Raw genomic sequence first — 57443 nt, forward strand, 5'->3', positions numbered from 1 at the left:
CGCGCATCTGATCCCAGAAGTCGCCCTGCGATGGGTACGCGCCCAGCGCATTGAACGACGGCAGCCCGGTCCACGAATCGGCGAGCGTGCCGTAGAAGGGGGTGATGCCGGCATCCTTCAGCGCATCGCAGACCGCGATGAACTCGTCCCACGTCTCGGGGACCTCGAGTCCCTGCTGCTCGAAGATGTCCTGGTTGTAGATGACGCCGTTGGCGTTGTTGACATAGCCGAGGCCGTTGACCTCGCCCTCCTTGTTGCCCAGGTTCGCGAGGATGTCCTGCACGGCCGGGTTGATCGTCTGCAGCACCGGCTCCTCGGAGAAGTCGTAGAACACCCCCGACTGGGCGAGCTTGCCGAACCCGCCGTTGGCGTTGAGGGTGATGACGTCCGGGGCCTTGTCCTTCACGAGGAGGGTGCGGATGATCGTGTCGGCATCCGCGACCTGGTTCTGCACCACCTTGATGTCGGGGTTCTCGGCCTCGAAGTCGGCGATGATCTTGTTGAAATCCTCGAGTGCCTCTCCCTTGAACTGGAAGAAGTTCAGCGTCGTGACGCCGGAGCCGCTCCCTGATGCGCATCCGCTGAGGGCGGCGATCACCCCCACCGCCGTTACGGCGGCCGCGGCCATCCTGATCGATCGTGTTCTGCTCGACATGAGCGCCTCCTTGCGCTGGGGGGTTGGAGTTGGTCAGACCACCGCGGTCAGTTCGACGACGGTGGCGTGCTGGGGAAGCTGGACGGGCGGGCGGATTCCGACGACGCCGAGCTCGCGCCCGGTGAGGATCGTGTCGCGTTGGCTCCACTCGAGCGGGGACTGTCCTGCGTTCGGCGCGGACTCGAGAAGGCGCACACGGTACGCGCGGACGTCGTCGAGTCCGGGCAACCGGATCCGCCCCGGCGGATAGGCGGGCGAGGACGCCGTCTGCGTGATGGTGAAGACGGCGGATGCCGCATCCTCCGCGACCATGCCGCGCACATCGATGGCCGGATCGGCCCCGTCGGCGTGCACCATCCGACCGTTCGCGATCAACGGCCGAAGGCGCTTTGCCAGGGCGACCCATCGGGCGATCGTCGAGCGGGTCTCGTCATCGGTGGCGGTCAGATCCCATTCGATCCCGAAGTGGCCGAACAGGGCCACCGCCGCACTCAGCCCGACGTCGACGGTTCGTCCCGACGAATGCACCACCGGCGTCGTGAGGTGCATTCCCATCATCTCGGGCGGCACCACCAGGCCCGTGTACTGCTGGTTCACGAGCCGTTCCAGCGGGTCGAGGCTGTCGCTCGTCCAGATGCGGTCGGTGCGATCGAGGATCCCGAGGTCGACCCGGGCACCGCCCGACGCGCAGCTCTCGATCTCGAGGCCGGGATGCGAGTCCTTCAGCTCGTCCAGCAGCCGGTAGAGGGCGAGTGTCTGAGCGTGTACGCGCGGGACGCCCTGCGGGCCGCTTCCCGCGTCGACCAGATCGCGGTTGTGGTCCCACTTGAGGTAGGCGATCGGGTACTCGTCGAGAAGCGCGTGCAGCCGCGCGGCGATGTAGCGGTACGCGTCGGGATGGGCGAGGTCGAGCACCTGCTGATGGCGCGCAGAGGGAGGCAGTCCCATGCGGCCGCGGAGGATCCAGTCCGGATGCCGGCGCGCCAAGTCGCTGTCGGGATTGATCATCTCGGGCTCCACCCACAGCCCGAACTCCATTCCCAGCGCTCGAACGTGGTCCACCAGGGGATGCAGCCCGTCCGGCCAGATCCCCTCGTCGACGAACCAGTCGCCGAGCCCTGCGCGGTCGTCCCGCCTGCCCAGGAACCACCCGTCGTCGAGGACGAAGCGGTCCACACCGACCCCGGCCGCCGCGTCCGCGAGCCCCGTGAGCTTGTCGAGGCTGTGGTCGAAGTAGACGGCCTCCCACGTGTTGAGAGTCACCGGGCGGGGGCGACGCGGGTGCGCGAGGCGGCGTCGCCATTCGTCGTGGAACCGGCGGGACAGTTCGGAAAGCCCGTCTCCCCACGAGCCGATCACCCACGGCGACGTCAGCGACTCGCCCGGCTCGAGCACCGCTTCGCCGGCGGCGAGCAGTTCGCCGGCCGCGAGGAATGCCTCGCCCGTCACGACCCGCTCGGCGAGCACCCGGTGATTCCCGCTCCACGCGACGTGGATGCCGTGCACCGATCCCGATTCGAATCCGAACCCCGGGCGACCCGCGGCGAGCAGGAGCGTCGCGTCGGCACCGGGTCTGCCACGCCGGCTTTCGCGCAGGTGCGTGCCGAAGGTGAGCTCCCGCCGCTGCGGCGACCGCTCGCGCAGGTGGTGCCCGGTCGTGTCCAGTAACTCGGTCGCATCCCACGGCACCGGGAACGCGAGCAGCATCGACTGCACGGTGTACGCCGTCTCGCCCGCATTACGCAGCCGCAGTCGCTGGTGGAAGAGTCCGCCCGAGCCGACCTTCAGCTCGAGCTGGGCACTCAGTCGCGCCTCATCGTCCATCAGGGTGATCTGGGCGTGGTCGTCATCCGACTGCACATCGACGAGATCGAAGCGCGCACTGAAGGCCGTGCCGGTGCGATGGCCCTCGACGGTGGGTGTGCCCAGCCACCCGTCGGCGGGAGTCGAGATCAGACCGAGGCGGGGCGTCTCATCCAACCCGCCCGAAACGCGCTGCGGACGATCGGCGACGCTGAGCGATGCGAGCGACTCCGCTGTCGAACCGCTCAGTTCCGTGCCCCAATGGATGATCCTGGGCATCGCCGAGACGTCCACGACCACGCTGGTACCGGCTCGTCGCAGATGCACGACGCGCGCCGCATCCTTGGCATTCGATGGCAGAGGCTCCACGCTGAGAAATCCTTCGTCCCGTGACACGGAATAGTTCTACCACGGAAGTAATCCGCGTCGCAAGAGTCCAGTTCCTGTCTGTGCGCGGGCGGATGTGGCATTCTTTGTGCCAAGCTGGAAGAAATCGCCGGATGGCGGGAGTGGCGATGCTGACCGAGAGTGAATCCGCGCTGGCGCGCGAGGTGCTGATCCACGGCCCCATCTCGCGGAGCGCGCTCACAGCCAGGCTCGGCTTGTCGCCGGCCAGCCTGACGAGACTTGCGAAGCCGTTCCTGGACCGAGGCCTGTTCGTCGAACGCGGCGAGGTGGCCGACGGGTCGGTCGGGCGCCCGACCCGACCGCTCGACATCTCTCCCGACGTCGGCATGTTCGTCGGGATCAAGCTGACCGGCGATCGCGTCTACGCGGCACTGACCGATGTGCGCGCCCGACTCGTCGGGCGCGCGGAACGGGCTTTCGGCGACCGCGATCCCGCGACCGTGGTCGCCGCGATCGTCGATGCGCTCGCCGACCTCGGCACCGCGCGCCCCAATGGGATCGGTGTGAGCATCGGCGGGGTGGTGCGCGACGGATCCGTGGAATTCGCGCCATTCCTCGGATGGACCGACGTCGACCTGGCCACGCTGCTCGAAGCGCGGGTCGGCGCTCCGGTCTCGGTGGAGAATGACCTCGTCGCGCTCGCGGAAGCGGAGCGCTGGTTCGGACTGGGACGCGGCATCCCGGGATTCTCGGTGATCACCATCGGCGAGGGGATCGGCTACGCGCTCGTGGTGCACGGTGAGGTGGTCCGGTCGCGAGAGGCCGGCGTGGGACTCGGCGGTCATATTCCTCTCGCCGCGACCGGTCCGCTCTGCTCAGAAGGGCATCGCGGCTGCGCACAGGCGATGCTGACGTCCGGATCGATCGCCGCGCAGGTCTCGGGCGCGCTGCAGCGACGCGTGGACTATGCCGGGGCGCTGGAGCTCGCACAGGCGGGCGACCCCGCCGCGCGAGCCGTGATGGATGCCGCGGCCGATGCACTCGGGCGATTCATCGCACTCGCCGCCAACCTCACGCTGCAGCCGGCTGTGGTCCTCGCCGGAGATGGGATCGCGCTCTTCCAACTGAAAGAGGCGCGCGTCCGTGCCGCGATCGCCGCAGACCGCGACCCGCGCTCCGATCCCATCGACATCTACGTCGACGACTCGAGCTTCCTGGCGTGGGCGCGTGGCGCGGCCGCCGTCGCGATCCAGTCTGCGGTGGTCGCGCTCACGTTCGACTGACGCGAAGCGAGTCGGCGCGAAGACACCGCGGGGCTACTCGTCGTCGAGGCGGAATCCCACCTTGAGGGTGACCTGGAAATGATGGATCTGGCTGTCCTCCAGGTGCCCGCGCACCGAGACGACCTCGAACCAGTCGATGTTGCGCAGCGTCTTGCCCGCCCTCGCCAGCCCCGATCGAATCGCCGCATCGACGCCATCCGGGGACGTGCCCACGATCTCGGTGACACGGTAAACGTGGTCGGTCATCGCCCGCTCCTCTCGTCGGCATCCGCGCCGCGATGGCCCCGACCATACGCTCCCGGATGCCGAAGCACCAGCGGCTCACGGGCACCCGATGAAGGCTTCGGTCAGCTCGACCGGGCATACCCGTGTAGCCTCAGCCACACAGGGCCGCCGAGGCTCTCGAAGGAGCCAGAACCCCATGGGTGAAAAGTCCGCTCGCAAAGAAGGCGGCAAGACCGCCCCGGCCAAGACGTTGAAAGAGAAGCGCACGGCGAAAGCCGACAAGCGCGCTGCCAGCAACCGCGCCGCCGACACCGACGCCGTGACGCGCGCGACCAAGCGCTAGCTCGCGCTCGCCGAAGCACCGACTCGCGTGCGGTCAGGCCCGCAGCAGTTCGCTGCGGGCGCTGACCGGTTCCGCGGGCTCGGGGGTGATCCAGAGCCCCCGAGGACCGTTCGCGGCCCCCATCAGCTCCTCGACCCACGCGCGGTTGATCCGCGGGTTGCGACCCCCGAAGAACTGGAACTGGATGGGGATGGACGGGCCCATCCAGAAGCTGCGGCTTCCGCTTCCGTCACTCATGGTGAGGTCGAACATGAACGACTCCGAGCGTCGCAGCTTGTTCATGATCACCACTCGAAGGTGCGCCAGCGTCCGGTCGTCGACGTCGAAGGTGTTGACCACCGCGCCGTAGATGAATTTGCCCACCACAGCCTCCGCTGATCTATCAGGAACGAGACGGTGCGCCGTGGCTCAGGATCGGCGGGTGCCGGTGCGGCGACGGGCGACCATGACGTAGACGAGGAGCACGATGACCGCTCCGATGATGGAGCCGATGATGCCGGCGGGCTGGAAGAACCCGTCCATCGGGTCGTGCTGGAAGATGAGGAATCCGAGGAAGCCGCCGACGAACGAGCCGACGATGCCGAGGACGATCGTCATGAGGATGCTCATGCTCTGCTTGCCGGGGATCACGGCCCGGGCGATGAAGCCGGCGATGAGGCCGATGACGATGATGCTGATGATGAGACCGAGCATGATTGCTCTCCTGTCCGTGGGCGCTTGTGGCGCCGACTTTCGTGCGCTCCGGGTGGTGCGCCGGCCGCCCGGTGAAGGGCAACATAACGACTGAACCACCCCTGCGGGTGTGGCGGCACACCCCTAAGGGTGGAAAGCTGAGGCATGCTCTCATCTTCGGCCGGTCGACCGGTCACCGTTGCCCTGGTGGATGATTACGACGTCGTCCTCAAAGGTCTGGCCCATCTGTTCGATGAGTATCGCGACCGCGTGGTGGTCGCCGAGATCGATGCGAACGCCGAACTGGTGCAGCCCGTGGATGTCGTCCTCTACGACTCGTTCGCGCAGCCCGAGTCGGATCACCAGCAGATCGCCGACCTGATGAAGAACCCCCGCGCGCGCCGGGTCGTGGTCTACACCTGGAACCTGCAGCCCGAACTCATCGACTCGGCCCGCCGACTCGGTGTCCACGGCTATCTCTCCAAGACGCTTCCCGCGGCCGAGCTCGTGGCCGCGATCGAAGCCGTCCACGCCGGCGAAACGGTCATCACCGATCGTCGTGGCCGGGCACCCAGTGCCCCAGGACTGGACTGGCCGGGGCGACTCGAGGGGATCACGGACCGCGAGTCCGAGATCCTCGCGCTGATCACCCAGGGGATGAGCAACGCGGATGTGGCCCGACTGACCTACCTCAGCCCCAACACGGTCAAGTCCTACATCCGCTCGGTGTACCGGAAGATCGGCGCGACGAGTCGCGTCGAGGCAGTCCTTTACGGCATCCGCCACGGGTTCGAGCCCGACGTGCATCGCATCGACCACTGGCTCGGCGGGCCCTGATCCCGTGGCGTCGCCCGTCCTCGATCTCGACGCCGACCCGCATCCCGCCGACAGAGTAGGGTCGCATTGCCCTCCGCACAACCCCGCTGACGATGTGCCGGCCGGCAGGGATGATGGATTCATGATGACGTTGCACTACACCGGGGAGCGAGTGCTGTTGGCGGACGATGTCTGCCAGGCCGTGCTGCTCTACGCGCAGGCTCTTGCCGATACGCAGAGCTCCGACGTCGTCAGCATCCCGGTCTTCGCTGAAGATGGGACGGTTGCGACCGCCGAGTTCCTCCTCGGCCCGGCCAGCCAGCTGTACGCGACTCGCGCGCCTGATCGGTCCGACCAGCCCGACAGCGCCGAAGCGGTCGGCGAACTGAGCCGCCGCACCCGGCTCCTGCACCCCGTCGCCCTGATCGTGCCGGTCGAGCCTCAGGCTCTGGCGCCATCCGACCCCACCGACGAATGGTGACAGACAGCGGGCCCGTCGCACCGTCGCTGCCCGAAGCCGCAGAAGAGGCCGACGCACGGCGAGCCGTTGTGCTGATCGTCGGAGTCTCGGCGACGGTCGCGTTCGTGATCCTCCGTTTCGCGGTCGCCTTCGGTGGTCGCTCGCCGCTTCCGATCGACGTGTGGTGGCACGACCTCATGGTCGCCACCCTCACCGATGCGGGGGTTCTGGTCGCGTGGATCCCCGCGATCGTCGGCGGCACGATCGGCATGATCGTGATCGGCATCGTTCTCGTCGCCGTCTTCCTGCTGAAGAGAAGGCCGTGGGATGCCGCGACCCTCGCTGCAGCGCTCGTCGTCGTCGTCGCGATCGGCGCGCCGATGGCCGCGGTCATCGCCCGCGTGCGTCCCGACGACTCACTGGCCGAGAGGGTCGCGACGTCCTTTCCTTCCGGCCACACGGCCGTCGCCACCACCGTGGCGGTCACTCTGGGGCTCCTGCTGCGGCGCTGGTACGTCTGGCTTGCGGGTGCGGTGTGGGTCGTGGTGATGATGTGGAGCAGGACCTATCTGCATGCCCATTGGGCCAGTGATGTCGTCGCCGGATTGCTGGAGGGGATCGCGGTCGCGACCTTCGTCTGGTGTGTGATCGAGACCGTTCGCGAGCGCCGAGCATCGCGGCCGGCCGAACAGACGACCAGCGAAGCCTGATCCGGGGCTGTCGCCAGAGGCGTGGGCACATCCTGCCCGGCGTCGCAACCCCTCCCCGAGATCGGCTTCGACTCGCTACGCTGTCGGCCGTGACCACCCCCAAGACCGCCGCCCGAGCGGCACAGAATTCACCGGTGTTCCGCACCCTGGCCCGCGCCGGATACGTCGTGCTCGGCATCGTGCACATCGTCATCGGACTCATCGCGATCTCGGTCGCGACGGGTGGCGGAGGCGAGGCCGATCAAGGCGGCGCGATGGAGCAGATTCAGAAGACGCCCCTGGGTGTCGTCGTCCTGTGGATCATCGTGCTCGGCCTGACCGCCCTCGCGATCTGGCAGATCGCGGAGACCTTCCTCGAGCGCGACCCCGACGCGAAGAAGAAGTGGGGCCATCGAGTGAAGTTCGTCGGGACGGCGGTGGCCTATTTCGCCATCGCCGGGACGGCGCTCGTGTACGCCCTCGGCGGGCAGTCCGATTCGTCGGGGTCGACGAAGTCGTTGAGTGCCCGGCTGCTCGCGACGCCCGGCGGTATCTTCCTGCTCGTCCTCATCGGGCTCATCGTGGGCGCCATCGGGATCGCGTTCATCGTGCGGGGATTCACCCGCGCGTTCGAGAAGCACCTCGATCTGCCCTCTGGGGTCGCGAGGAAGGGCATCGTGACGTTCGGGGTGGTCGGCTACGTCGCAAAGGGCGTCGCGGTCGCCGTCACCGGCATCCTGTTCGTCGTCGCCGCGCTGACGCACGATCCCGAGACCGCGGGCGGATTGGATGCGGCGCTGCATACCCTCGCGGCGCTGCCGTTCGGCGCCGCCATCCTCTGGGTCGTGGGTGCCGGGCTCGTGATCTACGGCCTCTTCTGCTTCGCTCGTGCCCGCTACGCCAGGATGTGACGCCAGACCCGGTCAGGACTTCTTCTTCTTGACCAGCTCCTCGGCGATGTCGGGCACATAGCGGAACTGCTCACGCGGGGGGCGATCGTAGTCGTCTGCGGCGGGCCGGTCCGGGATGGAGACCTTTTCCGGCTCGAGCCGCCGGTAGGGGATGCAGCTCAGCAGGTGGCTGATCGTGTTGAGCCGCGCGGCGCGCTTGTCGTCGCTTTCGATCGTCCACCACGGAGCTTCATCGATGTCGGTGGCATCGAACATGGCGTCCTTCGCCCGGGAGTAGTCCTCCCACCGGGTGATGGATTCCAGATCCGTCGGCGAAAGCTTCCACCGCCGCATGGGATCTTCCAATCGCGACACGAATCGTGCCTGCTGCACATCGTCCGACACCGAGAACCAGTACTTGATCAGGATGATGCCGTCATCCACCAGCAGTCGCTCCACCACCGGCGTCTGCCGCAGGAACCGCTCGTACTGCTCGTCGGTCGCGAAGCCCAGCACACGTTCCACGCCGCCACGGTTGTACCACGAGCGATCCATCAGCACGATCTCGCCGGCCGTCGGCAGGCGTTCGATGTAGCGCTGGTAGTACCACTCACCGCGCTCCTTCTTGGAGGGCTTGGCGAGCGCGACCACGCGCGCATGGCGCGGGTTCAAGTACTGCATCACCCGCTTGATCGCTCCGCCCTTGCCCGCCGCATCGCGACCCTCGAAGATCACGAGTACGCGGGCGCCCGTTTCCTTCACCCAGTGCTGCATCTCCACGAGCTCGATCTGCAGACGCTCCAGTTCGGCCTCGTACAGATCCTTCGGGACGCGCTTGAGATTCGTCTTCGCGGAACTCTTGTTCTTCGACATCTGACCCCTTTTCGCCTCACCCTAGGCGGCTGCGGGGCTCGATCCGGCCTCTTGACATCGCCGCGCCGATCTGAGCCGATTGAACCCACCGGGCGGCTGGCTCGTGTGTAAACACAGAGGACCTCGGCGAAGAGGGACACCGATCGAAACGGGTGAGGCAATGGCCGAAAGCAACCAGCGCGTCCTGAGGGTCATGCGCATCCTCAGCGCCATCTTCCTTCTCGCCACGGGCGTGATCCACCTGGTGCTCGTCTTCGGAGGCACCGGCGGGATCCTCGGCGTGGCATTCGTCTTGAACGGCATCGCGGGAATCGTGCTGGCGATCGGGATGCTGGTGCTCCATGGCCGGCTGTTCCAGCTCGCGACGGTGCTCAGCCTGCTGTTCCTGATCGCAACGCTGCTGGCGCTGATCCTCGCCCTGACTGTCGGGCTTTTCGGGATCACCGAGCAGTGGGACCGCCCGCTCGTGCCGCAGGCGGTGATCATCGAGTCCATCGGCATCGTGGTGCTGGCGATCACGACCGCTGTCGCGCTGCGGGATGCGCGCTCCGCAGCCGCTGCGCGCTGACGACAGACGCGGCCTGGTCTGTCGGGCGTCAGACGGCCAGCGCCAGCATCTGCTTCAGCGCACGGACGTGGCCGTCGGGGTCGACGTTGTAGAGCGCTTCGACGATCCGGCCCTCTTCGTCGACGACGAAGGTCGAGCGGATGACGCCCATCACCGTCTCACCGTCGCGCACCTTCTCGCCCCACACGCCGTAGGCCTCGTGGGCTACGCGCTCGGGGTCGCTCAGCAGGTCGTAGGTCAGGCCATCACGGGCACGGAACTCGCGCAGCTTCTCAGGGAGGTCGCGTGAGATGCCCAACACCCGATAGCCCGCCGCCTGCAGCGGAGCGAGGCTGTCGCGGAAGTCGCATGCCTCGGTGGTGCAGCCCGGGGTCATCGCCGCCGGGTAGAAGAACAGAATCAGGCGAGTGCCGCGGAGGCCGCTCAGCGTGACCTCCCGCTCATCCTGATCGACGAGGGCGAAGTCGGGCGCCTCGGCGCCGGGATCGAGACGAGTCATCCACCCAGCGTAGAACCAACAGGCATGATGGGGTCCGGCACCGGGGGAACCAGCGCCGGGATGCGTCAGTCTTCGAAGATCTGCCCGACGGGTTCGCGCTTCTCGGCCTGGAACCGGTCTTCGGAGCGTCCCTTCGCCCAATACGCCGACAGCGACATCGACCGCCGTTCGAGCCCCCACTCGGTGTGCAGGATGCGGCGGAGCTCCTTCATGGCCTCCCGCTCGCCGTGCGCGAAGACGTCCACCGCGCCGACCGGCGGGGCCAACGCCTGCACCGCGGCGACCAGCGCCGTGCCGTAGTCGGCGAGCGACCCGTCATCCGCGCGCCGATGGGTCCACCGCAGCTTCACACCCGCCGGGGTGGACAGCGCCAATTCGTTGGCTGCGCTCTCCACTTCGATGAGCACCAGCCCCCGCGCCGTCGCGGGCAGCGCGTCGACCGCCGCCGCGATCGCCGGGATCGCGGAATCGTCGCCGATCAGGAGGTGCTCGACATCCTCGGTCGACGGCGCGTACTGCCCACCCGGCCCCGAGAAGCACAGTCGATCGCCGGCGACCGCGGCCGCCGCCCACGGCCCCGCGACGCCCTCATCGCCGTGCACGACGAAATCGATCGCGATCGTTCGCGCCGCGGTGTCGAGCGACCGCACCGTGTAGGTGCGACGAACCGGCATGTCGTCGGGGCTCAACGTCTCGCGCAGTGCGTCGAGATCGAACGGCGGCTGCAACCCCAGCTCGGGCTTGGCGAAGAGGATCTTGACGTATTTGTCGGTCTTGGCGATCCGCTCGGCATCGGCACCGGTCACGAACGCATCGAACCCGTCACCTCCGAGGTGGATGCGCACCAGCTGCGGTGCCAACCGCTCGGTGCCGACCACATCCAGGACGTGCTGCGTCCCACCCCGCCTGCGACCGCCCTCCGGCGCGGCGACCCGGTCGGAACGTTCCTGCGGCGGACGCTGACGCTCTTCACTGCTGACCATTCACGAACTGCTCTCTGTGGATCTCAGATGTCGGTGTCCGCAGATCGCTCCCGCAGACCGAAGCGAACCTAACAGACGGCTCAGTCCCGCTCGCCGGGAGTCTCCTGCCAGACCGCCCAGCCATGAGAGGCGACCTGCCACCCGCCCGCCGTTTCCGTGGCGTGTCCCGCCACCAGGTCCGCCTGCGCGATCCGCGCCGGCAGCGCCTCATCCGACAGGTTCAGCGCGACGAAGAGCCGCCCCTCATCGGCAACGACCTCGATGACGTACTGGGTGTTCGTGCAGATGACCGCGCTGGTGGTCGCACGGACGAGCCAGGGGTTGCGACGACGCAGCCCGATCAGCTCCTGATGCAGCCGGAACGTCTCGCCTCCGGCCGCGAAGTCGGCGGGATCATCGGGATAGACCGGCCGGATTTCGTCATCTCCACCCCACCGGGTCTCCTTGACCGCTCGCAGCCCCCGTTCGTCGCCGTAATAGATCGAGGGTGTCCCACCGAGCACGAGGAGCAGCACCAGCGCGTGCGGATGGTGGCGGGCGTCCGTGATCTGCGAGGCGATGCGGGTGACATCGTGGTTGCCGATGAACGTGTAAGGCACGAACGTCTCGAGGAAGCCGTTGTGGCGGGTCAACGCCCAGTCCAGCTCGAAGAAGTTCTCATCCTCGATCGAGTGCCAGATCGCCTGCCAGAGCTCGTACTGGGTGGCGCTGTCGAGCCGGCCTTCGCGGACGACCTCCGTGTAGTCGGCCTGAAGATACTCCCCCATGAAATAGGCGTCCGGATGCCGCTCCCGTACACGCGGCAGCACTCTCGCCCAGAACGCGGGAGGGACGGCGTAGGCGGCGTCGAGTCGCCACCCGTCGATTCCGCGGTCGAGCCAGTACGCCATGGCCTCGACCACGAGGTCGGCGACCCGTTCATCGTCATGGTTCAAGACGACGAGTCCCTCGTGCCCCTCGAACGTGACGACCTCGCCGGTGCTGGTGCGCTCGAGCAGGTCGCCGTCCGTCGGCGCGGGGCTGCGGAAGCTTCTGCCCACGTGATTGAAGACCCCGTCGAGCAGAACCCGGATGCCGCGGCCGCGGGCTGCGGCGACCAGGCTCACCAGGTCGGCCTCGGTTCCGAGGCGCGTGTCGATCTGGAAGTAGTCCGTGGTGTCGTAGCCATGGGTCTCGGACTCGAAGATCGGCGCGAGGACGATGCCGTTCAGCCCGAGATCCAGTACGTAGTCGAGCCAGGGCTCGATCGCGGCGACGGTGCGTCCCGGCTTGCGGATGACGCCGGTCGGGTCGGCTCCCAGAAATCCCAGTGGGTACACGTGCCACCAGATCGCGTTGTCCACCCAGGCGGGCGACGAGCCTTCATGCATTCCCGAACCCTACTGCGGCGCGGTCAGCTCCGCTCAAGACACCGTGACGGGAGCCTTCAGCTTGGCGAGCCGCAGCCAGGTCTCCACGACGGTGTCGGGGTTCAGCGACATGGATTCGATCCCCTGCCCGACGAGCCATTCGGCGAGGTCGGGGTGATCGCTCGGGCCCTGGCCGCAGATGCCGACGTACTTACCGGCTCGGCGGCATGCCTCGATGGCCATCGACAGCATCTTCAGCACGGCCGGATCGCGCTCGTCGAACGTCGCCGCGACCAGTCCTGAATCGCGGTCCAGGCCGAGGGTGAGCTGGGTCATGTCGTTGGAGCCGATCGAGAACCCGTCGAAGTACTCCAGGAACTCGTCGGCGAGCACGGCATTCGAGGGCAGCTCGCACATCATGATGACCCGCAAGCCGTTCTCGCCGCGCCGCAGACCGTTCTCACCCAGCAGCTCGATCACGGCGTGCGCCTCGCCGACGGTGCGCACGAACGGCACCATGATCTCCACGTTGGTGAGACCCATCTCGTCGCGGACGAACCTCAAGGCTTCGCATTCCATGTCGAAGCACTCGCGGAAGTCGGGCGAGATATACCGGGAGGCGCCGCGGTAGCCGAGCATCGGATTCTCCTCGTGCGGCTCGTACAGTTCGCCGCCGATGAGGTTGGCGTACTCGTTCGACTTGAAGTCCGAGAGCCGAACGATCACCTTCTCGGGCGCGAACGCCGCAGCGAGCATCGACACACCCTCAGCCACCCGCTGCACGAAGTAGTCGCGCGGTGCGGGGTACGCGGCGATCCGCTCCGCGATCTCGCGCTTAAGTTCGGGTTCGAGCGTCTCGTAGTCGAGCAGAGCACGGGGGTGGATGCCGATCTGCCGGTTGATGACGAACTCGAGGCGTGCCAGCCCGACGCCCTTGTTGGGGAGCTTCGAGAAGGCGAAGGCCTGGTCGGGGGTTCCGACGTTGAGCATGATCTTGGTCGGGCTCTCGGGCATCTCATCGAGCCGTGTGATGACTTCCTCGAAGCCGAGTATCCCCTCGTACACGAACCCGTTGTCGCCCTCGGCGCACGAAACGGTGACCGCGCGACCGTCCTGCAGCGCGATGGTCGCATCTCCGGTGCCGACGACGGCGGGGATGCCGAGCTCGCGCGCGATGATGGCCGCGTGGCAGGTGCGGCCGCCGCGGTTGGTGACGATCGCCGACGCGCGCTTCATGATCGGCTCCCAGTCTGGGTCGGTCATGTCGGCGACCAGGACGTCACCCGGCTGGAACCGGTCCATCTGGGCGAGCGACGTCATCACGCGCACCGGTCCGGCGCCGATCTTCTGGCCGATCGCCCGGCCGATGGTGATCACCGTGCCCGGCTCCTCCAGCACGAAGCGGCGCGTCACGTTGCCGTCGACGCGTGAGACGACGGTCTCGGGGCGGGCCTGGAGGATGTAGAGCCGGCCGTCGACGCCGTCCTTGCCCCACTCGATGTCCATCGGCCGGCCGTAGTGGTCCTCGATGGTCAGCGCCTGCCGGCCGAGCTCCTCGACCTCGGCATCGGTGATGCTGAACTGCGCACGGTCCGTGAGGGCGACATCGGTGAACACCGTGCTGCCGCCGGCATGGGTGCCGTCGGCGTAGACCATCTTGACCGCCTTCTCACCCACCGATCGCTTCAGGATTGCCGGGCGCCCCTCGCGCAGGGCGGGCTTGTACGCGTAGAACTCATCGGGATTCACCGCGCCCTGCACGACAGCCTCGCCGAGGCCATACGAGCTCGTGATGAACACGGCGCGGTCGAACCCGGATTCGGTGTCGACGGTGAAGAGCACTCCGGAGGCGCCGACATCCGATCTCACCATCCGCTGGATGCCCGCCGACAGCGCCACATCATGGTGGTCGAAGCCGTGGTGCACCCGGTAGGCGATCGCCCGATCGTTGTAGAGCGACGCGAACACGCTGCGGATCGCGGCGAGGATGTTCTCGATGCCGCTGATGTTCAGGAAGGTCTCCTGCTGCCCGGCGAACGACGCATCCGGCAGGTCTTCAGCCGTCGCACTCGATCGGACCGCCCACGACACAGAGTCCGGCTCAGGGTCGTTCGCCACGAGGCTCTCGTAGGCCGAGCGGATGTCGGCCTCGAACGTCGCGGGCAGCGGCTGCCGCTCGATCCACTCGCGCACGTTCGCACCGACGCTCGCGAGCTCTGCGACGTCGTTGACGTCGAGTGCTTCGACGGTCCGGCGGATGCGTTCGTAGAGACCGTCCGCGGCGAGAAAGTCGCGGTAGGCATCGGCGGTGGTGGCGAAACCGCCCGGAACGCGGACGCCGGCTCCGGAGAGGTTCGACACCATCTCGCCGAGCGACGCGTTCTTGCCGCCGACGCTGGCGACGTCGTTCATGCCGATCTCGTTGAACCAGAGGATGTTGTTCGTCATTTCGTGTCCCGATCTGTGGGTGGGTGGGGGCGCGGTGAGCGATGGTCGTCGTGCGATGGGTCAGGCTCGCAGCCGCATGGACTGCATGATCACTGCGGACATCTCCTCGACCGATTTGGTCGAGGAGTTGAGGAACGGTACGCGGTTGCGGCGGTAGAGGTCCTCGGCCCGACGCAGCTCGAGGGTGCATTGGGCGAGGCTCGAGTACGTTGAGCTGGGTCGCCGCTCGTGGCGCACCTGGCTCAGCCGCAGCGGGGTCGTGGTCAGTCCGAAGCACTTCTCGACGTGGCGCGCGACGGTTTTCGGCAGACCGTCCGAGGGGAAGTCATCGTCCGTGAGCGGATAGTTCGCCACCAGCAGCCCGTACTGCAGCGCCAAGTACATCGTGGTCGGCGTCTTGCCGCAGCGCGACGGCGCGATGATGATCACGTCCGCGATGTCCAGCGCGCGCATGCTCTGACCGTCGTCATGCTCGATCGCATACTCGACTGCGCGCATCCGGGCGAAGTACCGCTCGATGTCGCCGACGCCGTGGTACTGGCCGAGCTGCTCCGAGGCCGTGGTTCCCAGCGCGTCCTCGAGTTCGGTGAGGTGACCGCCCAGGAGATCGATGATGACCGAGCCCGACATCCGAAGTTCCGCCAGGATCTCGGCGGACTTCACGGTCGCGAAGATGATCGGGCGTGCTCCGTTCTGCAGGGATCGCTCGATGTCCTTGACGACGTTGCGGGCGCCCTCCACGGTGTCGACGAAGGGGATGGTGTGCCGCTGGAACGCCACTCCGGGAAAGTTCGCGAGCAGTGCGCTCCCCAGGGTCTCAGCGGTGATTCCCGTGCTGTCCGAGACGAAGTACGCGGCCCGACCGGAGAGGCCTCCGGGCGCGGCGCGCGTCTGAACGGGTATCGCGTCGATGGTCACTCCCCTGCCGATCGTCTTGGTTCAACGCTAGGGAAGCATCAGAGGTTCCTCCGACCAGTGACCGGGTTAAGAAGAGGCGAACCTTCGCTCTAGGTAAGGATCAGCCCTGCGACGAGCGCATCTTCGAGGACGGTGCGCCCAACATCCGGACGCTCCTGACGCATCGACCCGAATGTCCTCGGGTCCCAGTCGAGGTGAAGGCTGTAGTTCGCATCCACCAGGACGTCGACGAGCTGCGTGACGTCGCCCAGCGCGAGCATGCCGCTGATGAGTCTCGCGCCGCGGACGGCGCGCTGCGACGTGCCGATCAGCTTCACTCGCCCACGCGCATTGACGCTGAACGGGCCCGGGCAGTACTCCCCCGCGACCGCGCCCACCCGCGCATCCACCCCCACGTCTCGGAGGAGTGTCGCGAGAGCCGTGGCCACAGATTCGAAGAAGCCACGAGAGTCGATGCTCGTGGTGTCGCGCCACACGACATCGAAGACGACGCACGATTCGTCGTACGCGACGGCTCTTCCGCCGGTGGGGCGCACCGCAGGGGTGAAACCCCGCTCCGCAGCAGCGGCGCCGGCGGCCGCGAAGCCCGGCAGGCGGCTCTCGGATCGGCTCATCGCGAGCGTCGGGCGCGGCGTGTAAATGCGCACGACTCGGTCCTCCGTCAGCTCGCCGGATGCCACGCCCTGCAACAGCGCAACGGACTCGGCCAGGTCGTCCGCGGGCGCCTGCGAGACGAGCTGCCTCACCACTCGCGCGGTCGGCGGATGCAGGGACTCCGGAGAGGTCATCGTCGTCCTTTCAGCAGGGAACCACCGGCCCAGTCTTCACCCTCCCGCACTGTGCTGAATCGGAACCGCGCTCCGGACGCGGGCATCATGAGCCACCCTGCGCGCTCGCCCATCTCGAGCTCAAGAGCTCGGGGGTGCGTGCGTCTCCGCGAGGAAGAGGTCGCACGACGTGCCACGTCTGCACGTTCACGGCCGGGGCGCAAGGGTCCTGTGCGACGACCGCGACGGGTCTACGGTGCCAAGAGTCCGGTGTGATGCCGGCACGGAGCACGAGGTCGTGCGAGATGAAAGACATTCGCGCTCGCCATCGCTGGCCTGCTCCATCGATTCGTACGCGAAGGGCTCCACCATGCACACGCACACACGACGAGGCGCGCGTCTCGTCGCCCTGACCACAGCCCTGACGCTGTCGATCGGAACCGTGATCGCGATGCCCCTCGCGGCCACCGCCGCACCGGCATCCGTCACTGCAGCGCCCGCCGCAGCAGCAGCGCTCGCGGCGCCGCTCACCAACCTCGCCCATCTCGACTTCCTCCTCGACGAGGCGACGCCGCCCGCCGACGTGGACGGGCACACCACGTACCGCCTCGAAGAGGAGCCGGCGCTCGTCCTCCCGTGGACCTACGCCGACGCCCGTGACGGCGGCACGTTCGAGCGCGTCGGCGGAGGCGGGCCGGTCGACCCCGCAACCGGCTACTGGGGACAGGGCGCGTACAACGCGGATGACGTCGCCCGCGCCGCCGTCGTCTACCTGCGGGACTGGCGCCTGACGGGCTCGGAGTCCAGCCGCACCTCGGCGTACGAGCTGCTCCGCTCGCTGACCTATCTGCAGACCGCCGACGGTCCGAACGCGGGCAACGTCGTGCTGTGGATGCAGCCGGACGGAACCCTCAACCCATCGGCCGAGCCGGTAGAGCTGCCAGACCCGTCGGACTCCGGACCGAGCTACTGGCTCGCGCGCACCATCTGGGCGCTGGGCGAAGGCTTTGCGGCCTTCCAGGACGACGACCCGGACTTCGCGGGCTTCCTCGAGCAGCGGCTTGCGCTCTCGGTCGATGCGCTGAACCGCCAGGTGCTTGTGAACTACGGGCAGTGGGAGAAGTCCGACGGGATGCGCGTTCCGGCGTGGCTGATCACGAACGGGGCGGATGCGTCAGCGGAAGCCGCGCTCGGCCTCGCTGCCCGGGTGCAGGCGGAGCCGTCCGACGCGATCGCTGCGACCGCGCTCCGGCAGCTCGCCGAGGGCATCGCAGCCATGTCTTCGGGCGATGCGCAGAGCTGGCCCTACGGTGCGATCCTGCCGTGGACGGAATCCCGGTCGATGTGGCACGCATGGGGATCGCAGATGCCTGCGGCTCTCGCCGCCGCATCCGAGGCTCTCGGTGACCCGTCGCTCGCCAAAGCGGCGGTGAAGGATGCCGCCGTGTTCACGCCGACGCTGCTGACCGCGGGCGGCCCTGACAACGGCTGGTTCCCGACTCCGACCGATCGTGTGCAGATCGCCTACGGCGTCGACTCGCGCGTGCAGTCCCTGCTCGCCGTCGCGGATGCCACGGGCTCACGCGGCTTCGCCGACCTTGCTGCGATTCAGGCCGCGTGGTTCTTCGGCGCCAACCGCTCCGCTGCGCAGATGTACGACTCGGCGACCGGTGTGGGCTACGACGGACTGCAGCCTGATGGTTCGGTGAACCGCAACAGCGGCGCCGAGAGCACGATCCACGCGCTGTTGACGATGATCGCGCTCGACTCGCGGCCCGAGCTCGCCGCGCGCGCCGCGACCGTGACGACCGTCGACGAGATCGACGGCCTCCGGTCGGTGCAGGCAGAGAGCGCCGTCGCCACCGACGGAACGCTGTCGACACCGGTGAACTGGACAGGCGAGTCGAGCTGGGCAGGCGACGCACTGACCCTGGCGCGCGGGCAGTCCGCAACGTTCGACATCGGCACGGATGCCGTGCGCCGCTGGGTGGAGCCGGTCGTGTGGTCGACAGAGGGTGCGAAGAGCGTCTCGACCTGGCGTTCGGGAAAGCTGCCGACCGGCGTGCTGGTGGAGAAGGGTCCTGCTCAGGGCATCTCTCCGACTGCCGGCGTGCTGCTGCCGCGGTCACTGCAACTGCCGGTACTGGGCGATCGCGCCCGACTCACGGTCGGGGTGCGCTCCGGTGAGCTGACCCTCGATGCGCTCCTCGTCCTTCCCGTGATCTCACGACTGGGTCTCAGCGGTGACGGGGGCGTCACGCAGCTCGTCCACTCGAGCGCAAAGCTCTCCCAATCGGCGCGGGTGGGTGTCTCCGGATCCGCGACGACCGCCTACATCTACAGCGGCAAGGGCGTGCTCGTTCACACGCAGAGCGGCGTGGGCGAATACTCCGTGAAGCTGCCCCCGTCGGGATTCGCCGTCGTGATCGGCTGACAGCCCGGCCTCGGAGTACTCGCAGCCTGCGGGTTGGCCACCGGCCGCCCGCAGGCTGCGAGCGTGTCACGCCACCGGGGGGCGCCACGCCACATCCACGAGCGCGTCTGAAACTGAACCAGCCGAGGTTCACCAGCGCCTCACAGATCGGACGCAACGCAGCCTTCGCGCCCGAGTACTGCGCATCGACGAGATCGTCGTCGGATGAGGGCGTCCCCCGCGATCGAGGTTCGGCGTGCGGTTCACTCAATTTGCACATCTAGTCGGTTAGTGCAAAAATACACTCTGTGAGTATTAGTGCAATTTCTCCGCGCGAGCGTCGCGCGGCCGAGACCTCGCGGGGGCTCCGCACGGAAGCCCGTCGCCTCACTGCCGAGCGCGGTCTCGCAGGATTCACGATCGAGGAGCTGTGCTCAGAGGTCGGCGTATCGCGCCGCACGTTCTTCAACTATTACGCGTCGAAGGAGAACGCGGTCATCGGCATCGCCGTGCGCTCCGACACTTCCGACCTCGACGACGCCTTCGTCGCCGGTGCCGGGGCCCTGCTCGACGACTTCGCCGAGCTCCACATCGCGCGCTGGGAGCGCCTCGCACTGACCAAGTCCGAGGCGGACGAGCTCGGCCGGGTCTTCGACCGTGAGCCCAGACTGTTCGCACATTTCGTCACGCTTGCAGCCGAGGGCGAGCGGGACGACATCGCGCTGGTCTCGCAGCGAGCGGATGCCGCCGACAGGGCGGAGACGGTCGTGCTCGTCTTCGGCGCCCTCATCCGCCCCGCCGTGTTCGAGTACTTCGCTGCCGACGGTCAGGACTTCCGCACGATCCTTCTTCGCCGACTCGACGCCGCGCGCCGCGTCTTCTCCTTCTGACTTCTTCCGAACGGACCCCCCTATGACCATCACCTCGTCTGCGCCGATGCTTCTGACCAAACGGCGCATCTGGATCATCTTCAGCGCCTTGATCGCCGGGATGCTGCTGTCGAGTCTCGATCAGACGATCGTCTCGACCGCGATGCCGACGATCGTCGGCCAGCTCGGCGGCGTCGAGCACCAGGTCTGGATCACCACCGCATATCTGCTCGCGACGACCATCGTGATGCCGATCTACGGCAAGTTCGGCGACGTGCTCGGCCGACGCCGGCTCTTCCTCGTCGCGATCGCTCTCTTCACCCTCGCCTCGGTGGGCTGTGCGTTCGCGAGCGACTTCTGGATGTTCGTGATCTTCCGCGCCATGCAGGGCCTCGGCGCCGGCGGCCTGATGATCCTCTCGCAGGCGATCATCGCCGACATCGTCCCCGCCTCCGAGCGCGGCAAGTACCTCGGACCGCTGGGCGCCATCTTCGGCCTGTCCGCCGTCGCGGGCCCCCTGCTCGGCGGGTTCTTCGTCGACCAGCTCACCTGGCAGTGGGCTTTCTACATCAACATCCCGGTCGGCATCGCCGCGTTCGTCATCGCGCTGTTCGCGCTCACCCTGCCCGACAAGAAGGCGACCAAGCCTCTCGACATCCTCGGCATCGTCTTCCTCTCGGCGGCGACGACGTGCCTGATCTTCTTCACCGACTTCGGTGGCGACAAGGACTTCGGCTGGAGCTCACCTGCGACCTGGAGCTGGGGCGTTGGTCTGCTCGTCGCGGTCGCCGCGTTCATCTTCACCGAGGCGAAGGCCAAGGATCCGATCATCCCGCTCAGCCTGTTCCGCAACCCCGTGTTCGTGAACGCGACGGCGATCGGGCTGACCCTGGGTCTCGGAATGTTCGCCGCGATCGGGTTCGTGCCGACCTTCCTCCAGATGTCGTCCGGCACGTCGGCGGCGGCATCCGGTCTGCTGATGATCCCCATGATGGTCGGCCTCCTCGGCACCTCGATCACCTCGGGCATTCTGATCACCAAGACCGGTCGGTACAAGATCTTCCCGATCCTCGGCACCGTCGTCACCGGCATCGCCATGATCGCGATGACGACGCTCACCGCCTCGACTCCGATCTGGCTGATCTGCGTGTTCCTGTTCGTGTTCGGCGCCGGCCTCGGCCTGATCATGCAGGTCGTCGTGCTGGTCGTGCAGAACGCCGTCCCCGCGTCTGAGGTCGGCACCGCGACGAGCACCAACAACTACTTCCGCGAGGTCGGGGCTGCCCTCGGCACCGCCGTGTTCGGAACCATCTTCGCCACCCGGCTCACCGAGAACCTGCAGGACGTCTTCACCTCGGCGGGCGCGACGTCCGGCCAGGCGGCGAACGCCACCTCGACCCTGGACCCGCAGACCCTGAGCCAGCTGCCCGACTCGATACGCGACGGCGTCGTCAACGCCTATGCGGATGCCCTCGCACCGGTGTTCTGGTACCTGCTGCCCTTCATCGGCCTCGCGTTCATCCTTGCGCTGTTCCTCAAGCAGATCCCGCTGTCGGATGTCGCCGGGCTGGTCGCGCGTGGCGAGGCCATCAGCGGAGATGAAGCCGAACTCCTCGAGGCGCAGCTCCGCGACGCCGCAACACTCGAGGGCGAACTCGTCTCGACCGGGACGATTCGAACCGGCCGCGGCGCGGATGGCCGCGACGAGGCGTAGGTCAGCGGGTTCGAGCCCTCCGCGGGATCACGTCGTCAGGACGACCTTGCCGGTGTTCCTTCGTGCCTCGATGTAGGCCTGCGCGTCGCCTGCGTGGTCGAGGGGGAATGTGCTGTCCACGTGTGGACGCACCCACCCTTCGGCCACGCCGGCGAGCAGCACCCGCATCCAGTCCGCGATCATGTCGGGTTCGTGCCACATGTGACCGAGGTTCACACCGAAGACCGATCTGTTGGAGTTCATGAGCGGCACTGGGTGAAACAGCGGCATGCCGGCCGCGAGCGCGCCGAGCCGGAGCGGCCCGGGCAGCTTCGACGCAGTGGCGCCCGAGACACCGAACATGCCGAGCCGCCCTGTCGAGCGCAAGGCGCGATAGCTCTTCTTCCAGTGCGTGCCTCCGAACGGGTCGGTGATGAGCGATACGCCCTTCCCCGCGGTCAGCCGGTCGACCTCGATCGACCAATCCTTCGTGCGGTAGTCGATGGCTTCGTCCACGCCGCGCTCGATGAGGAACGCGTGCTTGGCGCTGCTGGCGGTGCCATAGATCGTCGCCCCGACGTGGCGCGCGATGTCGATCGCGGCCAGCCCGACCCCGCCGCCGGCGTTGTGGATCAGGACGGTCTCACCGGGCTTCAGCGAGCCCATGACCACGAGCAGCTGCCAGGCGGTGAGGTAGCTCACCGGAATCGCGGCGGCCTCGACGTGCGACAGCGTCGGCGGCTTCTCGTAGACCTGATTCCGGGGCACCGAAACGACGTCCGAGTAGCCTCCGAACCGGGTCAACGCCACGACGTCGCGCCCGATCAGGGCTCGGTCGACCCCGCTGCCCACCTCATCCGCCACGCCCGAGACTTCATACCCGACCACGGCCGGCAGACGAGGTGCGTCAGGATACAGACCCTTGCGGGTCAGGATGTCGGCGAAGTTGATGCCGCTGGCTTCGACGCGAATCCGCACCTCACCCCGGCCCGGTCGGGGGTCGGCGGTTTCGCGCACCTGCAGTTTCTCGGGGCCGCCGTGACCGACGATGACGATCTGCTTCACACCTCGCAGTATGGTCGCATTCCTAGTAGGTCGCGCGACCGCCGCTGATGTCGTACACGGCGCCGGTCGAGAAGCTGCATTCGGCCGACGTGAGCCAGGCGATCAGCGCAGCCACCTCTTCGGCCCGGCCGACCCTGCCCATCGGGATCAGCGAGGTGATGTGCTGGAGCACATCGGGCGCCGTGGTCGCGTTCATCGGCGTGTCGATGACCGCGGGGGCGATGGCGTTGACCAGCACACCCGTCTTGGCGAGCTCCTTGCCGAGTGACTTGGTCATCCCGATCACGGCTGCCTTCGACGCGGAGTAGGCGCTGAGGTTCGGGTTGCCGTCCTTGCCCGCCATGCTCGCGATATTGACGATGCGACCCCAGCCGCGTTCGACCATGGTCGGCACGAGGGCCCGGATGACGCGGAAGGTCCCGTGTACATTGACATCGAACGTGCGCGTCCACTCGTCCGGACTCGTCTCCCACAGCGGCTTGTTCGGCCCGACGATGCCTGCGCTGTTGACCAGGATGTCGACGGGCCCGGCCGCAGCGACTGCCGCGTCGACCGCCCGAGTGTCGGTCACGTCGACGATGAAGTCGGCGTCGGGCGACACATCGAACGTCACCACCTCGATGCCGTCCGCTCGCAGACGGGCGGCGCACGCAGCGCCGAGTCCGCTGTGGCCGCCCGTGATGATCGCGCGCCTCATGGTTGCTCCTGGCCCGTCCAAGTGTCAGTGAGACTCACGGCTCACCTTGTCGCCGCTGGCCCCGACGAGGAAGTCGAGATCGGCACCCGTGTCGGCCTGCATGACGTGGTCGACGTAGAGCTTCGCCCAGCCGCGCACCGGCGCAGCGTATGCCGCCTCGCTCGCCGGAGTCTGGCTGCGGGACTGCAGCTCTTCGTCGGTGACGTCGAAGCTCAGGATGCGGTTCTCCACATCGACCGTGACGATGTCGCCGGTGCGGACGAAGGCGAGTGGCCCGCCGGCGGCGGCCTCCGGTGCGACATGCAGGATGACGGTGCCGTATGCCGTTCCGCTCATGCGGGCGTCGCTGATGCGCACCATGTCGCGGACGCCCTGCTCGAGCAGCTTCTGCGGGAGGGGCATGTTTCCGACTTCGGGCATCCCCGGGTAGCCGCGCGGACCGCAGCCGCGCAGCACCAGCACGGAATCGGCGGTCACGTCCAGGCCGGGGTCATCGATCCGCGCGCGCATGTCTTCGACGCTGTCGAACACAACCGCCGGACCCACGTGCTGCAGCAGCTCGGGTGTTGCGGCGGACGGTTTCACGATCGCTCCGCGCGGCGCGAGATTGCCCCGCAGCACGGCGATCCCGGCGTCCTCCATCATCGGCGCCTCGCGGGGGAAGATCACCGTGTCGTCGTACACCGGGTGGTCGACCAGGTAGTCGACGAGCGGCCTGCCCGTCACCGTGATGGGCTCGGGGTGGAAGAGATCCTTGACCTGAGTCAGCAGCGCGAGGAGTCCTCCGGCGCGGTAAAGGTCATCCATCAAGAAGGTGCCGCTGGGCTGCAGGTTCGCGAGCACCGGAACCCCGCTGCCTGCGGCGTCGAAGTCCTCCAGTGTCAGGTCGATGCTCAGCCGGCCCGCGATCGCCAGCAGATGCATCACGGAGTTCGTCGATCCGCCGACCGCCGCGACCGCGATGATGGCGTTGAGGAAGGCATCCTTCGTCATGATGTCGCTGGGCCTGCGGCCTGCCGCGACGAGTTCGACGATGAGCCGACCGGTGTCGTGCGACAGCGACAGCAGTCGCGCGTCAGCGGCGGGGGTGCCTGCGAAGCCCGGGATCGTCATGCCCAGCGCCTCGGCGACGACGGCCATGGTCGAGGCCGTGCCCATGGTGTTGCAGTGTCCCTTGCTGCGGATCATGGACTGCTCGGACTTCATGAACTGCGCGTTCGAGATCGTGCCCGCGCGCGCCTCTTCGCTCAAGCGCCACACGTCCGTGCCGCAGCCGAGCGCCTCGCCGCGGAAGTGCCCGGTGAGCATCGGTCCGCCAGGGACCACGATCGCGGGGATGTCGACGGATGCCGCGGCCATGAGCAGCGCGGGGATGGTCTTGTCGCACCCGCCGAGGAGCACGAGGCCGTCGATCGGGTTGGCGCGGAACATCTCCTCCATCGCCATCGCGGCCATGTTGCGCCACAGCATCGCGGTCGGTTTGACCTGCGTCTCACCCAGCGAGACGACGGGGAGGTTGTAGGGCACGCCGCCCGCGGCCCACACACCCTGCTTGACACTCTCGGCGACCTCGTTGAGGTGCATGTTGCACGGCGTGAGGTCGGAGGCGGTGTTGGCGATCGCGATCTGCGGCTTCGTGCCGTCGAGCGCATCCTCGGGGTTGCCGCGCCGCATCCACGCCCGATGGATGTAGGCGTTGCGGTCGTTTCCCTCGTACCACTCGGCACTGCGGAGATGATTCACCATCGAACCCCATTTTCCACCAGATTGAATGTTCCGCTAACATTCTGAATTATGCCACAGGCGGCGTGACGTCCCGAACCGGAGAAGGAAGCCCGCTCATGAGACTTGTCCGATGGGGACCCGCAGTCAACGAGTCGTCCGGAGTGCTCGTCGACCACGACGACACCATCATCGATCCCTCCGACGTGGCGTGATGCGCGCGCTCGTCGTGACCGCCCCCCGGGTGGCTTCGGTGCAGGACGTGCCCGATCCGGTCGCCGCGCCGGGGCAGCTGCTGGTGGATGTCGAGCGGGTGGGCATCTGCGGCACGGATGTCGAGCTGTACACGGGCGAGATGGCCTACCACGAGCAGGGCCACACCACCTTTCCGATTCGCCTCGGCCACGAGTGGACCGGCCGGGTGGTCGCGGCGGGTGACGCGGCGGATCAGGCCTGGATCGGCAAGCGCGTCACGGGTGACACGATGCTCGGCTGCGGTCACTGCGACTACTGCCTCGCGGGGCGACACCACGTCTGCCCGAACAGGTTCGAGGTCGGCATCCGCGACGGCTGGGCCGGCGCGCTGGCAGAGCGGATGCTGGTGCCCACCAGGTTCGCATATGGGATTCCCGAGCACGTCAGCGTGACGGCCGCGGCGCTCGTCGAGCCCGGCGGCAACTCGCTGCGCGCCGTGCGCGCGGCGCGCGTCGAGGCCGGTCAGAGCGTGCTCGTCCTCGGCTCCGGCACGATCGGCCTGCTCGCCACGCAGTTCGCGCTCGCGGCCGGCGCCGAGGTGCACGTCGGCGGCGTCCGAGAGGGCTCGCTTGCTCTCGCGCGTTCACTGGGGGTACCGAACACGTGGCAGCTCGACGAGCTGGCGGCGTCGGCATCCGATCGATTCGACGCGGTCATCGACGCCACCAGCAACGATGCGATGCCCGCCCTCTCGGTGCGGCTCGCCAAGCCCGCGGGCCGCGTCGTCTACATCGGCCTGTCGTCCACGCCGAGCCTCGTCGACACCCGCGACATCGCACTGAAGGACATCACAGCGGTCGGCATCCTCTCCGCCTCGCCCGGTCTGGCCGGCGCCATCGAGCACTTCGCAGACGGGTCGGTGGTGCCGGATGCCATCGTGAGCGAGGTCGTCGCCCTCGAGGATGTGCCCGACCGTCTCGAAGGACGGCGCGGCGCAGATGCGGGACCCGGCCCCAAGGTGCATGTCGACCCTCGTCTGGTCGGCTGAATCGAACCGGAGCCGATCATGAGCGAGTCGACCGCGAGCGAACCCGCCTCCGCCGAGGAGAGGCTGGTCGGGGCGGACCGCGTGATCGCGGTGCTCACCGAACTCGCCGACCATCCGCTCGGTGTCACGCTGGACGAGCTGGCCGGCATCCTGCGCAGTTCGAAGCCGACCGTGCACCGCGCGTTGGCCACGCTGCGCCGGGCGGGCCTGGCTGAGATGACCGGGCGCGGCGTGTACATCCTCGGCGACGAGTACCTGCGCCTCGCGTTCCGCAACCTCGATGGTCGCCCCGAGACCGCCCGCATACAGCCTCTCCTCGAGCAGCTCGCCGCGCAGTTCGGAGAGACTGCGCACTACGCCGTCCTCTCCGGCAAGGACATCGTGTATCGCGCGAAGATGGACCCCCCACAGGGCGCGGTGCGGCTCACGTCCGTCATCGGCGGCCGCAACCCGGCCTACCGGACCGGGGTCGGGAAGGCGCTGCTGAGCGGTCAGCTCCTCGACCTCGACCAGGTGATCGACTGGTTCGGTGAGTTCCCTCTCGAGCAGAAGACCGTGAACACCCTGGTCACACCCGAGGCGCTGCTCGCAGAGCTCGAGGCGACCCGGCGCCGCGGCTTCGGCATCGACAACCAGGAGAACGAGATCGGCGTCAACTGCGTCGCGATCCCGATCCACCTCGACGGGTCGACCACCCCGTCAGGAGCGGTCAGCGTCAGCGCCGTCACCTTCCGCTGCCCACTGGAGCAGCTTGTCGGGGCCGTGCCCGACATCCGCGCCACGATCGCCCAGACGCTCGGACCGAACGCGCTCGGCGTCGGCTGAACTGCCGATCAATCGTTTCCGCTCGCGGGCGGCGGCCCGAGCTTCTCGATCGCGTCGAAGAACGCGTCGGGCACCGCCGAGTCGATGAGCGACGGAAGCGCACCCAGTCGCTCCAGCGAGCTGACTCCGACGACGGTCGTATCGATCAGCGGGCTGCCGACCGAGAACTGCAGCGCGGCTGCGGCGAGATCGACCGACCACTCCGATGCGAGGGCCCGCACGCGCGCGAGATGCGCGGCAAAGTCGGCGGGCATCTCCTGGTATCCGTAGGTGCTCGCGCCGTTCGCCAACGTCCCGCCACCGAACGGCGCCGCGTTGAAGACCGTCATCCCGAGTTCCCGCGCCAAGGTGAACGTCGGCTCGGCCGTCCGATCCACCAGAGTGAACCGGTTGTGCGACAGCACCACGTCGAACACACCGGTCGCGACGTACTCGTGGACCTGCCCGATGGTGCCGGACGCGATGCCGATCGCACCGATCACGCCCTCATCGCGCAACGCGATCAAGGCGGGCACTGCCCCTCCCGGCCCCATCGCTTCCTCGAAGGTGATCGTGTACGGATCGTGCAGCTGGTACAGGGGGAGGGAGTCCAGCCCCAGACGCCCCAGCGATTCATCCAATGATCGGCGCACCCGGTCACCGTCGAACGCCCCGCTGACCACGTCACGATCGGCCTTCGAGTAGATGAGCTTGCCGGTGGGGATGCCGCCCGAACGCGTGATCGCATCGCCGAGGTGCCGTTCGCTCCGCCCTTGCGCATACATGTTGCTGGTGTCGATGTTGCCCACCGTGGATTCGAGCAGCGCGTCGGCGAGAACCTCCGCTCCCGTCCGCTCCCCCAATCCCGAGGCTCCGAGGGTGATCGGTGTGGTTGCAACGCGGTTCATCTTCGCTCCTCGTGGTTCGGTCCTCCACCAAACTACGTGAGGCGATGTGACGCCGCGGTGACCACCGGCAGAAGGTGCGAAGGTACTTACATGCGTTTGACTGACCGCCCCGCATCCGACCTGTTCCGTGACGCCCGCGACGGGCTTGTCGCCCTTCGCGAGGACTATCCGCGAGCGCTGCAGGAATTCGCGTGGCCGCAGATCGACGGCGAGTTCAATTGGGCGATCGACTGGTTCGACGAGGTCGCGCGCGGCAACCACGTACCCGCGCTGGTGATCGTGGAGGAAGACGGGGAGCGCACGACTCGCACCTTCGGCGAGATGGCTGCTCGCTCGGACCAGCTCGGCCGATGGCTGCTCGGGCGGGGCGTTTCGCGCGGCGACTCGGTCCTGCTCATGCTGGGCAATCAGGTCGAGCTGTGGGAGTCGATGCTCGCCCTCACCAAGATCGGCGCGATCATCCTCCCGACGACGCTGGCGATCGGAGGCGACGACCTGCAGGACCGTCTCGTGCGCGGTTCGGTGAGCCATGTGATCGCGGCCGGCGACCACGCCGACAAGTTCGACCTTCTGCCGCAGTCCGTGTCGGGCATCCGGGTAGGCGACGGCCCGCGCTCCTGGGCCGACTACGACGAGGCGTTCCGCACGCCCGCCGAGCGGATGCCGCATCCCGGTACGCTCGCGAACGACCCGCTGCTGCACTACTTCACCTCCGGCACCACGAGCCGGCCGAAGCTCGTCGAGCACACCCACGTCTCGTATCCCGTCGGTCACCTCACGACGATGTACTGGCTCGGACTGCGCCCCGGCGACGTGCATCTCGCGATCAGCTCGCCGGGTTGGGCCAAGCATGCGTGGAGCTGCTTCTTCGCCCCCTGGATCGCCCAGGCCACGATCTTCGTCTACAACTACGGGCGGTTCGACGCCGAGCGCATGTTGGAGACCATCCGCGCCGAGGGCGTCACGTCGTTCTGCGCTCCCCCGACGGTGTGGCGGATGCTGATCCAGGCCGACCTGTCGGCCGGCGCCGGCGTGCTCCGCGAAGCGGTGTCGGCGGGTGAGCCGCTCAACCCTGAGGTGATCGCCCAGGTGCGAACCGCGTGGGGGCTCACCATCCGCGACGGATACGGCCAGACCGAGATGACCGCGGTGATCGCGAACTCCCCCGGCCAGCCGATCAAGGACGGCGCGATGGGCCGGCCCCTGCCGGGCTGCCCGATCGTGCTCGTCGACCCGGTCACCGGGGAGCAGTCCGACGAGGGCGAGATCTGCATCGACCTGTCGCAGCATCCGACGAACATCATGACCGGCTACGTCGGCGACGCGGAACGCAACGCAGAGGCGACAGCGGGCGGCTACTTCCACACCGGCGACATCGCCTCTCGCGACGAGAACGGCTACCTCACGTACATCGGCCGGACCGACGACATCTTCAAGGCCTCCGACTACAAGATCAGCCCCTTCGAGCTCGAGAGCGTGCTCGTCGAGCATCCGGCGGTCGTCGAAGCGGCGATCGTCCCCGCGCCCGATGCGCTCCGGCTCGCCGTTCCCAAGGCCTACGTGGTCCTGGCTGCGGGAGTCGAACCGACGATGGCGACCGCGCACGACATCCTGCTGTACGCCCGCAATCACCTCTCGGCGTATCAGCGCATCCGTCGCATCGAGTTCTTCGACCTCCCGAAGACGATCTCGGGCAAGATCCGTCGCGTCGAGCTGCGGCAGCGCGAAGAGCGCATCGCCCGCGGCGAAGAGACCGCCGAAGAATGGCGCGACGATCAGATCCGCGACGCCCCGATCGAGGGTGAAGCAAGGTCGTAGTGGTCAGGCGGGCGGCGCGCTCGTCGGCTGCGGATGCCGGTGCCTCGCGGCTCTCAGCCTTCGCTGAGGCTTCGCGCGAGCGCTGAACCCGCCTCGCGCAGCCAGCGCGCTGGGTCGGCCATCGCAGCCGCGCTGCTGCCGGCGAGATCTGTGAGCGAGACGGATGCCGCGAATCCTGATGTGTCGGCATCCGGAGCGATTCGCCCCGCGACGAGCGCGACAGGGACGCCCGCAGCCGCGGCGAGCGCGGCGACGTGCGTCGGCGCCTTGCCTGCGGCGGACTGGCCATCGAAGGAGCCTTCTCCGGTGACGACGTGGGATGCCGTGGCGAGCGCGGAGCGCAGGCCGATGAGATCCGCGACTTCGGCAGCGCCCGGGACCAGCCGGGCGCCCCACGCGAGCAGGCCGAAGCCCACGCCGCCGGCTGCGCCCGCACCCGGCGTCGCAGGGTCGGCCGGAAGCAGCTCCGCGAGCCGCCTGAGCCCCGCCTCGCCACGCTCGACTCCGGCAGGATCGAGGCCCTTCTGCGGGCCGAACACTGCCGCTGAGCCGGACGCGCCCAGAAGCGGATTCGTCACGTCGGTGAGCACGACCACCTCACCCACGGGCCGCGCGCGGAGCCCGGCGAGGTCGGCGCTCCCGACCGAGTCCAAGCCGCGCACACCCAGCGAGATCGGTCGACCTTCGGCATCCGCGAACCGGACGCCGAGCGCGGTCAGCATGCCGGTGCCGCCGTCCGTGGACGAACTGCTGCCGATGCCGAGCACGAGGCGCGAGACGCCGTGGTCCAGCGCCGCCGCGATCGCCTCGCCGAAGCCGCGCGAATGCGCGTCGAGCGGCAGGAGGTCACCCGCCAGAAGCTCGATGCCCGACGTGGACGCAAGCTCCACGACGGCGGTGCCGTCCGGCGCGTCGGCGGTCGGCGGGAGGAGGAGCCAGGATGCCGCAACGGGGCGCCCGTGCGGCCCGGTCACGGTGACCGGCATCCGGATGCTGCCCTGGATCGCGGCGGCGAACGCATCGAGCGTTCCCTCTCCCCCGTCTGCCATGGGACGTGCGACCAGCTCGACCTCGGGCGTCGCCGCGCGCCAGCCGGCCGCGAGCGCGGCAGCGGCATCCGCCGCGGCAATCGACCCCTTGAAGCTGTCCGGGGCGAGAACGACTCTCATCGGTGCGTGCCCATGCTCGTCGTGAGGTCTACGCGACGGGCACGAGCGGCGTGCTGTCGCGCAGCACGACCTCGAGCGGGAGCGGTGTGGCATCCGCATCCCACTCCTCGTCCACGGCCGCGCGCAAGGCGAGGTATCCGATGTCGTCGAGGGGAACTTTGACGGTGGTGAGGCCGGGGGTCACATCCTGTCCGGCGGGGATGTCATCGAACCCGCAGAGCGCAATGTCCGAGCCGACCGCACGCCCCGCTTCGCGCACCGCCGACATCGCGCCGATCGCGACGACGTCGCTGATCGCGAAGACGAGGGTGCCCGGCTCGACGCCGTCGCGAAGTGCCTGCGACATGAGCTGGTAGCCCGACTCGCGGGTGAAGCCGCCGCGATAGACCCGCAGCACCTCGCCTCCCGTCGCAGCGAACCCCTCGGTGAACCCTGCGGTGCGATCGTCGGAGGTGAGCACGCCTTCATCGGCCGCGAGGAGGATCGCCTTCCGGTAGCCGCCGGCGGCGAGCGCAAGGCCGAGAGCACGCGCGCCGCTGACATTGTCGACGATGATGGAGCGCACCGCCCCGGCAGCGGGTCCGAGGGCGACGACTCGGCCGCCCGTCGCCGCGAGGGCATCGAACTCCGCCTGCGCTGCGGGAAAGGACGACTCGGTGGTGCGCGAAGCGGTGAGGATCAGTCCCCGCGGCCGCTGGCCGCGCAGCGCCCGCACCAGGCGTGCTTCGCGCTCGGGGTCGCGCTCGGTGATCGCGATCGTCACGATGAGCCCGGCTTCGTCTGCGCCCCGGGCGACCCCCGCAGCGATCTGCCCGAAGTACGGGTCGGCGATGTCGGCGACGAGCAGCGCGATGATCGCCGAGGTGCCCCGCGCGGTGGCTTGAGCCGAGACGTTCGCGGTGTAGCCGAGCTGCGCCGCGGCCGCTTCGACACGCTCGCGATATGTCTCGGCGACCTTGCGTGTCGACCCGTTCAGCACCCGTGACGCGGTGGCGAGTGACACACCCGCAGTGACGGCGACGTCATTCAGCGTCGGCGCGGAGGAACGTGCCCGCTCCGTCGTGGTCTCGCTCACGAGGCAGAGTCTACGGGCGCGCCCAGGAGCGGCGAGATCGCCGAGCCGAAGGTCTCGACCGTGCGCTGCACGACGTGCTGCGGCGCGTCCGCCCAGATCTGCTCGTTGAAGATCTCCACCTCGATATCGCCGCGATAGCCCGCGTCGAGCACAGCGCCGGTGAGCGAGGCGAAGTCGATGACGCCGTCTCCCGGATAGTGCCGCCCGAGCAGGACGTCGGCCGGCAGCGGCGTCTTCCAGTCGCACACCTGGTAGGTCGCGATGCGGCCCTCTCGCCCGGCCCGGGCGATCTGGTGCAGCACGTCGGGATCCCACCAGATGTGGAACGTGTCGACGGTCGCGCCGACCACGGATGGGTCGAAGTCCGCGGCGATGTCGAGCGCCTGGCCGAGCGTCGAGACGACCGCACGGTCGGACGCATACATCGGATGCAGCGGCTCGATCGCGAGCGTCACGCCCGCGGCCGCGGCATCCGGCGCCAGTTCGCCGATCGCGTCGCGCACGCGCTCGCGGACTCCGATCAGGTCGCGTGAGCCCTCGGGCAGTCCACCGGCCACGAGCACGAGGATGGCGGTCGACCCCTCGGCACCGGCGGCGGCGAGGGTCGCGGCTTCTTCGATCGCCACGCGGTTGTCGTCGATCGCGGCACGGCGCCCTGGGCCTTCCGGCAGCGTGAAGAATCCGCCCCGGCAATGCGTCGTGAAGCGGAGCCCCGAGTCGGTGAGCAGCTTCGCGGCTGTTGCGAGACCGACCTCGTGCACGGGCTCGCGCCACAGGCCGATCGCCTGCACCCCGGCATCCGCCGTGACGCGCAGCGCGGTGGCGAGATCGGCGTACTTGAGCGTCGCCTGGTTGATCGAGAGCCGAGGGTCGGGGGCGTTCATGCGTCCGCCCCCTCGTGCATGTCCCGAAAGCCGGCGCTTCGACCGGCCTTTGGCAGCATCTTTCGGGACATGGAGGTCAGTTTTCGGGACATCGAGGCCGGGAGTGAAGTGCCGGATGCGGCGCTCATGCGTCGACTCCGTTCAGGCGCAGCATGCCGTGCCACCGTTCTGCGGCGAGTTCGGGCTGCTCCAATGCGTTCGAGACGTTCGCGAGCTCGACGATGCGCGACAGGTGCGGGAGGCTCCGCGCCGAGTGCAGTCCTCCGACCATCTGGAAGGCCGTCTGGTGTCCGTTGAGCCAGGCCAGGAACGCGACGCCGGTCTTGTAGAAGAAGGTCGGCGTCGCGAAGACCTGACGGCTGAGCTCCTCGGTCGGACCGAGCAGCGCGAGGTACCGGTCGGGATCGCCGGCGTCCAGCGCCTGGATGGCGGCAGAGGCGACCGGCGTGATCGCCGCGAAAGCGCCGAGCAGTGCGTCCGAGTGCCCCTCCCCCTGGCCGACCGTATCGCCGCCGATGAGACCGACGTAGTTGAAGTCGTCGCCCGTGAACATCCGCACGCCGTCGGGCAGACGTTCGCGGACCGAGACCTCCGCAGCGGCATCCAGCAGGCTCATCTTGACGCCCGCGATCTTGTCGGCGTGCTCGCCGATGATCTCGAGGAGGACATCGGATGCCGAGGCCCAGTCGGTGGAGCCGAAGTAGCCCGCGAGCGACGGGTCGAATGCCGTGCCGAGCCAGTGCAGCACCACCGGCGCCGTCGCCGATGCCAGCACCTCGCGGTAGACGCGACGGTAATCGTCTGCGGATGCCGCAGCCCGGGCGAGGTGTCGCGACGCCATCAGCACCGGGCCGGCGCCCTGCTCTTCGGTGAAGTGCAGCTGCTCCTTGTAGGCGTCGATGATCGCGTCGAGCTCGATCCAATCCTGGTCGACGTGGTCGGTGTTCACGCCGACGACGACCGATCCGCCTTCTTCGCGCGCCACTTCGGCGCTGCGGGCGATGAGCTCGCGGGTCGCGGCGGCATCGAGCCCCATGTTGCGCTGGGCGGTGTCCATAGCGTCGGCGACGCCGAGACCCCACGAGTAGACCGAGCGGCGGAACGCCAGTGTGGCGTCCCAGTCGATGTCGGCGGGCTGTCCGGGAGTGTTGTCGGCCCACACCTGGGGCACCACGTGCGCGGCCGCATACGCGATGCGGCTCCGCAGCGGCTCGGTCGGCTTGGTGAACGAGGGTGCCTCGGCCAGCTCGGCCGTCGATGTCGCGCCCTCGGGGTCCAGGAGGGTCAGCCCCCCGGTTGCTGAGCTCTGTCGAGGCACGATCACTCCAGCGTCAGCGTGCGCAGTGCGATCTTGCGACCTTCGCGACTGGACTCGAGGCCGGCCTCGGCCAGCAGCACGCCGCGGGCGCCCGAGAGCAGGTCGAACTCGTAGGGCGTGCCGAGCACATAGGAGGTGAGGAACTCCTCCCACTGCTGACGGAATCCGTTCTGGAACACGTCGTTGACAGGCAGCTCGGCCCAGTCGGCGTCGTAGTCGTGATCGTCGGCGAGATCGGGGTTCCACACCGGCTTCGGCGTCGCGTTGCGGTGCTGGATCTTGGCGCCGAACAGCCCGACGACCGCCGACCCGTGCGTGCCGTCGACGTGGAACTCGACGAGCTCGTCGCGATTGACCCGCACGGTCCACGAAGAGTTGATCTGGGCGATCGTGCCGCCCTCGAGCTCGAAGATGCCGTAGGCCGCATCCTCTGCGGTCGCCTCATAGGGGTCTCCGCTCTCATCCCAGCGGGTCGGAATGTGGGTCGCGGCCTGCGCGTACACCGTCTCGACCTTGCCGAAGAGGTTCTCGAGCACATAATTCCAGTGCGGGAACATGTCGACGATGATGCCGCCGCCGTCCTCGACCCGGTAGTTCCAGCTGGGGCGCTGCGCGGGCTGCCAGTCGCCCTCGAACACCCAGTAGCCGAACTCGCCGCGCACCGAGAGGATGCGACCGAAGAAGCCGGAGTCGATCAACCGCTTGAGCTTCTGCAGACCAGGCAGGTAGAGCTTGTCGTGCACGACGCCGGTCTTGATTCCGGCTGCGTCGGCGAGCTTCGCGAGTTCGAGGGCCTCGTCTGCCGTCTCGGCGGTGGGCTTCTCGGTGTAGATCGTCTTCCCGGCCGCGATGGCCTTCCGCAGGGCGGACGAGCGCGCCTTGGTGACGAGGAAGTCGGCGTAGATCTCCCAGCGCGGATCGGCCAGTGCGGCATCCAGATCGCTCGTGTAATCCTCGATGCCGTGCTTGGCGGCGAGCTCGGCGAGCTTCGCCGCGCTACGACCGACGAGGATCGGCTTCACTGTCACGCGCGAGCCGTCTGGGAGTTCGATGCCGCCCTGGTCGCGGATCGCGAGGATCGATCGCACGAGGTGCTGGCGGTAGCCCATCCGGCCCGACACCCCGTTCATGATGATGCCGATCTCGCGGACCTGCGGACGGCTGTCGGATGCCGCGGCAGCTGCCGGGGCGAGGGTAGTCGTCTCTGACATCGTCGTTCTGCTCTCTGTGGGATGGTGCTGGTTCATGTGCGGGTAAGCGCTTTCCCTAGTTTGCCATGGGAAGGATCGGACGCGCAAGCGCTTTCCCGTGGAGGGCGGTGGGAGCGGTACACACGTCGGTCTCCTGGAGATTCGCGAACGCGTCAGCGAGCGCGACGACGTTCGGGCACGGCGACGACTGCGAGCGCTGCGCAGCCGAGCGCCGGGACGATGAGGGGCACGAGCATCCACGTCGCGACGCCCACGAACCCGGCGGTCGCCGCGAGGAACAGCGCTCCGCGGAGGTCTGCGCGGATGACGAGCGGGACGCTGCGGACGGCGGCCCGCCACCCGCGTTCCGGTGTCCATGCTCCGGCGGCGACGAGGAGCGCGACCGCGCCGACGACGAGCCCGGCCCAGCCGACGACCGCGATCAGAGCCCCGCCGGGGAGCAGTCCGGATCCGGCGAGGTTGACGTCGAGCACCAGGATCGCGGCCGCCACTGCTCCGATGAGACCTGCGACGAGGCCGCCGGGAAGGGCTCGGCGCACGTCACGCCAGAAGTCCGTCATGGGGGATGCTTCGGCGTGGAGGTAGCGGCGGAGGTGACGGATGCCGGCAGCCAGCGCCGCAGGCAGGGTGATCACGAGGATGCCGACGAGTGCGATGAGCAGTCCGGTCTGCAGGACTTCGCCGAACAGGGCGAACTTCGCGGCGGCGCCCGGGAATCGTGCGGGCGGGCGCTCCTCCAGGGTGGGACCGCTTCCCGAGGCGTCCGCACGGCGGGCGGCCTTGTACTCGCGCTTGGTGGTGATGGCGCTCATCGGGTCAGCCCTTCAGACCCTGGGTCGCGACGCCGTCGACCAGGAACCGCTGGAACACCAGGAAGAACGCCAGCACCGGGAGAAGCGCGATGAAGGACGCCGTCGCGGTGGCGCCGTAGTCGCTCGAGGAGGTCTGGTCGTTGTAGAGGCGCAGCGCGATCGGAAGCGGGTAGTTCTCGGGACTCGTCAGGTAGAGGAGGGGCCCCAGGAAGTCGTTCCATGCCCAGATGAACGCGAAGATCGAGCAGGTGATCAGCGCAGGTTTGATGAGCGGCAGGATGATCGACCAGAAGATGCGGACGTGCCCGGCGCCGTCGATGCGAGCCGCTTCATCCATGTCACGGGGCATCTGGCGGATGAACTGCACCAGCAGGAACACGAAGAACGCCTCGGTCGCGAGGAACTTCGGCAGCAGCAGCGGGATGAAGGTGTCGACCAGGCCGAGATTGTTGAACAGGATGTACTGCGGGATGATCAGCACGTGGAACGGCAGCAGCAGCGTGCCGATCATCGCCGCGAACAGGATGCCGAGGCCCTTGAACTGGATTCGGGCGAACGCGTACGCCGCCAGGGCTGAGGAGAGCACCACTCCGATGACGGAACCGGCGGCGATGATGAACGAGTTCAGGAAGAACCGCCACATCGGCACCCCGGCGATCCCCTCGGACACCTTGACGTAGTTGTCCAGCGTCGGGTTGTTCGGGATCAGCCCCGGATTCGAGCCGAACTCGGAGTTCGGTTTGAACGTGGACAGGAACAGCCACACCAGCGGGTAGAGCACGATGGCGGTGATCGCCAGCAGCACGACGAACCAGATGACCGTCTGCCAGGTCTTGCGCTTGACCCGGCGGCGCGGGATCTGCTCTGTGGCGTCGACCTGGTTCTCCAGTGCGGCGATGGCCTGCTCGCCGAAGCTTGTCGTACTCATCGGGCGTCTCCTGAGTAGTGCACCCAGGAGCGCTGGGTGCGGAAAAGAATGAATGCGATGATGGCGACCACGATGAGCAGAACCCATGCGATCGCAGCTGCATAGCCCATCTGGCCGTCTGAGAACCCTCGCTTGTAGAGGTACAGCGTGATGAAGTTCGTCGAACCGGCGGGACCGCCGGAGCCGTTCGAGATGATGTACGCCGACGTGAAGACCTGGAACGCGCCGATGAGTCCGAGCAGCAGATTGAAGAAGATCACCGGCGACAGCAGCGGGATCGTCACCGCACGGAACCGGTGATACGGTCCCGCACCATCCATCTCGGCAGCCTCGTAGAGCTCCTTCGGGATCTGCTTGAGGCCCGCCAGGAAGATGACCATCGTGGCGCCGAACTGCCAGATCGCCAGGAGGATCAGGGCCGGAAGCACGAGAGCGGGGTTGCCGATCCAGCCGCCCAGGTCGATGCCGATCGCGCTGAGGACGCTGTCGACGGGTCCGTCGTTGCCGAACATCGCCCGCCACACGATCGCGATCGACACGGATCCCCCGATGAGCGACGGCGCGTAGAACGATGAGCGGAAGAAGCCCGCCCCGCGGTCGCGGTAGTTCAGCAGCATCGCGACACCGAGTGCCGCGGCAAGCGTGATCGGGGTGCCGACCACCACATAGACAAGCGTGATCTGAGCGGACTGCACGAAGGTCGGGTCATCCGTGAACAGCCGGACGTAGTTGTCGAGCCCGATCCACTCCGGCGGCTGGAAGATGTTGTATTTCGTGAACGACAGGTACAGCGAATACGCCATCGGGAGCAGTGTGAGACCGAAGAATCCCAGCAGCCACGGGCTGAGGAAACCGTAGCCGGCGAGCGTCTCGCGACGCGCGCGCCTCTTCTGCACCGACCGGTCGGCGTGTTCCGGTGTACTTCGACGGAAGAGCGATCGGCCGGCCGGCTTCCGCCCTGTGACGATGACTCTGGTGGCTGTCGTGTTGCTCACGTCGACGCTCCTCCGGGGTTGTGACAGATGAAGGGGATGCCGGGTCCGGGGCGCAGCGCGCCCCGGACCCGGATCCGACTACTGGTTGAGGACGACGTCCATCTCGGAGAAGAACTGCGAGACGGCGTCTTCGACGGTGATGGTGCCGAAGCCCAGCTCGGTGCCGAGCTGACGGAACTTCTCCTCCAGCGTGCCGGCGCCGACGATCGGCACGGGCGGCGCTTCGCCGAGGCGGTCCGCGATGGTGACCTCGTAGTCCGCGATCTGCTGGCTGATCGGGTCGAGCTCAGCGCCCTCGAGAGCCGTGGTCGAGGCGGGGATGCCTCGGTTGCTGCCGAAGATCTTGCCCGACTCGGGCGAGTTGATCAGGAAGTTCACCAGCTCAGCCGCCGCTGCGGGGTGCTCGGTGGTTTCCGCGATCGCGTGCAGCATGGACGGCTTCAGGTACAGGTCCTTCGAGCCTTCCACCGTGACTGGAGGAGCGATCAGGCCGAGCTCGGTGTAGTCCGCACCCAGGTTCGCCAGGTAGCCGGCGCCGAAGTTGTCCCACGTCAGCTCGCTCGCCGAAACACCGGCGTCGAACCCGCTCAGCGGCAGGAGCTCCTCGAGGCGCTGCTGCGGCACGGTGATGCCGTCACGCGCGTCCGCGCCGGACTCCCAGAACTCGGTGAGTCGTGCCTCGTCGAAGCCGGGCTCGCCGTCCTCGCTGAAGAGATACGAGCCCTCGGCGCGCAGCTGCACCTCGAAGTTCTGGATGCGGCCGGTGTAATCCGTGCCGCCGTAGATGTCGCCATCCGACGCGTCGGTGACCTCGCCCATCCACTCGGTGTAGTCCTCCCAGCTGCCACCGGCGAACTCGTCGACGCCCGCCGTTTCGAGCAGCTTCGGGTTCGTGTACATGCCCCACGCGTTGGTCGAGGTCGGGATGGCGTAGGTCGTGTCGTCCACCACGCCGATGTCGAGGATGCTCTGCCCGAGCGGCTCGGTCTCGATGATGTCGCCGAGGTACGGGTCGAGGTCGAGCAGCAGCCCGTTCTCGGCGTACTGACGCAGGTACGAGTAGTCGAACTGCATGACATCGGGCAGGCCGCCACCGGCCGCCTCGGTCTGGCGCTTCTCCCAGAACTCGGGGAAGCCCAGGAAGCTCGTGTTGACCGTGATGTTCGGGTATTCCTTGTTGAATTCCTCGATGACCTGGTTGTAGAGGTCCGCCCGCACATCGTTGCCCCAGAACGCGAGGTCGAGAGTGACCTTCTCATCCGGGTCGTACGTCGCAGCGCTCTCCGGGGTGGCGCCGCCGCCGGCACAGCCGGCCAGAATCAATGCTGCTCCTGTGGCGAGGGCGAGGGCCGAACCGGCCCGCTTCTTGCTGAACATCCTTGTCCTCTCTTTGAACGTCCGCGTTCTGTGTCGAGCGAACGATCGTTGTCCGTGTAGTGCAGTGAGTTCGCTTTCCGAGGTGCATGGGAAAGCGCTTGCCCAGACCATACTACGGTTTGAAACGATACACAAGGAGTTTTGGGAAACGCTTTCCGATCCATGCCCGAGATGGGCAGCGGTCACGCACCGGTGCCGCGCAGGTCGATGACGGGACTCGCGAAGCCGCCTCGATGCGTCGGGTGACGTGCGAGGTCGGCGGGCGTGACGACGGCGCCGTCGGCGGCAGCGGACGCATAGATCGCCGCGACGAGCTCGAAGGATCGCGCAGGATCTGCGGCCGTGGGCGGCAACGCTTCGCCGGCGATGAGCGCGTCGAAGACGTCGCGCAGCAGCGGGGCATGGTCGCTGCGCTCTTCGTGCTCCGGGAGCACCCACTCGGCCGACTCCTCCTCGAAGCCGGGAGCCGGGGTGATGGACCAGTTCTCGTGACCGTGGCCGTAGAGGTGCTCGACCGTGATCGTCGCCCGCTGGGTGTCGATGCGGATCGAGCTGATCTCGCGCGGCGAGACCGCGCTCGTGACGACCTGCGCCACGACGCCACTTTCGAATGTGACCGTCGCGGTCGAGGCATCCTCGGTCTGCGTCTCGCGATCCAGACGCCACAAGCGCGCCTGAACTCCGGCCCAGTCGCCGAGCAGGAACGCGAGCAGGTCGATCTGATGGATGCCGTGGCCGAGCGTCGTACCACCGCCTTCGGTCTCCCACTTGCCTCGCCACGGCACGGCGAAGTAGGCGGCGTCGCGATACCAGAGGGTCTGGCACACCGCGATCAGGGGGCGGCCGAGCACGCCATCCTGCAGCAGCCTGCGGAAGTGTGCCGGGGCCGTGCCGGTGCGCTGCTGGAAGACGACGGCAAGCTGCTTGCCTGCGGCCGCAGCCGCAGCCCGCATCTCATCGAGTTCGACGAGCGACGATGCCGGCGGCTTCTCGACGACGACGTGAGCGCCCGCGGCGAACGCCGTGATCGTCTGGTCGTGATGGACGCCGGGCGGCGTGCAGATGTGCACGACATCGGGATGCTCGGCCGCGAGCAGTTCGTCGAGTTCGTCGTAGACGGCAGGAACGTGCCATCGTTCGGCGAAGTCGTCCGCTGCGGCGCGGTTGTGATCGGTCACCGCCACGAGTTGAGCGTTCGGATGAGCGGCGACCGCTCGCGCATGAGCGTTCGCGATCGCCCCCGTTCCGACGAGAGCACAGCGAAGCGTCATGGTCATGCGGGCCTCCGCATCGATGGAGTGGGCGTTCCCTACGATAGGAGATCACACCGGAAAGCGCTGTCCCGACTGGTCTGCCGCGGTGTTCCACTGCCACGTCGTGAGGCGCCCGCACATTCCGAACCCTGGACCCCCGGCAGCGGGAGCCGCGCGCGCGACGGATGACGCGCCGAGCAACCCCGGAAGACCACTGCTCAGCGCGTCGAGCTGGCGCCGAGTTCGGTCGACCTCCGCCAGCACCGTCGACTCCCACGCAGTGCGCCAGTCGGCGACGCGCGGCTGCACGAGGCGCGCAGCACGGAGGTGCAGCGTTTCCAGCGCCTTCGGCCCCTCCGCATCGACGGCCGCCAAGAGTTCGAGGTAGCCCTGCATCGCGAGGTCACGCCGCGCCCGCGCCGCAGCCTCCCGACCGATGCCGGTGGGAAGCGCCGCGGCTGCCGCATACTCCTCGGGATCGTCGAGCACGCGAGAGGGAAACGTCATCACGGCGTCGCCGGCTTCCGGCAGCCCGGAGTTCTGCATGACGACCAGCAGCCGCAGACCCCCGTCGTTCACGAGTCGATGGACCGTCCCCGGCGAGAACCAGACGACCTCGCCGGGAGACAGCGGGTGCTCGGCGACGCCCTCGGCACTCACGGTGTGGACGGCACCGGATCCAGCCACGACGACGTACCCCTCGCTCGATGCGGTGTGCAGGTGAGGCGATCCGCCGCACCTGCCGTCGACGGCGTCCCAGTCATACACCGCGAGATCCGACACGGCGACGCCGCCCGGGAAGAGCGGGGCGCTCATGACTGTCCTCCGAGGACGTCGCGCACGGCTTGCGCCAGCGCGGCGGCAGCATCCGCATCCGCATCCGCAATCCCGACACCGTAGCGAAACTCGACGGTGCCCCCGGCAGGTACGACGAGCTCCTCACTGAAGAACGGCGCCGGGTTGAGGCAGGCGAACTCCTCCGATCGGGCGAACCACTGCGGCGGATGGTGTGGGTTCGCCACGTCGTCGACCATCACGATGAGCGACGACGCGTCGACCTCGTCCTGGCGGCCCGCGAACCCCATCCACTCGTGCCGCTGGCCCCGCACATCGTTGCCCGACCCGGTTCCCGACGCGGTGACGAGCGTGCCGCCGGTGAACGAGCGCGGCCCTCGCCAGAAGAGACCGCCGTAGCCGGCATTGTCGCGTCCCTTCGTCGTCGGCGATCCGATCGCGATGTCGGATGCCGAGACGTTCTTCATCGCCGTTTCGACCGTGAGCACCCAGCTGTCCTCCCCGACCACGCGCGCGCCGATCGCGCGGCGCTCGGTGAACAGGCGGTCGCCCGCCTGGGTGATCCACTCGAGATCGTGGGCGAATCGCGCGACGCCGTCCGCCCCCACCGCGAGCGCCTCGACCCCCAGATGTGCCTGGGCGCCGTCGTTCGGGAGCTGCACGTAACCCTGGTCGCGCACGTACGTCGGGCCGCCCCAGAAGTTCTCGTCGCCCACCACGGGCAGCGACCACGCGATCCCCTTGTGCCACACGTGATCGTGCGGACGGAAGAGGCTCACGAGGTGTCCGGCTCTGGTGCGGAGCGGGTGCAGGTACGGCTTCGGCGACTCGAACTGAGGGGTGTCGGGCACGTAGGTGTACCGGAACAGCTCCGTGTGGCCGTCGCTCACGGCGATCGCGGCGCCGCCGTCCTGGGAAATGGAAAGCGTCATGGTTCCACCTTGCGCCCCGCGAGGCCGGATTGGGTGAGGTGCAGGTGCGCATAGCGCCCGTCACGCTTCAGCAGTGCGTCGTGACTTCCCTGCTCGACGACGCGTCCGCGCTCCAGCACGACGATGCGGTCGGCCTGGCGGATCGTCGAGAGCCGGTGTGCGACGACGAGCGTGGTGCGTCCGCGCATCAGCCGGCTCAGCGCCTGCTTCACCAGTTCCTCGGACTCTGGATCCAGCGCCGAAGTCGCTTCATCCAGCAGCAGGATCCGCGGATCGCGCACGAGTGCTCGCGCGATCGCGAGCCGCTGCCGCTGACCTCCCGAGAGGCGTGCGCCGCGTTCGCCCACGACCGTGTCCCACCCCTGCGGCTGGTCGTCGACGAAGTCGATGGCATTGGCGTCGCGGAGTGCCTGGAGGATCCGTTCGTCGCGGGCGTGCGGCATCCCGTATGCGATGTTCTCGCGGATCGTGCCCTCGAACAGCACCGACTCCTGCGGCACCACCGAGACGAACCGGCGGGCCGTCCGCATGTCGAGTTCCTGCATGTCGACGCCGTCGAGCAGGATCCGGCCGCCGGTCGGGCGGACGAATCCGAGCACGAGGTTCAGCAACGTCGACTTGCCCGATCCGGACGAGCCGACCAGCGCGACGGTCTCACCGGCGGCGATGTCCAGGTCGATCTCGTGCAGCGCGTCGGCGTCGGCTCCTGCGTAGCGGTGCGAGGCGCGCACGAGACGGATGCCGCCGTCGACCTCGTCGACCGTGCGCTTGCCCGCGTTCAGCTCGAGGTCGGGCTCCTGCATCACCTCGGCGATCGAGCGGACCGATTCGAGCCCACGTGCGCCGACGGGAATGAGCATCAGCAGCTGGGTGAGTCCGCCGGTCAGCAGAGTGAAGTAGGTGGACAGCAGCACCACCTCGCCGGGTGTGATCGGCAGGACCGCGGTCAGCGAGAAGATCGCCGCCAGCCCGAGGCATCCGATGGCGAGCAGCTGCATCGCGACCCATGAGATCGATGCGACGTGCCCGTTGAGCATGTCGAGATGAAGCCCCGCGCGGCGCACCCCCTCCGCGCCGTGGGTGACGCGGGTGACGGCGGTCTCTTCGAGGCCATGCGCTCGCGTGACCGGGATCAGCGAGGCCATCTCACCCACGCGCGCCGAGAGGATCTCGACCTCGCGGCGGAATTCCTCGTTGCGCGTCTTCGATCGGTTGCGCATCCCGTAGCGGATGCCGATCGCGATCGGCACGGCAAGCGCATAGACCGGCAGGAAGGCGGGAACGGCGATGGCCGTCATGGCGAGCGCACCGGTCATGACCATGATCGCCGAGAGCAGCGGATGAGTCACCTGCTGCAGCATGAGCTCGACGTTCTCGACATCGCGCACGACCTTGGTCTGCACGATCGACGAGCTCACCCGCGTGTGATAGCCGATCGAGAGGCTCTGCAGGCGGGAGGCGAGCGAGTTGCGCAGGTCGGCAGCTGTGTCGCGCACGACGGTCATGAAGCTGCGCGTGTAGAGGATGTGGTTCGGGTAGTTCTGCAGCAGCAGGACGGCCGCCAGCGCGAGCCACCAGAGGACCTCCGACACCTCTCCTCCGTCGGCGACGATGTCGATGATCGCGGCGGTGACGACTGGCAGGAACCACAGCGGTATCTCCTTCATCGCGAAGGCGAACAGGGCGAGCGACATGCGACCCGGCCGACGCGCGAGCAGGCGCAGGACCGACCGCGTGGGATGCGCGCCGTCGATCAGTTCGAACACCTGGGAAAGCGCTTTCTTGGTCACGCCTCCATCGTACTGAACGCATGTTGCGGTTGACCACCGATTGGGTGACAACTCTGGTGAAAACGCTTTCTGGCTAGGATCAGGCGTGTTCGCACCGGGAGGGAAGCTGATGGGACCATCCAGCCCCAAATCCACGATCACCGATGTCGCGAGACACGCCGGAGTGTCGCTGTCGACGGTGTCACGGGTGATGAACGGCAACCCGACCGTCGACCCGGTCATGGCGGAGCGCGTGCGATCCGCCGCCAGCGAGCTCGGCTACACCGCCAATCCACTGGCGCGCAGCCTCGTCCTCGGCCGCACCCAGACCATCGCCGTCGTCGTTCCCGACCTCGGCAACCCGACATTCCAGGCGATCCTCAGAGGGCTGAGCCGGGCAGCCGCTGCGGACGGCTACCACGTGCTGATCGCAGACTCTGTCGAAGACGACGCCGAAGAGGCCGTGCTGGCCGTCGAGACGCGCCGGCGCACGGACGGTCTCATCCTGTGCGCACCGCGCATGCCCGAGCACCGACTCGAGACCCTGCTGGCGGATGTCGCGCCCGTGGTGCTCGTCAACCGTGCGCCGCGCGCGGGCACGCCTGCCGTCGCCGCGGACTACCGCTCGGCACTGCGCGAGATCATCGAGCACCTGCACGGCCTCGGCCACCGACGGTTCGCCTACCTGAGCGGCTCGCCGCGGAGCGCCTCGAACGCGGCACGCCTGGCCGCGCTCGAGGACGCGCGCGCTGCGCATCGCGACACCGCCATCGTCGAACTCGACGGCGGCGTCGACTTCGACGCGGGAGCCGCGGCGCTCGACGCGGTGCTCGAGACCGGTGCGACCGCCGTCCTCGGCTTCAACGACCTCGTCGCCATGGGTCTGCTGAGCGCAGCGGGCGAGCGCGGCATCCGCGTGCCGGAGGATCTGTCGATCGCCGGGTTCGACGACATCCCGTTCGCCCGCTTCACCTCCCCACCGCTGACCACTGCCGCCGTTCCCGCTGCCGAGCTGGGGGCCCGGGCCTGGGCGGCCATGCACGAGTTGCTCGAGGGCCGTGACCCCGAACCGCTGCAGACGTTCACGCCCGAGATCGTCCTGCGAGGCAGCACCGGGGCCCCGGCATCCTGACTCGACCTCGCCTCGTCCGCGACCGTGTGCTACCGTGAGAAAACGTTTCCTGGAAAGCGTTTCCCGCATCCAGCCCCCGAGTGAAGGAGCCACCGTGAGCAGGCGTCGTTATGCCGTCGTCGGAGCCGGAAGCCGTTCGCAGCTCTACGTCGATGCGATCGCCGGGCCGTACGCCGAGCACGCTGAGCTCGTCGCGATCTGCGAACCCAACCCGGTGCGAGCCGCCCTCGCGGTTCAGCGCGCCGTCGACGCCGGGATCGCCGCACCCTCGACCTGGCACCCCGACCGGCTCGAGGAGCTCATCCGCACCGAGCGGATCGACCGGGTGGTCATCACGGCACGCGACGACCAGCACGCGCCGCTCATCGTCCGGGCTCTCGAGGCCGGAGCCGACGTCGTCGTCGAGAAGCCGCTGACGATCGACGCCGAGAGCGCTGCCGCCATCGAGGATGCCGTCGAGCGCACCGGTGGGGATGTGCTTCTCACGTTCAACTACCGCTACTCGCCGCGCAACAGCGCACTTCGGCAGGTCATCCAGGACGGACTGATCGGCGACGTCACCTCGATCGACTTCCAGTGGATGCTGGACACCAAGCACGGCGCGGACTACTTCCGCCGGTGGCACCGCGAGAAGAAGAACTCGGGCGGCCTGCTCGTGCACAAGGCCAGCCACCACTTCGACCTCGTCAACTGGTGGATCCACTCGACGCCGCGGCGCGTGTTCGCATCGGGCGGGTTGCGCTTCTACGGCGCCGAGAACGCCGCCGCGCGCGGTCTCGGCGAGCGCCCTCCCCGTGGCACGCACGAGGGCGCTCATGACGGCTTCGACCTCGACCTGCGCGAGAACGCGAACCTCAAGGCGCTCTACCTCGACGCCGAGGGTCACGACGGATACGTCCGCGACCGCGACGTGTTCGGCGAGGGCATCACGATCGAAGACAACCTCGCGCTCGTCGTCGACTACGCCAGTGGCGCCACGCTCAGCTACTCGCTCAACGCCCATGCGCCGTGGGAGGGCTACCGCGTCGCGGTGAACGGCACGCTCGGCCGCGCCGAACTCGACGTCGTCGAGCGCGGCGCCGTCGTGCAGAGCGAGGGCCTGACGCCCGTGCTCGACCCGAGCGCGGTGGATGCGGGCACTTCGGTGACGCTGCGTCCCGAGACCGAACGCATGCTGCTCCAGCGCCACTGGGAGGAACCCGTGGAGATCCCCATCGTCAGTGGCGACGGCGGCCACGGCGGCGGCGACGCGATCCTGCTGTCCGACGTCTTCATCGGGCCGGGTGAGGATCCCCTCGCGCGTCCGGCGAACTGGCGCGACGGCGTGCAGTCGATCGCGGTGGGCATCGCCGGCAACCGGTCCCTCGCGACCGGCATGCCGGTCGAGGTCGCCGATCTCGGCATCCGTCTGCTCACCCAGCCCGTCCGATGAGCCGGATCGTCGTCACCGGCGGCTCGGGCCGGCTCGGGCGGACCCTGGTCTCAGGGCTCGCCGGACGCGGGCGCGAGATCGTCTCGCTCGACCGCGCACCCACTGTCCAGCTCGCTGCGGCGAACGTCTCGCAGGTCTCGCTCGATCTGACGGATGCCGCGGCCACCGCCCGCGCGTTGACCGACGCGAAGGCCGACGCCGTCATCCACCTCGCTGCGATCGCGGTGCCGTTCAGTGCTCCCGAAGACGTGATCCTTCGCACGAACGCCACGCTTGCGATGTCGGTGCTCGGCGGAGCGGTGGCGGCCGGCATTCCGAAGATCGTCGCGGCGTCGAGCCCCACGGTGCTCGGCTACGGCGCGCCCACGGAGTGGTCGCCCGAGCGCCTGCCGCTCGACGAGGACTCCGCCACGCTGCCGTGGAACGCCTATGCGCTCTCCAAGCTGCTCATCGAGCAGTCGCTCGCGATGCTGCAGCGCCAGACCGGCGACCGCGTCCGCTTCGCGGCGTTCCGTCCCTGCTACGTCATCGCGCCCGAGGAATGGAGCGGCGCACCGACGCAGCAGGGCCACACCGTGCGGGAGCGGCTGGATGACCCGGCGCTGTCGGCGCCGGCGCTGTTCAACTACGTCGACGCACGGGATGTCGCGACCTTCGCCGACACTCTGCTCGGCGCGCTCGGCGACATCCCCAACGGCGAGGTCTTCTTCGTGGGCGCCGACGACGCTCTCGCCCGCGAGCCTCTCGCCGACCTGCTCCCCCGCTTCCACCCCGGCACGGCGTCCGCCGCAGCGGTGCTCACCGGCTCGGCACCTGCCTTCTCGAACGCCAAAGCGCGCCGGCTGCTGGGATGGCGTCCGCAACACTCCTGGCGCGCCGAGCTGGCCCACGCCGACGACGGAATGGACGTCCACGCATGAACTTCGACGGCATCCTCTTCTTCCCGGTGACCCCCTTCAACGCGGGCGGCCGCGTCGACGAGGATCTCCTGCGCACCCATATCGCGCGCACGCTCGAGCACTCCCCCGGCGGGGTCTTCCCGGCGTGCGGCACCGGTGAGTACCACGCGCTGTCGGCGACCGAGTCGGCGACGGTGGTGGGAGTCGCCGTCGACACCGTCGCAGGGAGCGTGCCGGTCATCGCCGGGGCCGGCGGCCCGCTCGGGCACGCGATCGAGGTCGCCCGTGGCGCCGCCGACGCGGGCGCGGACGGACTGCTCGTGCTGCCGCCGTACCTCGTGGGCGGGCCGCAGGCGGGGCTCGTCGCCTACGTCGAGGCGATCGCCGCGGCATCCGATCTGCCCGTCGTGATCTACCATCGCGGCACCGCGCAGTACGCGGTCGAGTCCGTGGTCCGGCTCGCGCAGAACCCCAAAGTGGTCGGCTTCAAGGACGGCGTCGGCGACATCGGCATCGCGCAGCTCATCGTGCGGGCCGTCGCCGAGTCCGGCCGCACCGACTTCGCCTTCTTCAACGGCCTGCTGACGGCCGAGCTCACGCAGGGCGCGTACCGGGGCATCGGCATCCCGCTGTATTCGTCGGCGGCGTTCGCGATGATCCCCGAGGTCGCGAACGCGTATTACCGCGCCTACATCGACGGCGACGAGGTCCGCCGGAACGCGCTCCTCGACGGGTTCTACGCACCGCTGGTCGCCCTGCGCGACGAGACGCCGGGATTCGGCGTCTCGCTCATCAAGGCGGGTCTGCGGCTCGGCGGGCTTCCGGTCGGAAGTGTGCGGGCACCACTGGTCGACCCGACGCCCGAGCAGGAGGAGCGGCTCGCGTCGATCCTCGAGGCCGGACGCGCACTGCTGTGACGCTGACCACCGGCGCCGGGGGCGCGACGATCGCCGAGTTCGACGCGCGGCTGCTGCGGGTGCCGCTGAGCCGGCCGTGGGCGAGCGACGTCACCTCGGTCGGCGTGATCGCGACCCATGTCGTCCGCTCGGACGGCGTCGAGGGGTGGGGCTTCTCGTGGACGCCGCAGATCGGCGCCGAAGCCGCCCACGCGCTGCTCGAGCACGACATCGCTGCGGCCGCGATCGGGCGGGATGCCGACCCCGAGGCGTTGTGGGATCCGCTGTGGCGGCACCTCCACGAGGCCGGGGGCGGCGGTCTCACGACGATCGCGCTCGCCGGACTGGACCTTGCACTGTGGGATGCCGCGGCCCGGGCCGAGGCACTCTCGATCGTCGAGCTGCTCGGCCGCGAGCGAGCATCGGTGCGGGCCTACGGCAGCGGCGTCAACCTGCACTACTCGCTCGACGATCTGCTCGCGCAGGTCGGCCGCTGGATCGATGCGGGTTTCGACGCGGTGAAGATCAAGGTCGGCAAGCCTGACCTCGCCGAGGACGTCGAACGGGTCGCGGCCGTACGCGGCCTGCTCGGCCCCGAGCGCGAGCTCATGATCGACGCCAATCAGCGGTGGGATCTCGACCGTGCGACGCGCTCGATCGAAGCGCTCTCGGCATTCGCGCCCGCCTGGATCGAAGAGCCGCTCCGGGCCGACGACCTCGCCGGCCACACCGAACTCGCAGCGCGCGTCGACGTGCCGATCGCCGTCGGCGAGAACCTCCACACCGTGCACCGGTTCGCCGAGTACCTCGACGCGGGGGCCGCGCAGATCGTCCAGCCCAACATCGTCCGGGTCGGCGGCATCACCCCGTTCCGCCGAATCGCCGACCTCGCGGCCGAGCGCGACGTGCCGTTGCATCCGCACCTGCTGCCCGAGCTCTCGGGACAGCTCGCTCTGACTCTCGCCGTGGGCGACCCGATGGCCGAAGAGGTCGAGGATGCCGGCTTCGGTGCGCTCGTAGCGCTTCGCGACGCCAGCCCGGTCGCCATCGCGGACGGTCGACTGACCGAGATCCCGCACCTCGGCCTGGGCCTGCGCTTCGCCCGAAAGGACCCCTCATGACCACTGCGACAGGCTCAGCGACCACGCCGGACGAACTCGAGGCGATCGTCGCCGCAGCGGCAGCCGCTGCCCCGATCTGGGCCCGCTCGAGTGCCGCCGACCGCGCATCCTGGCTGCGCTTCGCCGCCGGTGCGCTGGATGCGGCCGCCGATGAGCTGGTGCCGATCGCCGACCGCGAGACCCGACTCGGCGAGATCCGCCTGCGCGGTGAGGTCGGCCGCACCTCGGGCCAGCTTCGCCTGTTCGCCTCGGTCGTCGAGGAGGGCTCCTACCGTGAGCTGACGGTCGACGACGCGGATGCCGCAGCCTCGCCTGCGCGTCCGGAACTGCGCCGGATGCTCGTGCCGCTCGGTCCCGTGGCGGTGTTCTCGGCCTCGAACTTCCCCTTCGCGTTCTCGGTCGCAGGCGGTGACACGGCGTCGGCGCTGGCGGCGGGCAACCCGGTCGTGGTGAAGGCGCATTCGGGGCACGTCGAACTCTCCCGCCGCACCGCCGAGATCGTGGCACACGCCCTCGAAACCGCCGGGGCGCCGCCTGGCTCACTCGCCCTCGTCGAGGGAAGGGATGCAGGAAACGCGCTCGTGCAGCATCCGGTCATCCAGGCCGCGGGATTCACCGGGTCGCTCTCCGGCGGCCGCGCGCTGTTCGATCTCGCGACCGGACGCCCCGACCCGATCCCCTTCTACGGCGAGCTCGGCAGCGTGAACCCGGTCGTGATCACCCCGGCCGCCGTCGCCGCGCGCGGTGAAGAGCTCGCGCAGGGTCTCGTGGGCTCGTTCACCCTGGGAGTCGGGCAGTTCTGCACCAAACCCGGCGTGGTCTTCGTGCCGAGCGGTGCGGGCTTCGAGGCGCTCGTCGCGGCGCTCGTACCCAGCACCACGGGCGGGTCGCTGCTCACCGACCGCATCACGGATGCCTTCCCCGAGGGCATCGACGCGCTCACCGCGGACGCCTCCGTCGAGGTCGTGGCGCGTGGGACGGTGACGGATGGCGGGGCCACGCCGATCGTGCTGGCGACGGATGCCGCAGCCGTCGCCGCACGCCCCGAGACGCTGCTTCAGGAGTGCTTCGGCCCGGTCACCCTGCTTGTGCGCTACTCGTCCGAGGACGAGCTGCACGCCGCGCTGCGAGCCATTCCCGGCAGCCTGACCGCGACCCTGCACTCCGAGCCCGGCGACGACGTCGCCGCGACACTCGATCTGCTGCAGGCCCGTGCCGGCCGGGTGCTCTTCGCCGGCTGGCCCACCGGAGTCGCCGTGACGTGGTCGCAGCAGCACGGTGGCCCATGGCCGGCCACGACGTCGCTTCACACGTCTGTGGGCGCCACGGCGATCCGGCGCTTCCTGCGACCGGTCGCGTACCAGTCGGCTCCGCAGCAGCTGCTTCCCGAGGTGCTGCGCGACGACGTGCTCGCGACGCTTCCGCACCGACGCAACGGCGTGCTCCGGCTCCCGGTGACGTGATGGCCGAGCAGTTCTCATCCGCGTTCGACTGGGCTCGGCGCCAGGTGTCCGAGGCTCGAATCCCCACTGCCGTGCTGGGGATCGCCACTGCTGACGGCACCGTCGCGCTCGATGCCTTCGGCACGACCGAGGGCCGAACCGCTCGCGTCGATGACCATTACCGGCTGTTCTCGGTCACGAAGCCGCTAGTAGGGCTGACCACCGCACGCGCGATCGAGCGCGGGCTGCTGACCGCCGAGACTCCGCTCGCCGACGCGCTGCCGTCGTTCGGCGCGAACCGCGATGACATCGTGCGCCTGTGGCATCTCGCGAGCCACACCTCCGGGATCTCAGAGCCCGCACTCGACACCGCCGTGCCGCTACGCGCCGAGCTCCTCGGGGCCGGCCGCGACTTCCGCGTCGGCACCGCCTCGCGCTACTCCACGGTCGCGTTCGAGGGAATCGCGGCCCTCATCGCACATGCGACGACGCACGAGTGGGATGCGGAGCTCTCGGCGTGGGCGGCGCCGCTCGGCGCCGACGGACTCACGCTGGATGAAGCATCCGACCCCCACGCGATCGTCGGCGGCGAAGCAGCCGGACTCGATGTGGACCGGTTCGCGAGCCTGCGCAGCCCGGGAGCGGGTCTCATCGGCCGTGCCCAGGACCTGCTCGCGATCGGGTCCGCCCTTCTACGCGGCGGGGACGGCATCCTTCGCCCCGCGACGCTGAGCATGACCCTGCGACCTCTCACGGGCGACATCCCGCGACTCGAGCCCTACCCCGCCGACCGCGGGCAGGACTGGGGCTTCACGTGGAATCTGCGAACCCGCGCTCCGGGGCTGATCGACCGAGACGTCTACGGCCATGGCGGGTGGTCGGGCGCGGAGTTCTGGATACACCCGTCCGCGGGGGTCGCCTACGTGCTCCTCACGAACGCGGCCATGCCCGAGCTCGACGCCGATCGGCTCGACAACGCGATCATCGGCGCACTCTGACGGGTCGCCGAGGCCATGCACACACCGAAACTCACCGAGCAGAGACACATCAAAGGAGAACGGATGCCGGAATCATCGCGTGATCGCGAACCACGTCGACCTCTGCCCGAATGGGCGCAGGAGGCGAGCTTCGGGATCTTCGTCCATTGGGGTCCGTATTCGGTTCCGGCGTGGGCGGAGCCGACGGGTGCTCTGGGGAAGGTTCCGCCCGAGGAATGGTTCGCGCACAACCCCTACGCGGAGTGGTACGCGAACACCATCCGCATCGAGGGATCGCCCGCCGCGGCGCACCACCTCGCCGAGTACGGCGGCGCGCCCTACGAGGAGTTCCTCGAGGCGTGGACTGCCGACCGCTACGACCCGGTGGAGTGGGCGAGACTCTTCCGCGCGGCGGGCGCCGATTACGTGATCCCCGTCACCAAGCACCACGACGGTGTCGCGCTGTGGGATGCGCCCGGTTCGGGTGACCTGACCACCGTGGCGCGAGGACCTCGCAGGGATCTGATCCAGCCGCTCGCCGACGCTGTCCGCGCCGAGGGCATCCGGTTCGGCGTGTACTACTCCGGCGGCCTCGACTGGGCCTTCTCCGACCTTCCGCCGCTGGAGACACCCGAGCAGGTGCATGAGTACCGCCCCGTGGATGACGCGTACGCGCGTTACGCGACCGCGCACGTGCGAGACCTCATCGACCGCTACCGTCCGTCCGTCATCTGGAACGACATCGGCTGGCCCGACGCAGGCAGGCAGGATGGCTCGCTCGACGAGCTTCTGCGCCACCACCGGAAGGTCGTCCCCGACGGGATCGTGAACGACCGCTGGGGCCCGGATGTCGGCGACTACCGGACGAGCGAATACTCGCAGGACACGCACAACGAGTCCGGCATCGGGTGGGAGAACAATCGCGGTCTGGGCTTCTCCTTCGGCTACAACCAGGTCGAGGGCGCCGAGCAGACTCTGTCGCCGCGTGAACTCGCGCAGCTCTATGCCGATGTCGTATCGCGCGGCGGGCGGCTGCTGCTGAACGTCGGGCCTGAGGCATCCGGCGAGATCCCCGCGCTGCAGCGGCGGACTCTGGAAGGCATCGCCTCGTGGATGACGGAGCTCAAGCCGTTCACAACCCACCGGCGTCCCGCGTCGGCCGAGGATCTGGGCGCCTTTCCCCTGACGGAAGCGTGGGTCGGGACGTGGGTGAGCGACGGGCGGCTCATCGTCGTGACCGACAGGCCCGAAGAATTCGCCGCCCTCGCCGAGGGCATGGATGCCGTCGTGGTCGGCCTGCCCGACGCTGACGAGTAGCCGCGCCGCCCGCTCAGCCTCCGAGCGAGAAGACCGGCGCGGTCTGCACCGAGCCGAAGATGTCGAACAGGGTCGAGATCTGCGTCCACGCGACCCCGAACCACACGTCGTCGGTGCCCGACCACCGGCGGATCCGGATGTCGTACGTCTCGCCCGCCTTGGCGTCGAACTCGGCGATCTCGTAGCTGTTGTCCCACGACATGCTCGATGCGACGAGGGTGCCCGCCGAATCTCGCACCTCGACGTCGAGGTCGACAGAGAGCGTGTTCTGGTAGATCGACAGGAACAGGATGTCGGTCCGCGTCGCGTTCGAGTCCCATGCGAGCGCCACCTTGACGTGCGAGCCGAAGAACAGCGGCGCGGTCGGCGTCTTGATGCGGTAGCGGAACGTCGTGCGCCCCGACCCGTCGAGGTCGGACGATCGCAGCGTACCGACATCGAAGCCCCGCAGCGCGGGCGCGTTGTCGCGGCTCTGTCGCGAGCGCGCGATGTTCGTCGAGCGGTCGGCGTCGGCCGTGCCGGCGCCATCCCGCCCGTCGACACCTGCGACGAGATCAGCCCGCCAGCGGCCGCCGCTCGGGTTGCGCCACGCGCCGGCCATGAGCACCGCGCGCGTTCCCTCGGGCCACGACTTCAGTACCGGCGCCGCCTCCTGCACGCACGCCGCGATACCGGCGACGGCGGGCGCCGCGAAGCTCGTGCCACTGTCGGTGAGCCCGACGACTGTGACCCCGACGCCGTTCCCTGCGATCTCGGGCAGTTCCCGGTCGCCGTGGGTGGACTTGGGATTGCGGAACACCGAGTCCGACGCCATGGCGCCGGCGTTGTCATCGTGGCTGCCGACGGTCAGTCGGTTGTAGCCCTTGTGGTTGACGAACTCGGTCGACGAGCCGTTGCCGGATGCCTCGACGATCGTCGGGAAGGGCCAGTGCAGCGCGAGCCAGTCCTTGTAGTTGTCGTCGTGCGACAGCGAATCGCTCGTCTGCTCGGCATCGCGATGGAAGCTCTGGCTGATCACGGTGCAGCCCTGGTCCTGCGCGGCCCAGCGGATCGCGTCGAGGTCGTAGCTGTTCGCCGAGAACAGGTTGGCATCGGGGGCATGCCCGTGCGGGCGATTGCGCTCGGTGTTGCGGATGATCCCGTGCGTCATCCGTGCGTGACTGCTCGACCCGCTGCCCGTCTGGTACTGGCCGGAGATGGAGAGGTTCGTCGTCACATCGGGGCCAGGCTCGTACACCGCGACATCCACGCCCGCGCCGGTGAAGCCGGCCGAGTGGGCGTCGTCGCTGTTGTGCACCGCGATCGAGTCGTTGAGGTCGAGGACTCCCTCGCGGTCATGAAGGAAGACTCCGGCGACGAGCTCGTGCTCTGCGAGCTTGCGGATCGCGTCGGCCGGGATGCGGCCGTAGACGACCGGCGCCGCGGGATCGATGCGCTCGGGCTCGAGGCCGTACTCGCGCGTGACCTCGGCGAGGTTCTCGCCGAGCGCCGTCCATTCCTGCCGAGTCCGTGCTTCGACGCGGCTGGGCTTGCGCGCCGGGCGCTTCTCGGACTTCTCCGTCGCCGGCAGATCAATGCCGCGAGTGGATGCCCACACGGCGACCTCCACATCGCCGCCCTGCTCGAGCCGTTCGAACAAAGCCGGCTCGATGCGGCCGTACCTCTCTTGCCGCCGCTTCGCGAGCGCCGCGAGCTCGTCGTCGATGTCGATGCGCTCCCCGATCTGGTCGAATGCAAGCGTGACCGCCTTCTCCCCATCCCGGGTCACGGCCTTGAAGACGTCGCGGAACTCGCCGTCGACCCCCGCTCCCATCGGCAGCGACTCGATGTCGAGCTCGCCGATGCGGATCCGCGTCGCGTGCAGCACGGCGAGGCCCTGGTCGAGCGCCGCAGGCGTGTCGACGACGACGACGTCGAATGCGGCATCCTGCCTGCCCTTCTGCTTGCGTTGGGCCGGGATTCCGTTCACGAGCACGGTGTGGCCGCCGATCGTGAGCCCCGAAGTGTCGATGACGAGCGCCTCACCCTCGAAGGTCACCCCCGCGTCCCCGCCGCCCGTGACCACGACGGCGTGCGCGTCGCGCTCGCCGAACTCCCCCGTGATGCGGATCGGGCGCCCCCGGCGCACGATCTCGCCTGATGCGATGTCAGCGACGGGGACCGAGCCCCGGTTCCGAATGCTGCGAGCCATGTCGAACCCTCCACACGTGTCACGCCTTCTCTGGCGTGCATCCCCCCTGAAGAGTCGTCCTTTGCGAGGCGTGATACAACCCACCGGTGCCGTCGCGAACCTGGGGATCTGCCGCGCCCGGGCTCGGCGCCGGGCACCAGGTGGTCTACTTGATGCACGGTTGTCCCCGGACCCCGGTTGACCGTCCTGCTGCCGCATTGGCCGCGGACCGATCTACCGATGGAACGAGGCTCTGATGAGCAGCACACCCGCACCCGTCCTGCTCGATAGTCGCGTCCGCACGACCACGCCTCGCGGCGAGAAGTCCAGCCCGACCACCGAGTATTCGGCGCTGCTGCGCACGGTCCGCGATCAGGGCCTCCTGAAGCGTCGGACCGGGTTCTACATCCTCATGTTCGCCGCGGTCTCGCTGGCCCTGGCCGGAGCGGTCGCGGGGTTCGTCCTGCTCGGGGACTCCTGGTACCAGCTCCTCATCGCCGGCGCGCTCGGCGTGATCCTGACCCAGTTCGCCTTCCTCGCCCACGAGGCGTCCCATCGCCAGGTGTTCGAGTCCGGCAAAGCGAACGACCGCGCAGCCCGCCTGGTCGCGAACCTCATCGTGGGCATCAGCTATTCGTGGTGGATGACCAAGCACAGCCGGCACCACGCCAACCCGAACGTGCTCGGCAAGGATCCCGACATCGAGCGAGACGTGATCTCGTTCACCGAGGAGGATGCCGCACGCGCGACCGGTCTCTACGGCTGGTTCACCCGCCGCCAGGGTTACCTGTTCTTCCCGATCCTCATGTTCGAGGGCCTCAATCTGCACGTCCGCGGACTCCGCACCGTCTTCGGGCGCGGCAGGGTCGACAAGCGCTGGGTCGAGATGGGGATGCTGGTGCCCCGGCTCGTGATCTATGTCGCGCTGATCTTCGTGCTTCTGCCCCCGGGTCTGGCATTCGCGTTCCTAGGCGTCCAGCTCGCCGTCTTCGGGGTCTACATGGGAGCCTCGTTCGCGCCGAACCACAAGGGCATGCCGCTCCTCCCGCGCGACTCGAAGGTGGACTTCCTCCGCCGCCAGGTGCTCACGTCGCGCAACATCCGCGGCGGCCGGCTGGTCGACGTCTTCATGGGCGGGCTCAACTACCAGATCGAGCACCACCTGTTCCCGAACATGCCGCGACCGAACCTCAAGCACGCGCAGAAGCTCGCGCGGGCGTACTGCGCGGATCACTCGATCGACTACACCGAGACATCCCTCATGCAGTCCTACGGGATCGTCATCCGCTACCTCAACCGCGTGGGACTCTCCGCCGGCGGCGACCCGTTCGACTGCCCCGCGGCATCCGCGTACGGACGCTAGAGCCGACCGACGGTCTCGATGTCTTCCCAGAACTCCGCGGCGACCTCGGCGGACACCGTGGTGCGCGTGGCTGAGATCGCACCCACGTAGTCCTCCAGGAACGGACCCTCGGGGCTCTCGGCTCCGGAGTAGACCGCGTTCTCGAGCGCGGCCTGCGAGGCCTTCCGCGCGGCGTATTCGATGTCGGCCGGCGAGAAGCCTTCGGTCATCGACACGAGGGTCTGCACGTCGATGTCGACGGCTGCGGCGGGGATGTACCGCTCCCAGATCGCGCTTCGCGCCTCCTCGTCGGGCAGGCCGATCGGGATGACGTAGTCGAACCGGCCATGGCGGAGGAACGCGGCATCCAGTGCCC

General features: G+C 68.4%; 53 protein-coding genes (2 of these 53 cut by a window edge). 22 read left to right on the forward strand and 31 right to left on the reverse strand.

What is annotated here, in order from left to right; all coding sequences use genetic code 11:
• Positions 1-655, reverse strand: partial view of an ABC transporter substrate-binding protein gene (locus tag ABD188_RS01050; protein ID WP_344057681.1) — the 5' portion only. Its footprint begins 638 nt before the window's first position; the window shows 655 of its 1293 coding nt (coding positions 1-655); the start codon lies at positions 653-655; its stop codon lies off the left edge, out of view.
• Between the two features lie 33 nt (positions 656-688).
• Positions 689-2827 (reverse strand): alpha-galactosidase, encoded by a 2139-nt coding sequence (locus ABD188_RS01055; protein ID WP_344057683.1) that lies wholly within the window; start codon positions 2825-2827, stop codon positions 689-691.
• Positions 2828-2973: 146 nt separating this feature from the next.
• Here ABD188_RS01055 and ABD188_RS01060 point away from each other — a divergent pair, with 146 nt between their 5' ends.
• Positions 2974-4089, forward strand: a complete 1116-nt coding sequence (locus ABD188_RS01060) for an ROK family protein (RefSeq protein WP_344057685.1) — start codon at positions 2974-2976, stop codon at positions 4087-4089.
• 33 nt (positions 4090-4122) lie between these two features.
• On the opposite strand, the gene ABD188_RS01065 is transcribed toward ABD188_RS01060, so the two are convergent.
• On the reverse strand, positions 4123-4335 hold the full coding sequence (locus ABD188_RS01065; protein WP_344057687.1) for a dodecin: 213 nt from the start codon (positions 4333-4335) through the stop codon (positions 4123-4125).
• Between the two features lie 175 nt (positions 4336-4510).
• Between ABD188_RS01065 and ABD188_RS01070 the strand changes: the two genes are divergently transcribed.
• Positions 4511-4657 (forward strand): hypothetical protein, encoded by a 147-nt coding sequence (locus ABD188_RS01070; protein WP_344057689.1) that lies wholly within the window; start codon positions 4511-4513, stop codon positions 4655-4657.
• Positions 4658-4690: 33 nt separating this feature from the next.
• On the opposite strand, the gene ABD188_RS01075 is transcribed toward ABD188_RS01070, so the two are convergent.
• Positions 4691-5020 (reverse strand): DUF7882 family protein, encoded by a 330-nt coding sequence (locus tag ABD188_RS01075; RefSeq protein WP_344057691.1) that lies wholly within the window; start codon positions 5018-5020, stop codon positions 4691-4693.
• A 45-nt stretch (positions 5021-5065) separates the two neighbouring features.
• The gene (locus ABD188_RS01080; RefSeq protein ID WP_344057693.1) at positions 5066-5350 is read right to left on the reverse strand and encodes a GlsB/YeaQ/YmgE family stress response membrane protein; all 285 of its coding nucleotides are present in this window, start codon (positions 5348-5350) and stop codon (positions 5066-5068) included.
• Positions 5351-5494: 144 nt separating this feature from the next.
• On the opposite strand from ABD188_RS01080, the gene ABD188_RS01085 reads away from it, so the two are divergent.
• From ABD188_RS01085 to ABD188_RS01100, 4 genes are all read left to right on the forward strand, one after another.
• Positions 5495-6166 carry a response regulator transcription factor gene (locus ABD188_RS01085; RefSeq protein WP_425561312.1) on the forward strand — a complete coding sequence of 224 codons (672 nt, stop codon included), beginning with the start codon at positions 5495-5497 and terminating at the stop codon, positions 6164-6166.
• A gap of 121 nt (positions 6167-6287) precedes the next feature.
• The gene (locus ABD188_RS01090) at positions 6288-6626 is read left to right on the forward strand and encodes a hypothetical protein (RefSeq protein ID WP_344057697.1); all 339 of its coding nucleotides are present in this window, start codon (positions 6288-6290) and stop codon (positions 6624-6626) included.
• Complete coding sequence (locus tag ABD188_RS01095) at positions 6623-7315, forward strand: phosphatase PAP2 family protein (RefSeq protein ID WP_344057699.1); 693 nt, start codon at positions 6623-6625, stop codon at positions 7313-7315. Before ABD188_RS01090 ends, ABD188_RS01095 begins: the two co-directional genes overlap by 4 nt.
• 89 nt (positions 7316-7404) lie before the next feature.
• Positions 7405-8205, forward strand: a complete 801-nt coding sequence (locus ABD188_RS01100; protein WP_344057701.1) for a DUF1206 domain-containing protein — start codon at positions 7405-7407, stop codon at positions 8203-8205.
• 12 nt (positions 8206-8217) lie between these two features.
• On the opposite strand, the gene ppk2 is transcribed toward ABD188_RS01100, so the two are convergent.
• Complete coding sequence (ppk2, locus tag ABD188_RS01105) at positions 8218-9057, reverse strand: polyphosphate kinase 2 (protein WP_344057703.1); 840 nt, start codon at positions 9055-9057, stop codon at positions 8218-8220.
• A 160-nt stretch (positions 9058-9217) separates the two neighbouring features.
• On the opposite strand from ppk2, the gene ABD188_RS01110 reads away from it, so the two are divergent.
• Positions 9218-9625, forward strand: a complete 408-nt coding sequence (locus ABD188_RS01110) for a hypothetical protein (RefSeq protein ID WP_344057705.1) — start codon at positions 9218-9220, stop codon at positions 9623-9625.
• 28 nt (positions 9626-9653) lie between these two features.
• Here ABD188_RS01110 and bcp read toward each other — a convergent pair whose 3' ends face one another.
• The 6 genes from bcp to ABD188_RS01140 all read right to left on the reverse strand — a co-directional run bounded on the left by bcp (position 9654) and on the right by ABD188_RS01140 (position 16610).
• The gene (gene bcp, locus ABD188_RS01115; protein ID WP_344057707.1) at positions 9654-10124 is read right to left on the reverse strand and encodes a thioredoxin-dependent thiol peroxidase; all 471 of its coding nucleotides are present in this window, start codon (positions 10122-10124) and stop codon (positions 9654-9656) included.
• 65 nt (positions 10125-10189) lie between these two features.
• Entirely contained in the window at positions 10190-11107 is a 918-nt protein-coding gene (locus ABD188_RS01120) for a siderophore-interacting protein (RefSeq protein ID WP_344057709.1), read from the reverse strand.
• A gap of 80 nt (positions 11108-11187) precedes the next feature.
• Entirely contained in the window at positions 11188-12477 is a 1290-nt protein-coding gene (locus tag ABD188_RS01125) for an alpha-amylase family glycosyl hydrolase (protein ID WP_344057711.1), read from the reverse strand.
• A 33-nt stretch (positions 12478-12510) separates the two neighbouring features.
• Positions 12511-14904: a phosphoenolpyruvate synthase gene (ppsA, locus tag ABD188_RS01130; RefSeq protein ID WP_344057713.1), complete on the reverse strand. Its 2394-nt coding sequence runs from the start codon at positions 14902-14904 to the stop codon at positions 12511-12513.
• A gap of 60 nt (positions 14905-14964) precedes the next feature.
• The gene (locus ABD188_RS01135) at positions 14965-15816 is read right to left on the reverse strand and encodes a pyruvate, water dikinase regulatory protein (protein WP_344066787.1); all 852 of its coding nucleotides are present in this window, start codon (positions 15814-15816) and stop codon (positions 14965-14967) included.
• A 95-nt stretch (positions 15817-15911) separates the two neighbouring features.
• Positions 15912-16610, reverse strand: a complete 699-nt coding sequence (locus tag ABD188_RS01140; RefSeq protein WP_344057715.1) for a lipoate--protein ligase family protein — start codon at positions 16608-16610, stop codon at positions 15912-15914.
• Between the two features lie 349 nt (positions 16611-16959).
• Here ABD188_RS01140 and ABD188_RS01145 point away from each other — a divergent pair, with 349 nt between their 5' ends.
• From ABD188_RS01145 to ABD188_RS01155, 3 genes are all read left to right on the forward strand, one after another.
• Positions 16960-19023, forward strand: coding sequence for a hypothetical protein (locus tag ABD188_RS01145; protein ID WP_344057718.1), 2064 nt, complete (start codon positions 16960-16962; stop codon positions 19021-19023).
• A 287-nt stretch (positions 19024-19310) separates the two neighbouring features.
• The gene (locus ABD188_RS01150; RefSeq protein ID WP_344057720.1) at positions 19311-19892 is read left to right on the forward strand and encodes a TetR/AcrR family transcriptional regulator; all 582 of its coding nucleotides are present in this window, start codon (positions 19311-19313) and stop codon (positions 19890-19892) included.
• 22 nt (positions 19893-19914) lie between these two features.
• The gene (locus ABD188_RS01155; protein ID WP_344057722.1) at positions 19915-21585 is read left to right on the forward strand and encodes an MDR family MFS transporter; all 1671 of its coding nucleotides are present in this window, start codon (positions 19915-19917) and stop codon (positions 21583-21585) included.
• A gap of 27 nt (positions 21586-21612) precedes the next feature.
• Here the strand turns inward: ABD188_RS01155 and ABD188_RS01160 are convergent, their stop codons facing one another.
• The 3 genes from ABD188_RS01160 to ABD188_RS01170 are packed head-to-tail and all read right to left on the reverse strand — an operon-like array spanning position 21613 to position 25072.
• Entirely contained in the window at positions 21613-22629 is a 1017-nt protein-coding gene (locus ABD188_RS01160) for a synaptic vesicle VAT-1 family membrane protein (protein ID WP_344057724.1), read from the reverse strand.
• Between the two features lie 22 nt (positions 22630-22651).
• On the reverse strand, positions 22652-23326 hold the full coding sequence (locus ABD188_RS01165) for an SDR family NAD(P)-dependent oxidoreductase (protein WP_344057726.1): 675 nt from the start codon (positions 23324-23326) through the stop codon (positions 22652-22654).
• Positions 23327-23350: 24 nt separating this feature from the next.
• Positions 23351-25072, reverse strand: coding sequence for an IlvD/Edd family dehydratase (locus tag ABD188_RS01170; protein WP_344057728.1), 1722 nt, complete (start codon positions 25070-25072; stop codon positions 23351-23353).
• Between the two features lie 190 nt (positions 25073-25262).
• Here ABD188_RS01170 and ABD188_RS01175 point away from each other — a divergent pair, with 190 nt between their 5' ends.
• On the forward strand, positions 25263-26291 hold the full coding sequence (locus ABD188_RS01175) for a zinc-dependent alcohol dehydrogenase (protein ID WP_344057730.1): 1029 nt from the start codon (positions 25263-25265) through the stop codon (positions 26289-26291).
• 18 nt (positions 26292-26309) lie between these two features.
• Positions 26310-27116 (forward strand): IclR family transcriptional regulator, encoded by an 807-nt coding sequence (locus ABD188_RS01180; protein ID WP_344057732.1) that lies wholly within the window; start codon positions 26310-26312, stop codon positions 27114-27116.
• Between the two features lie 8 nt (positions 27117-27124).
• Here ABD188_RS01180 and ABD188_RS01185 read toward each other — a convergent pair whose 3' ends face one another.
• Complete coding sequence (locus tag ABD188_RS01185) at positions 27125-28003, reverse strand: aldo/keto reductase (RefSeq protein WP_344057734.1); 879 nt, start codon at positions 28001-28003, stop codon at positions 27125-27127.
• Between the two features lie 90 nt (positions 28004-28093).
• Between ABD188_RS01185 and ABD188_RS01190 the strand changes: the two genes are divergently transcribed.
• A complete protein-coding gene (locus tag ABD188_RS01190; RefSeq protein ID WP_344057736.1) occupies positions 28094-29821 on the forward strand; it encodes an AMP-binding protein in 1728 nt (575 codons plus the stop codon).
• 53 nt (positions 29822-29874) lie between these two features.
• Here ABD188_RS01190 and ABD188_RS01195 read toward each other — a convergent pair whose 3' ends face one another.
• From ABD188_RS01195 to ABD188_RS01255, 13 genes are all read right to left on the reverse strand, one after another.
• Entirely contained in the window at positions 29875-30990 is a 1116-nt protein-coding gene (locus ABD188_RS01195) for a glycerate kinase (protein ID WP_344057737.1), read from the reverse strand.
• 28 nt (positions 30991-31018) lie between these two features.
• Positions 31019-32065, reverse strand: coding sequence for a LacI family DNA-binding transcriptional regulator (locus ABD188_RS01200; protein WP_344057739.1), 1047 nt, complete (start codon positions 32063-32065; stop codon positions 31019-31021).
• The gene (locus tag ABD188_RS01205) at positions 32062-32949 is read right to left on the reverse strand and encodes a sugar phosphate isomerase/epimerase family protein (protein WP_344057741.1); all 888 of its coding nucleotides are present in this window, start codon (positions 32947-32949) and stop codon (positions 32062-32064) included. Before ABD188_RS01205 ends, ABD188_RS01200 begins: the two co-directional genes overlap by 4 nt.
• A gap of 124 nt (positions 32950-33073) precedes the next feature.
• A complete protein-coding gene (locus ABD188_RS01210) occupies positions 33074-34267 on the reverse strand; it encodes a dihydrodipicolinate synthase family protein (protein WP_425561313.1) in 1194 nt (397 codons plus the stop codon).
• 2 nt (positions 34268-34269) lie between these two features.
• On the reverse strand, positions 34270-35478 hold the full coding sequence (locus ABD188_RS01215; protein WP_344057743.1) for a Gfo/Idh/MocA family protein: 1209 nt from the start codon (positions 35476-35478) through the stop codon (positions 34270-34272).
• Positions 35479-35630: 152 nt separating this feature from the next.
• Positions 35631-36290, reverse strand: a complete 660-nt coding sequence (locus ABD188_RS01220) for a hypothetical protein (protein ID WP_344057745.1) — start codon at positions 36288-36290, stop codon at positions 35631-35633.
• A gap of 4 nt (positions 36291-36294) precedes the next feature.
• Positions 36295-37218 (reverse strand): carbohydrate ABC transporter permease, encoded by a 924-nt coding sequence (locus ABD188_RS01225; RefSeq protein ID WP_344057747.1) that lies wholly within the window; start codon positions 37216-37218, stop codon positions 36295-36297.
• Positions 37215-38213, reverse strand: a complete 999-nt coding sequence (locus ABD188_RS01230) for a carbohydrate ABC transporter permease (RefSeq protein WP_425561314.1) — start codon at positions 38211-38213, stop codon at positions 37215-37217. Before ABD188_RS01230 ends, ABD188_RS01225 begins: the two co-directional genes overlap by 4 nt.
• 78 nt (positions 38214-38291) lie before the next feature.
• Positions 38292-39590 (reverse strand): ABC transporter substrate-binding protein, encoded by a 1299-nt coding sequence (locus tag ABD188_RS01235; RefSeq protein WP_344057749.1) that lies wholly within the window; start codon positions 39588-39590, stop codon positions 38292-38294.
• Positions 39591-39772: 182 nt separating this feature from the next.
• A complete protein-coding gene (locus ABD188_RS01240; protein WP_344057751.1) occupies positions 39773-40867 on the reverse strand; it encodes a Gfo/Idh/MocA family protein in 1095 nt (364 codons plus the stop codon).
• Positions 40868-40912: 45 nt separating this feature from the next.
• A complete protein-coding gene (locus ABD188_RS01245; RefSeq protein WP_344057753.1) occupies positions 40913-41659 on the reverse strand; it encodes a cupin domain-containing protein in 747 nt (248 codons plus the stop codon).
• Complete coding sequence (locus ABD188_RS01250; protein ID WP_344057755.1) at positions 41656-42570, reverse strand: DUF6807 domain-containing protein; 915 nt, start codon at positions 42568-42570, stop codon at positions 41656-41658. Before ABD188_RS01250 ends, ABD188_RS01245 begins: the two co-directional genes overlap by 4 nt.
• Positions 42567-44360, reverse strand: coding sequence for an ABC transporter ATP-binding protein (locus ABD188_RS01255; RefSeq protein ID WP_344057756.1), 1794 nt, complete (start codon positions 44358-44360; stop codon positions 42567-42569). The genes ABD188_RS01250 and ABD188_RS01255 overlap by 4 nt, the downstream gene beginning before the upstream one ends.
• 109 nt (positions 44361-44469) lie before the next feature.
• Between ABD188_RS01255 and ABD188_RS01260 the strand changes: the two genes are divergently transcribed.
• From ABD188_RS01260 to ABD188_RS01295, 8 genes are all read left to right on the forward strand, one after another.
• Positions 44470-45471, forward strand: coding sequence for a LacI family DNA-binding transcriptional regulator (locus ABD188_RS01260; protein ID WP_344066796.1), 1002 nt, complete (start codon positions 44470-44472; stop codon positions 45469-45471).
• 94 nt (positions 45472-45565) lie between these two features.
• Entirely contained in the window at positions 45566-46903 is a 1338-nt protein-coding gene (locus ABD188_RS01265) for a Gfo/Idh/MocA family protein (protein WP_344057758.1), read from the forward strand.
• Positions 46900-47823 carry an NAD-dependent epimerase/dehydratase family protein gene (locus tag ABD188_RS01270; protein WP_344057760.1) on the forward strand — a complete coding sequence of 308 codons (924 nt, stop codon included), beginning with the start codon at positions 46900-46902 and terminating at the stop codon, positions 47821-47823. The genes ABD188_RS01265 and ABD188_RS01270 overlap by 4 nt, the downstream gene beginning before the upstream one ends.
• Complete coding sequence (locus ABD188_RS01275) at positions 47820-48719, forward strand: 5-dehydro-4-deoxyglucarate dehydratase (RefSeq protein ID WP_344057762.1); 900 nt, start codon at positions 47820-47822, stop codon at positions 48717-48719. The genes ABD188_RS01270 and ABD188_RS01275 overlap by 4 nt, the downstream gene beginning before the upstream one ends.
• Before the next feature lie 2 nt (positions 48720-48721).
• Entirely contained in the window at positions 48722-49819 is a 1098-nt protein-coding gene (locus ABD188_RS01280; protein WP_344066799.1) for a mandelate racemase/muconate lactonizing enzyme family protein, read from the forward strand.
• Positions 49816-51282 carry an aldehyde dehydrogenase (NADP(+)) gene (locus ABD188_RS01285; RefSeq protein WP_344057764.1) on the forward strand — a complete coding sequence of 489 codons (1467 nt, stop codon included), beginning with the start codon at positions 49816-49818 and terminating at the stop codon, positions 51280-51282. The genes ABD188_RS01280 and ABD188_RS01285 overlap by 4 nt, the downstream gene beginning before the upstream one ends.
• Positions 51282-52259, forward strand: a complete 978-nt coding sequence (locus ABD188_RS01290; protein WP_344057766.1) for a serine hydrolase domain-containing protein — start codon at positions 51282-51284, stop codon at positions 52257-52259. Before ABD188_RS01285 ends, ABD188_RS01290 begins: the two co-directional genes overlap by 1 nt.
• A 63-nt stretch (positions 52260-52322) precedes the next feature.
• Positions 52323-53555 carry an alpha-L-fucosidase gene (locus ABD188_RS01295; RefSeq protein ID WP_344057768.1) on the forward strand — a complete coding sequence of 411 codons (1233 nt, stop codon included), beginning with the start codon at positions 52323-52325 and terminating at the stop codon, positions 53553-53555.
• Between the two features lie 13 nt (positions 53556-53568).
• Here the strand turns inward: ABD188_RS01295 and ABD188_RS01300 are convergent, their stop codons facing one another.
• Positions 53569-55746, reverse strand: coding sequence for a S8 family serine peptidase (locus ABD188_RS01300; RefSeq protein WP_344057770.1), 2178 nt, complete (start codon positions 55744-55746; stop codon positions 53569-53571).
• Positions 55747-55981: 235 nt separating this feature from the next.
• Between ABD188_RS01300 and ABD188_RS01305 the strand changes: the two genes are divergently transcribed.
• Positions 55982-57088, forward strand: a complete 1107-nt coding sequence (locus ABD188_RS01305) for a fatty acid desaturase family protein (protein ID WP_344057772.1) — start codon at positions 55982-55984, stop codon at positions 57086-57088.
• Here the strand turns inward: ABD188_RS01305 and ABD188_RS01310 are convergent.
• Positions 57085-57443: the end of an ATP-binding protein gene (locus tag ABD188_RS01310; RefSeq protein WP_344057774.1), read on the reverse strand. 919 nt of this gene lie beyond the right edge of the window; 359 of the gene's 1278 nt are visible here — the last part of the coding sequence; its start codon lies beyond the right edge, outside the window; it ends in the stop codon at positions 57085-57087. The two genes, ABD188_RS01305 and ABD188_RS01310, sit on opposite strands and share 4 nt — an antisense overlap.

It is taken from the genome of Microbacterium pumilum (assembly GCF_039530225.1).
GTDB classification, from domain to species: domain Bacteria; phylum Actinomycetota; class Actinomycetes; order Actinomycetales; family Microbacteriaceae; genus Microbacterium; species Microbacterium pumilum.

Bases quoted from the DNA above. Each gene is read 5' to 3' on its own strand.
- ABD188_RS01060 (WP_344057685.1), top strand. From the start codon at position 2,974: ATGCTGACCGAGAGTGAATCCGCGCTGGCGCGCGAGGTGCTGATCCAC.
- ABD188_RS01065 (WP_344057687.1), bottom strand. From the start codon at position 4,335: ATGACCGACCACGTTTACCGTGTCACCGAGATCGTGGGCACGTCCCCG.
- ABD188_RS01070 (WP_344057689.1), top strand. From the start codon at position 4,511: ATGGGTGAAAAGTCCGCTCGCAAAGAAGGCGGCAAGACCGCCCCGGCC.
- ABD188_RS01080 (WP_344057693.1), bottom strand. From the start codon at position 5,350: ATGCTCGGTCTCATCATCAGCATCATCGTCATCGGCCTCATCGCCGGC.
- ABD188_RS01085 (WP_425561312.1), top strand. From the start codon at position 5,495: ATGCTCTCATCTTCGGCCGGTCGACCGGTCACCGTTGCCCTGGTGGAT.
- ABD188_RS01090 (WP_344057697.1), top strand. From the start codon at position 6,288: ATGATGACGTTGCACTACACCGGGGAGCGAGTGCTGTTGGCGGACGAT.
- ppk2 (WP_344057703.1), bottom strand. From the start codon at position 9,057: ATGTCGAAGAACAAGAGTTCCGCGAAGACGAATCTCAAGCGCGTCCCG.
- ABD188_RS01110 (WP_344057705.1), top strand. From the start codon at position 9,218: ATGGCCGAAAGCAACCAGCGCGTCCTGAGGGTCATGCGCATCCTCAGC.
- bcp (WP_344057707.1), bottom strand. From the start codon at position 10,124: ATGACTCGTCTCGATCCCGGCGCCGAGGCGCCCGACTTCGCCCTCGTC.
- ABD188_RS01120 (WP_344057709.1), bottom strand. From the start codon at position 11,107: ATGGTCAGCAGTGAAGAGCGTCAGCGTCCGCCGCAGGAACGTTCCGAC.
- ABD188_RS01125 (WP_344057711.1), bottom strand. From the start codon at position 12,477: ATGCATGAAGGCTCGTCGCCCGCCTGGGTGGACAACGCGATCTGGTGG.
- ppsA (WP_344057713.1), bottom strand. From the start codon at position 14,904: ATGACGAACAACATCCTCTGGTTCAACGAGATCGGCATGAACGACGTC.
- ABD188_RS01140 (WP_344057715.1), bottom strand. From the start codon at position 16,610: ATGACCTCTCCGGAGTCCCTGCATCCGCCGACCGCGCGAGTGGTGAGG.
- ABD188_RS01145 (WP_344057718.1), top strand. From the start codon at position 16,960: ATGCACACGCACACACGACGAGGCGCGCGTCTCGTCGCCCTGACCACA.
- ABD188_RS01155 (WP_344057722.1), top strand. From the start codon at position 19,915: ATGACCATCACCTCGTCTGCGCCGATGCTTCTGACCAAACGGCGCATC.
- ABD188_RS01165 (WP_344057726.1), bottom strand. From the start codon at position 23,326: ATGAGGCGCGCGATCATCACGGGCGGCCACAGCGGACTCGGCGCTGCG.
- ABD188_RS01170 (WP_344057728.1), bottom strand. From the start codon at position 25,072: ATGGTGAATCATCTCCGCAGTGCCGAGTGGTACGAGGGAAACGACCGC.
- ABD188_RS01175 (WP_344057730.1), top strand. From the start codon at position 25,263: ATGCGCGCGCTCGTCGTGACCGCCCCCCGGGTGGCTTCGGTGCAGGAC.
- ABD188_RS01180 (WP_344057732.1), top strand. From the start codon at position 26,310: ATGAGCGAGTCGACCGCGAGCGAACCCGCCTCCGCCGAGGAGAGGCTG.
- ABD188_RS01185 (WP_344057734.1), bottom strand. From the start codon at position 28,003: ATGAACCGCGTTGCAACCACACCGATCACCCTCGGAGCCTCGGGATTG.
- ABD188_RS01190 (WP_344057736.1), top strand. From the start codon at position 28,094: ATGCGTTTGACTGACCGCCCCGCATCCGACCTGTTCCGTGACGCCCGC.
- ABD188_RS01195 (WP_344057737.1), bottom strand. From the start codon at position 30,990: ATGAGAGTCGTTCTCGCCCCGGACAGCTTCAAGGGGTCGATTGCCGCG.
- ABD188_RS01205 (WP_344057741.1), bottom strand. From the start codon at position 32,949: ATGAACGCCCCCGACCCTCGGCTCTCGATCAACCAGGCGACGCTCAAG.
- ABD188_RS01215 (WP_344057743.1), bottom strand. From the start codon at position 35,478: ATGTCAGAGACGACTACCCTCGCCCCGGCAGCTGCCGCGGCATCCGAC.
- ABD188_RS01220 (WP_344057745.1), bottom strand. From the start codon at position 36,290: ATGAGCGCCATCACCACCAAGCGCGAGTACAAGGCCGCCCGCCGTGCG.
- ABD188_RS01225 (WP_344057747.1), bottom strand. From the start codon at position 37,218: ATGAGTACGACAAGCTTCGGCGAGCAGGCCATCGCCGCACTGGAGAAC.
- ABD188_RS01235 (WP_344057749.1), bottom strand. From the start codon at position 39,590: ATGTTCAGCAAGAAGCGGGCCGGTTCGGCCCTCGCCCTCGCCACAGGA.
- ABD188_RS01240 (WP_344057751.1), bottom strand. From the start codon at position 40,867: ATGACCATGACGCTTCGCTGTGCTCTCGTCGGAACGGGGGCGATCGCG.
- ABD188_RS01245 (WP_344057753.1), bottom strand. From the start codon at position 41,659: ATGAGCGCCCCGCTCTTCCCGGGCGGCGTCGCCGTGTCGGATCTCGCG.
- ABD188_RS01250 (WP_344057755.1), bottom strand. From the start codon at position 42,570: ATGACGCTTTCCATTTCCCAGGACGGCGGCGCCGCGATCGCCGTGAGC.
- ABD188_RS01260 (WP_344066796.1), top strand. From the start codon at position 44,470: ATGGGACCATCCAGCCCCAAATCCACGATCACCGATGTCGCGAGACAC.
- ABD188_RS01270 (WP_344057760.1), top strand. From the start codon at position 46,900: ATGAGCCGGATCGTCGTCACCGGCGGCTCGGGCCGGCTCGGGCGGACC.
- ABD188_RS01275 (WP_344057762.1), top strand. From the start codon at position 47,820: ATGAACTTCGACGGCATCCTCTTCTTCCCGGTGACCCCCTTCAACGCG.
- ABD188_RS01285 (WP_344057764.1), top strand. From the start codon at position 49,816: ATGACCACTGCGACAGGCTCAGCGACCACGCCGGACGAACTCGAGGCG.
- ABD188_RS01290 (WP_344057766.1), top strand. From the start codon at position 51,282: ATGGCCGAGCAGTTCTCATCCGCGTTCGACTGGGCTCGGCGCCAGGTG.
- ABD188_RS01295 (WP_344057768.1), top strand. From the start codon at position 52,323: ATGCCGGAATCATCGCGTGATCGCGAACCACGTCGACCTCTGCCCGAA.
- ABD188_RS01300 (WP_344057770.1), bottom strand. From the start codon at position 55,746: ATGGCTCGCAGCATTCGGAACCGGGGCTCGGTCCCCGTCGCTGACATC.
- ABD188_RS01305 (WP_344057772.1), top strand. From the start codon at position 55,982: ATGAGCAGCACACCCGCACCCGTCCTGCTCGATAGTCGCGTCCGCACG.